The sequence below is a fragment of the Mesorhizobium sp. LNHC252B00 genome, assembly GCF_000502955.1.
Classification (GTDB): Bacteria; Pseudomonadota; Alphaproteobacteria; order Rhizobiales; family Rhizobiaceae; genus Mesorhizobium.
In genome coordinates, this window is sequence record NZ_AYWO01000030.1 from 1 (window position 1) to 56782 (window position 56782).

Annotated in this window: 50 protein-coding genes and 10 pseudogenes (1 of these 60 cut by a window edge); 26 read left to right on the forward strand and 34 right to left on the reverse strand. The window is 60.1% G+C overall.

What is annotated here, in order from left to right:
• Positions 1 to 92: 92 nt before the first annotated feature.
• From X744_RS144570 to X744_RS1000000172600, 5 genes and pseudogenes are all read right to left on the reverse strand, one after another.
• The gene (locus X744_RS144570; protein WP_023761976.1) at positions 93 to 1181 is read right to left on the reverse strand and encodes a nitronate monooxygenase family protein; all 1089 of its coding nucleotides are present in this window, start codon (positions 1179 to 1181) and stop codon (positions 93 to 95) included.
• Between the two features lie 218 nt (positions 1182 to 1399).
• A pseudogene (locus X744_RS1000000175460) lies at positions 1400 to 1529 on the reverse strand (integrase); the annotation flags it as partial.
• A gap of 369 nt (positions 1530 to 1898) precedes the next feature.
• Positions 1899 to 2612 (reverse strand): Crp/Fnr family transcriptional regulator, encoded by a 714-nt coding sequence (locus X744_RS144565; protein WP_023761977.1) that lies wholly within the window; start codon positions 2610 to 2612, stop codon positions 1899 to 1901.
• A 121-nt stretch (positions 2613 to 2733) separates the two neighbouring features.
• The gene (locus tag X744_RS144560; protein WP_023761978.1) at positions 2734 to 2988 is read right to left on the reverse strand and encodes a hypothetical protein; all 255 of its coding nucleotides are present in this window, start codon (positions 2986 to 2988) and stop codon (positions 2734 to 2736) included.
• A gap of 109 nt (positions 2989 to 3097) precedes the next feature.
• On the reverse strand, positions 3098 to 3337 hold the full coding sequence (locus tag X744_RS1000000172600) for a hypothetical protein (protein WP_084025654.1): 240 nt from the start codon (positions 3335 to 3337) through the stop codon (positions 3098 to 3100).
• A 1133-nt stretch (positions 3338 to 4470) separates the two neighbouring features.
• Between X744_RS1000000172600 and X744_RS1000000174605 the strand changes: the two genes are divergently transcribed.
• Positions 4471 to 4641 (forward strand): hypothetical protein, encoded by a 171-nt coding sequence (locus tag X744_RS1000000174605; RefSeq protein WP_023761979.1) that lies wholly within the window; start codon positions 4471 to 4473, stop codon positions 4639 to 4641.
• 937 nt (positions 4642 to 5578) lie between these two features.
• A complete protein-coding gene (locus tag X744_RS144555) occupies positions 5579 to 7366 on the forward strand; it encodes a PAS domain S-box protein (RefSeq protein WP_023761981.1) in 1788 nt (595 codons plus the stop codon).
• 329 nt (positions 7367 to 7695) lie between these two features.
• Here X744_RS144555 and X744_RS144550 read toward each other — a convergent pair whose 3' ends face one another.
• Positions 7696 to 10884: a DEAD/DEAH box helicase gene (locus X744_RS144550; protein ID WP_050589588.1), complete on the reverse strand. Its 3189-nt coding sequence runs from the start codon at positions 10882 to 10884 to the stop codon at positions 7696 to 7698.
• 669 nt (positions 10885 to 11553) lie between these two features.
• Between X744_RS144550 and X744_RS1000000175465 the strand changes: the two are divergent.
• The 5 genes and pseudogenes from X744_RS1000000175465 to X744_RS144545 form a co-directional block, all read left to right on the forward strand.
• Positions 11554 to 11898: pseudogene (locus X744_RS1000000175465) on the forward strand (hypothetical protein); the annotation flags it as partial.
• 31 nt (positions 11899 to 11929) lie between these two features.
• Complete coding sequence (locus X744_RS1000000175470; protein WP_245266826.1) at positions 11930 to 12226, forward strand: helix-turn-helix domain-containing protein; 297 nt, start codon at positions 11930 to 11932, stop codon at positions 12224 to 12226.
• Positions 12144 to 12479 (forward strand): hypothetical protein, encoded by a 336-nt coding sequence (locus X744_RS0138140; protein WP_023761984.1) that lies wholly within the window; start codon positions 12144 to 12146, stop codon positions 12477 to 12479. The genes X744_RS1000000175470 and X744_RS0138140 overlap by 83 nt, the downstream gene beginning before the upstream one ends.
• Before the next feature lie 506 nt (positions 12480 to 12985).
• Positions 12986 to 13162: a hypothetical protein gene (locus X744_RS1000000174610; RefSeq protein WP_023761985.1), complete on the forward strand. Its 177-nt coding sequence runs from the start codon at positions 12986 to 12988 to the stop codon at positions 13160 to 13162.
• Between the two features lie 33 nt (positions 13163 to 13195).
• Positions 13196 to 13693: a metallophosphoesterase family protein gene (locus tag X744_RS144545; protein ID WP_023761986.1), complete on the forward strand. Its 498-nt coding sequence runs from the start codon at positions 13196 to 13198 to the stop codon at positions 13691 to 13693.
• A 1147-nt stretch (positions 13694 to 14840) separates the two neighbouring features.
• Here the strand turns inward: X744_RS144545 and X744_RS144540 are convergent.
• Both X744_RS144540 and X744_RS0138155 read right to left on the reverse strand, forming a co-directional pair.
• Positions 14841 to 17009, reverse strand: coding sequence for an amylo-alpha-1,6-glucosidase (locus X744_RS144540; protein ID WP_023761988.1), 2169 nt, complete (start codon positions 17007 to 17009; stop codon positions 14841 to 14843).
• A 234-nt stretch (positions 17010 to 17243) separates the two neighbouring features.
• Positions 17244 to 18305, reverse strand: coding sequence for a glycosyltransferase family 4 protein (locus X744_RS0138155; protein WP_031260979.1), 1062 nt, complete (start codon positions 18303 to 18305; stop codon positions 17244 to 17246).
• A gap of 457 nt (positions 18306 to 18762) precedes the next feature.
• Here X744_RS0138155 and X744_RS0138160 point away from each other — a divergent pair, with 457 nt between their 5' ends.
• Entirely contained in the window at positions 18763 to 19032 is a 270-nt protein-coding gene (locus tag X744_RS0138160; protein ID WP_023761991.1) for a DUF3606 domain-containing protein, read from the forward strand.
• Between the two features lie 127 nt (positions 19033 to 19159).
• Positions 19160 to 19321, forward strand: a complete 162-nt coding sequence (locus X744_RS1000000174615; RefSeq protein ID WP_198032274.1) for a hypothetical protein — start codon at positions 19160 to 19162, stop codon at positions 19319 to 19321.
• A gap of 23 nt (positions 19322 to 19344) precedes the next feature.
• On the opposite strand, the pseudogene X744_RS1000000174035 reads toward X744_RS1000000174615, so the two are convergent.
• A pseudogene (locus X744_RS1000000174035) lies at positions 19345 to 19475 on the reverse strand (ABC transporter permease); the annotation flags it as partial.
• Positions 19476 to 19753: 278 nt separating this feature from the next.
• On the opposite strand from X744_RS1000000174035, the pseudogene X744_RS05145 reads away from it, so the two are divergent.
• Together X744_RS05145 and X744_RS144535 are read left to right on the forward strand one after the other, a co-directional pair.
• Positions 19754 to 20082: pseudogene (locus tag X744_RS05145) on the forward strand (hypothetical protein).
• Positions 20083 to 20190: 108 nt separating this feature from the next.
• The gene (locus X744_RS144535; RefSeq protein ID WP_023761994.1) at positions 20191 to 20733 is read left to right on the forward strand and encodes a DNA-3-methyladenine glycosylase; all 543 of its coding nucleotides are present in this window, start codon (positions 20191 to 20193) and stop codon (positions 20731 to 20733) included.
• Positions 20734 to 20892: 159 nt separating this feature from the next.
• On the opposite strand, the pseudogene X744_RS1000000176315 reads toward X744_RS144535, so the two are convergent.
• Positions 20893 to 20994: pseudogene (locus X744_RS1000000176315) on the reverse strand (hypothetical protein); the annotation flags it as partial.
• Positions 20995 to 21289: 295 nt separating this feature from the next.
• Here X744_RS1000000176315 and X744_RS144530 point away from each other — a divergent pair.
• Positions 21290 to 21799: a DUF892 family protein gene (locus X744_RS144530; RefSeq protein WP_023761995.1), complete on the forward strand. Its 510-nt coding sequence runs from the start codon at positions 21290 to 21292 to the stop codon at positions 21797 to 21799.
• Positions 21800 to 21905: 106 nt separating this feature from the next.
• On the opposite strand, the gene X744_RS144525 is transcribed toward X744_RS144530, so the two are convergent.
• From X744_RS144525 to X744_RS144510, 4 genes are read right to left on the reverse strand one after another with little or no spacing between them, the layout of a single operon-like run.
• A complete protein-coding gene (locus X744_RS144525; RefSeq protein ID WP_023761996.1) occupies positions 21906 to 22652 on the reverse strand; it encodes a hypothetical protein in 747 nt (248 codons plus the stop codon).
• Positions 22652 to 23548, reverse strand: a complete 897-nt coding sequence (locus tag X744_RS144520; protein ID WP_023761997.1) for a hypothetical protein — start codon at positions 23546 to 23548, stop codon at positions 22652 to 22654. Before X744_RS144520 ends, X744_RS144525 begins: the two co-directional genes overlap by 1 nt.
• Complete coding sequence (locus X744_RS144515) at positions 23545 to 23940, reverse strand: phage holin family protein (RefSeq protein WP_023761998.1); 396 nt, start codon at positions 23938 to 23940, stop codon at positions 23545 to 23547. The genes X744_RS144520 and X744_RS144515 overlap by 4 nt, the downstream gene beginning before the upstream one ends.
• Entirely contained in the window at positions 23930 to 24475 is a 546-nt protein-coding gene (locus X744_RS144510; protein ID WP_031260981.1) for a hypothetical protein, read from the reverse strand. The genes X744_RS144515 and X744_RS144510 overlap by 11 nt, the downstream gene beginning before the upstream one ends.
• Positions 24476 to 25484: 1009 nt before the next feature.
• On the opposite strand from X744_RS144510, the gene X744_RS1000000175485 reads away from it, so the two are divergent.
• Complete coding sequence (locus X744_RS1000000175485; RefSeq protein ID WP_156938614.1) at positions 25485 to 25793, forward strand: hypothetical protein; 309 nt, start codon at positions 25485 to 25487, stop codon at positions 25791 to 25793.
• 120 nt (positions 25794 to 25913) lie between these two features.
• Here X744_RS1000000175485 and X744_RS1000000172635 read toward each other — a convergent pair.
• Positions 25914 to 26499: pseudogene (locus X744_RS1000000172635) on the reverse strand (hypothetical protein); the annotation flags it as partial.
• 410 nt (positions 26500 to 26909) lie between these two features.
• On the opposite strand from X744_RS1000000172635, the gene X744_RS144505 reads away from it, so the two are divergent.
• Positions 26910 to 27152 carry a DUF982 domain-containing protein gene (locus X744_RS144505; RefSeq protein WP_023762002.1) on the forward strand — a complete coding sequence of 81 codons (243 nt, stop codon included), beginning with the start codon at positions 26910 to 26912 and terminating at the stop codon, positions 27150 to 27152.
• Between the two features lie 75 nt (positions 27153 to 27227).
• Here X744_RS144505 and X744_RS1000000175490 read toward each other — a convergent pair.
• The 12 genes and pseudogenes from X744_RS1000000175490 to X744_RS144450 all read right to left on the reverse strand — a co-directional run bounded on the left by X744_RS1000000175490 (position 27228) and on the right by X744_RS144450 (position 39997).
• Positions 27228 to 27716 (reverse strand): annotated as a pseudogene (locus X744_RS1000000175490) (SOS response-associated peptidase family protein).
• A 189-nt stretch (positions 27717 to 27905) separates the two neighbouring features.
• Positions 27906 to 28877 (reverse strand): amino acid ABC transporter permease, encoded by a 972-nt coding sequence (locus tag X744_RS144500; protein ID WP_023762005.1) that lies wholly within the window; start codon positions 28875 to 28877, stop codon positions 27906 to 27908.
• Between the two features lie 19 nt (positions 28878 to 28896).
• Positions 28897 to 30177 (reverse strand): FAD-binding oxidoreductase, encoded by a 1281-nt coding sequence (locus X744_RS144495; RefSeq protein ID WP_023762006.1) that lies wholly within the window; start codon positions 30175 to 30177, stop codon positions 28897 to 28899.
• Between the two features lie 144 nt (positions 30178 to 30321).
• Positions 30322 to 31149 (reverse strand): transporter substrate-binding domain-containing protein, encoded by an 828-nt coding sequence (locus X744_RS144490; protein WP_031260982.1) that lies wholly within the window; start codon positions 31147 to 31149, stop codon positions 30322 to 30324.
• A 307-nt stretch (positions 31150 to 31456) separates the two neighbouring features.
• Positions 31457 to 32875 carry an FAD-binding oxidoreductase gene (locus X744_RS144485; RefSeq protein WP_023762008.1) on the reverse strand — a complete coding sequence of 473 codons (1419 nt, stop codon included), beginning with the start codon at positions 32873 to 32875 and terminating at the stop codon, positions 31457 to 31459.
• Positions 32872 to 33738 (reverse strand): PfkB family carbohydrate kinase, encoded by an 867-nt coding sequence (locus X744_RS144480; protein WP_023762009.1) that lies wholly within the window; start codon positions 33736 to 33738, stop codon positions 32872 to 32874. Before X744_RS144480 ends, X744_RS144485 begins: the two co-directional genes overlap by 4 nt.
• Positions 33735 to 34589: a sugar phosphate isomerase/epimerase family protein gene (locus X744_RS144475; RefSeq protein WP_023762010.1), complete on the reverse strand. Its 855-nt coding sequence runs from the start codon at positions 34587 to 34589 to the stop codon at positions 33735 to 33737. Before X744_RS144475 ends, X744_RS144480 begins: the two co-directional genes overlap by 4 nt.
• 21 nt (positions 34590 to 34610) lie before the next feature.
• A complete protein-coding gene (locus X744_RS144470; protein WP_023762011.1) occupies positions 34611 to 35471 on the reverse strand; it encodes a carbohydrate ABC transporter permease in 861 nt (286 codons plus the stop codon).
• On the reverse strand, positions 35468 to 36430 hold the full coding sequence (locus tag X744_RS144465; protein WP_031260983.1) for a sugar ABC transporter permease: 963 nt from the start codon (positions 36428 to 36430) through the stop codon (positions 35468 to 35470). Before X744_RS144465 ends, X744_RS144470 begins: the two co-directional genes overlap by 4 nt.
• A gap of 8 nt (positions 36431 to 36438) precedes the next feature.
• Positions 36439 to 37761, reverse strand: coding sequence for an extracellular solute-binding protein (locus X744_RS144460; RefSeq protein ID WP_023762013.1), 1323 nt, complete (start codon positions 37759 to 37761; stop codon positions 36439 to 36441).
• Between the two features lie 28 nt (positions 37762 to 37789).
• On the reverse strand, positions 37790 to 38803 hold the full coding sequence (locus X744_RS144455; RefSeq protein WP_023762014.1) for an SIS domain-containing protein: 1014 nt from the start codon (positions 38801 to 38803) through the stop codon (positions 37790 to 37792).
• A gap of 192 nt (positions 38804 to 38995) precedes the next feature.
• Positions 38996 to 39997, reverse strand: coding sequence for a LacI family DNA-binding transcriptional regulator (locus X744_RS144450; protein ID WP_245266827.1), 1002 nt, complete (start codon positions 39995 to 39997; stop codon positions 38996 to 38998).
• 449 nt (positions 39998 to 40446) lie between these two features.
• Between X744_RS144450 and X744_RS1000000172640 the strand changes: the two are divergent.
• Positions 40447 to 40630, forward strand: a pseudogene (locus X744_RS1000000172640) (DUF2130 domain-containing protein); the annotation flags it as partial.
• Positions 40631 to 40839: 209 nt separating this feature from the next.
• Positions 40840 to 41427 (forward strand): annotated as a pseudogene (locus tag X744_RS144445) (DUF159 family protein); the annotation flags it as partial.
• Between the two features lie 29 nt (positions 41428 to 41456).
• Here the strand turns inward: X744_RS144445 and ligD are convergent.
• Positions 41457 to 42464: a non-homologous end-joining DNA ligase gene (gene ligD / locus X744_RS05045; protein ID WP_023762018.1), complete on the reverse strand. Its 1008-nt coding sequence runs from the start codon at positions 42462 to 42464 to the stop codon at positions 41457 to 41459.
• Between the two features lie 495 nt (positions 42465 to 42959).
• Positions 42960 to 43136, reverse strand: coding sequence for a hypothetical protein (locus X744_RS1000000174620; protein WP_023762019.1), 177 nt, complete (start codon positions 43134 to 43136; stop codon positions 42960 to 42962).
• 113 nt (positions 43137 to 43249) lie between these two features.
• Between X744_RS1000000174620 and X744_RS144440 the strand changes: the two genes are divergently transcribed.
• The 5 genes and pseudogenes from X744_RS144440 to X744_RS144430 all read left to right on the forward strand — a co-directional run bounded on the left by X744_RS144440 (position 43250) and on the right by X744_RS144430 (position 46047).
• The gene (locus X744_RS144440) at positions 43250 to 43408 is read left to right on the forward strand and encodes a hypothetical protein (RefSeq protein WP_156938615.1); all 159 of its coding nucleotides are present in this window, start codon (positions 43250 to 43252) and stop codon (positions 43406 to 43408) included.
• Between the two features lie 396 nt (positions 43409 to 43804).
• Positions 43805 to 44047: pseudogene (locus tag X744_RS0138170) on the forward strand (MFS transporter); the annotation flags it as partial.
• Positions 44048 to 44059: 12 nt separating this feature from the next.
• Positions 44060 to 44401 carry a hypothetical protein gene (locus X744_RS144435; RefSeq protein ID WP_156938616.1) on the forward strand — a complete coding sequence of 114 codons (342 nt, stop codon included), beginning with the start codon at positions 44060 to 44062 and terminating at the stop codon, positions 44399 to 44401.
• 341 nt (positions 44402 to 44742) lie between these two features.
• Positions 44743 to 44874 (forward strand): hypothetical protein, encoded by a 132-nt coding sequence (locus tag X744_RS1000000176090; protein ID WP_280948964.1) that lies wholly within the window; start codon positions 44743 to 44745, stop codon positions 44872 to 44874.
• Between the two features lie 585 nt (positions 44875 to 45459).
• Entirely contained in the window at positions 45460 to 46047 is a 588-nt protein-coding gene (locus X744_RS144430; RefSeq protein WP_023762025.1) for an NADPH-dependent FMN reductase, read from the forward strand.
• A gap of 141 nt (positions 46048 to 46188) precedes the next feature.
• Here X744_RS144430 and X744_RS144425 read toward each other — a convergent pair whose 3' ends face one another.
• Together X744_RS144425 and X744_RS144420 are read right to left on the reverse strand one after the other, a co-directional pair.
• A complete protein-coding gene (locus tag X744_RS144425; protein WP_023762026.1) occupies positions 46189 to 46545 on the reverse strand; it encodes a hypothetical protein in 357 nt (118 codons plus the stop codon).
• A 109-nt stretch (positions 46546 to 46654) separates the two neighbouring features.
• Positions 46655 to 47221, reverse strand: coding sequence for a hypothetical protein (locus tag X744_RS144420; RefSeq protein WP_023762027.1), 567 nt, complete (start codon positions 47219 to 47221; stop codon positions 46655 to 46657).
• 261 nt (positions 47222 to 47482) lie between these two features.
• On the opposite strand from X744_RS144420, the gene X744_RS144415 reads away from it, so the two are divergent.
• From X744_RS144415 to istB, 4 genes are all read left to right on the forward strand, one after another.
• A complete protein-coding gene (locus tag X744_RS144415; RefSeq protein ID WP_031260989.1) occupies positions 47483 to 47689 on the forward strand; it encodes a helix-turn-helix transcriptional regulator in 207 nt (68 codons plus the stop codon).
• A gap of 319 nt (positions 47690 to 48008) precedes the next feature.
• On the forward strand, positions 48009 to 48248 hold the full coding sequence (locus tag X744_RS0138180) for a hypothetical protein (protein ID WP_156938617.1): 240 nt from the start codon (positions 48009 to 48011) through the stop codon (positions 48246 to 48248).
• A 982-nt stretch (positions 48249 to 49230) separates the two neighbouring features.
• Positions 49231 to 50799: an IS21 family transposase gene (istA, locus tag X744_RS144410; RefSeq protein WP_023762035.1), complete on the forward strand. Its 1569-nt coding sequence runs from the start codon at positions 49231 to 49233 to the stop codon at positions 50797 to 50799.
• Entirely contained in the window at positions 50732 to 51466 is a 735-nt protein-coding gene (gene istB, locus X744_RS144405; RefSeq protein WP_031260992.1) for an IS21-like element helper ATPase IstB, read from the forward strand. The genes istA and istB overlap by 68 nt, the downstream gene beginning before the upstream one ends.
• 932 nt (positions 51467 to 52398) lie before the next feature.
• Here the strand turns inward: istB and X744_RS0138195 are convergent.
• The 3 genes from X744_RS0138195 to X744_RS144395 all read right to left on the reverse strand — a co-directional run bounded on the left by X744_RS0138195 (position 52399) and on the right by X744_RS144395 (position 56247).
• Positions 52399 to 53742, reverse strand: coding sequence for a hypothetical protein (locus X744_RS0138195; RefSeq protein ID WP_156938619.1), 1344 nt, complete (start codon positions 53740 to 53742; stop codon positions 52399 to 52401).
• Positions 53743 to 53808: 66 nt separating this feature from the next.
• Positions 53809 to 54252: a hypothetical protein gene (locus X744_RS144400; RefSeq protein WP_023762039.1), complete on the reverse strand. Its 444-nt coding sequence runs from the start codon at positions 54250 to 54252 to the stop codon at positions 53809 to 53811.
• 120 nt (positions 54253 to 54372) lie between these two features.
• Positions 54373 to 56247: an ATP-binding protein gene (locus X744_RS144395; protein WP_023762040.1), complete on the reverse strand. Its 1875-nt coding sequence runs from the start codon at positions 56245 to 56247 to the stop codon at positions 54373 to 54375.
• 403 nt (positions 56248 to 56650) lie between these two features.
• On the opposite strand from X744_RS144395, the gene X744_RS1000000174055 reads away from it, so the two are divergent.
• Positions 56651 to 56782 carry the 5' portion of a hypothetical protein gene (locus tag X744_RS1000000174055; protein ID WP_023762041.1) on the forward strand. Its footprint extends 6 nt past the window's final position, so 132 of the gene's 138 nt are visible here — the first part of the coding sequence; the start codon lies at positions 56651 to 56653; its stop codon lies beyond the right edge, outside the window.

Here is a 56782-nt window from a genome sequence, read left to right on the forward strand (position 1 = left end):
TACCGCAAACGACGTTCGTCCTGCGGCAAACCTCTGTAAATCCTCACCAAAATGGGCGTTTATGGATGGAAACTAACCTAGAGACTGCCTGGTCAGCCAAGCCGATCGGGCACCTGCAGCCCCATCAGTTGTGTCGCATCCGCGGTCCATTTCAGCGTCAGTTCTCTCGCCGGCAACTGTTTGCCAAGCGCGGCCGACTGTCCGGCCCACAGCGGCGAGAAATCCCCTGACCCCGATGCCTCGGCCTTGGTCCTGAGGGGCATCACGGCGGAGGTTGCGAGCGGGAAGTCCGGGATGCTGGCGCCCATCGGTCCCATTTCACGCATGAAGCGGTTGACGATAGCCCGTGCCGGACGCCCGGTGAACACGTTGGTAAGTGTCGTCCCGTCATCGTGCGCATATGCCAGCGCGCTTTTATGGACCGCGCTAGCCAGAGATTCTGGACAGCGCAGGTAGGCGGTGCCGATCTGCACTGCCGACGCGCCGAGCATGAAGGCGGCGGCGATGCCGCGCCCGTCGGCAATGCCGCCCGCCGCGATCACCGGCACTGCGACTGCATCGGCGATCTGCGGCACCAGCGCGAATGTGCCAGGCTGACTCAAAATATCCGAGCCAAGAAAGACCCCGCGATGGCCTCCTGCCTCCGCGCCTTGCGCGATGATTGCGTCGCAGCCGCGCACTTCGAGCCATCGCGCCTCTTCGACCGTCGTCGCCGAGGCAATCAGTTTCGCGCCGGTGGCCTTCACCCGCTCCAACAGGTGCAGTTCCGGCAGGCCGAAGTGGAAGCTAACCACTTTCGGTAAAAGTTCCTCGACGATGGCGCATCCCGATTCGTTGAAGGTAATGGGGGCTGGACCGGAGGGAATCGCATCGGCGTCGATGCCGAACTCGCTGTAATAAGGCGCGAGGCGCTTGCGCCAGGCCGCTTCGCTATCCGCATGGGCAACCGGCTGCACGTGGCACATGAAATTGAGGTTTAGCGGCCGGCTGGTGCGTTGCCGGACGATACCGAAGTCAGCGCGTATCTTGTCGTCGGCCAGCATGGCGCATGGCAGCGAGCCGAGCCCGCCCGCTTCGCAGACCGCGATCGCCAGTTCAGGCCCGGACGAACCCGCCATCGGCGCCTGCAGGATCGGCAGCTCGATGCCGAAAAGATCAAGGATGCGTCGGTTCGGCCACATAGCAATGTCCCCGTCCACCAGTATGACGGTTTTTTGGACACGAGATCAGGCTACCATATCCGTTGCCCAACTTCCATGCGTTGAGATAGCCAAGTGCCAGCGCAGCGTTTGCAGAAGCGCTCGTTCGGCGCGAACGCTTGCTATCCATCACCGTTCCGGACGTTCACGAACGGATCTGTAGCGTCTGGATCGGTCACGGAGCGCCGCTCCGCGACGGCTTACAATTCGACCTGTTCGGAAATAGCCAATGCGTCGTCCACTTCAATGCCAAGATAGCGGACGGTGCTGTCAAGCTTATTGTGCCCGAGGAGCAGCTGCGCGGCGGCTGTTGCCTGTCTTCTTGTAAATCAGCTCTTCATCGCTGCGCCCGCAGGTAGGGAGCCGATTTCGAGTGTCGGCAACAATTAGGGCCGTGAGATGACGTCGCAGCTGCGGTAATCAGAACATGCGATAAGGACTTGTACGTTTCGAGCCTGATAGCGTTCTCTTCCATAAGTGATACCCCACACCACGGCGGTAGAGTTCCCGACCCAAAGCCGGAGCTCAAAAAGCTGCTCGCACAGCTTATTAGTACTAGGGACAAGCTGGGCTGCCAAGGACCTGATGGCGGAGCAGTTGCGCGCGGGGAAACCTTTGATACGTGATGCTGTATGAGGTCGCGCTCGACGACGGGACGGTCGTTGCGATCGTCACCTTCGCCGCTGCTGCCGACTATGGCTAGATTTTGCCGAGCAGCCGCTCGTATTCATGTTCCGGCTCGCTATAGGTGCCGTCTGCAATCTGAAAGAGGCCATCACGATCCCGGATAAGAATTTCACCACGGTTCGCTCTGATCAGCCCCTTGCCTTCAAGTTCCTGGATGGCGACGGTCACGCCGGGGCGCCGCACGCCGAGCATAACGGAAATGAACTCGTGGGTGATAGCAAACCTGTCATCCCTCACCCGGTCCTGGCACATCAGCAGCCAGCGCGCTAACCGTTCGTCCAATTTCGACCGGGCATTCACCAGGGCGGTGTAGCTGGTCTGAATAAAGAGCGTTTGGACGTAGAGAAGCAGCAGGGCTTTAAGCGTCGCGCTTTCGGACATGGCTGCCGACAACGCTGACGCAGGCACCTGGAAGCCCTCCCCGACAATCTGCATGTAGGTGTCATGTGCGGCTAGATCGCCGCCAAGCACCACCAGTGCGCCGGTCATGCCTTCCAGACCTATCAGGCCGACTTCCGTATCGCGGCCTTTCGGAATCTTAGCAACGACGGAGGCGATGCCGCTTTCCAGGAAATAGACGTATTCGATCGGGAACTTGGCGGTTTCAAGGGGAGTGCGCAACGGCAGATCCACCCGTTTCAGATGTGGCTCGAGTAGGTCGAGGTCTGCGCGAGAAAGTCGCTTCAACAGGGCATTGCGATAGGTGATGTTTGGCTGGTTAGACATGACTCCACCCTTCATAGGGCAAGAGCTCAGTGATCTCCCAGCCGTTCGCGCCCGTGAAAACGTGCGAACGATAGGTCACATATAGGTTCTGCGGGCAACAACGCCTAATCACGTTAGGCATTTACGGACGGGCACCCGGCTTCTCCGCCGCGCGTGAAAAGGGGAATTCCAAGACCAGGACGTCGCGCTCATCGAAGATTTCGAACGAATTGCCGGTGAGGAGCGGCTTCCCGGCCAACAGTCCTTCGGCCAGGATTTCCTTGGCGGACGCCATGGCATCGTCTTCTACCACTTGCAAATTTGCGCACTCCTGCCCCTCTGGATCCTTGAGGAGCTGGCCGTCCCGGGTCCGAATGTGAAAGAAGAATCTCGGCATGGCTGCTCCGCGTTGCTCGACTTTTAAATGCGGCACGCATGTTGAATAGCGTCGGAAACGTACCAAACGTGGATATCCACGCGGCCGCGTGAACCCCTCGATAGCTTACTCAGCCAGGGCTCTCCGTTGAGATCGATCTGTCAAACCGTACGCCTAGACCATGTGCGATGGCGCTGGCTGCGATCAAGTCATCAAAGGCTTTTCCGGAAATCGGGCAGTTCGGGAGTACCTCCCGAATTGCAGATTCTGCCGTCGAGGTAGAAATGACGTCATGTCGCCTTTTTCTGGTTTCGACATATTGCTCGACCAGCATTTTCAGGCGTCTTGTTGCAATTTCATCTGCAAACATCGGGTTTCTCCTGCCGGCCGAGGCCGCATTCGTTCGCGGCGGCATACATCGATTGGTGAACCCGCCGCACGAGCGTTAACTCGATTGCCCAAAGCTGCTGTAGGGTAATTTGTTCCGGATAGCCGAGGCTTGGTAATTCCCAGACAATTGAGTGATTGGCGGCTCTCTGGCGCGGTGGCCCGAATGTCAGCTTTCGAACTCGGTCTGGAGCGGTGGCTAGAGCCGTTCGTCTCGGCTTTGAGGCACAAGACACGCCATCACAACTGATCCGAATTCGACCAACTCTACGACGACAAATTCGACCACTGGAAAACCGAACGGCGCGAGCGACCGTTGCAAGGACTCCGCCGGCAATGACCTAGACAACAACACTGCAAGCGGTGCGGTCACATCGAACACGCAGCACTGCAATAAGTGACCGAGCGCATTCGACAAACCGGGTAAGCCTCGACGGCCCGCCTTTTGGATGTGGCTGGCCGTCACCATCATTTGGTATTGTTGTAGTTGTCAGTCGACCAGCGCGGAGTGGTACTCCTACCAAGCACTTTCGAAACCGGTAGATCGCGCTGCACAAAATGAGCACTGCCAAGACGAGCATGTTGTGTAGCAATTCCCCACTTCGTTTCCCCGAGAGCGTCAGCCCCGCCTCGCAACACATCGCAAGTTGATTGGCTCATCGACAGTCTGTCTCCAAACACGGTCTCGTCCAATAAGACCGGCGACAAGCAGAAGTTTCCGTCCCACGCCAGGCGCCCAAGGTACCTGGCGCCAGTTGGCCAAATGATGTGACTACACGACTGCAGGTGGTCCAGCCACCGCAGTGCTTCGCTCTGCTGAGCGCATCTTAGGGCGGCTATTTCCCCGGAAGCCCTGCCCTTGTCTCGGGAAAAATTGCGGCAGTGTTTGTGCTGCTTGAGAATCGGCAGGAATGTGCAGGAAGCAGAAGGTCCCCGTTTTGAGCGCTGATTCCTTTCCACGCCACACCTGCCGCGATCAAGGCGCGCTGGAAAAGTTAGGAGCGGCGGGTTCATCCGGCCAAGAGTCTGTACGGGCCGAGGTTGCAAAAAGGAAAAGTTTGTCATATTGAGCGCGCGGGCCGATTGAGGGTGGCCGCCAAATCACAAAGGTCGCCCATGTCCGACGACTTCTCGCGCATCATCGCTTTCCTTGCCGTTGTGCTGGCCCTGCTGTGCGCTGGGATTCAGTTCCAAAGCGGCCACATTGAATCAACCCTGTATTTCATGATCGGCGCCATTCTGCTGACAGCGTTCACCCACCTGAACGTGCGCAACGGGTTGATTTAGGCTCTCAAGCGCCACTTGGATTAATGATTTCGAGTCGAAGCAAAATCGTCCGGCCAGTTGGGTGGAGCGATGCAATCATCGAACTGCCAGTTGTCCTGTGGGGATGTTCTGGTCGACGTGTGTGCCTTTGAGCGCCTGCCGCGCCGCAATGTCCGCTCAACCCCAGACGGATGGCGCTGTGTCCCTCTCAACGGACAGCTCTAATTACTCCAGTGACCCTGCCCGCGCGGTCGAGGCGGCAACCGATTGCCTAACGTCGATCCCACTCTGTCCTGCGTAGCTGTTCGCATCTCGATCTTCGCCGTGCAGTATACCCCGCTTCGATGCAAGGGCCCTGCGCTCGATGCGTGTAAACGCACAGGGCCGAATGGCGCCGCAGCCGATGGTATCGCCGCGCGGCAGGCTCGCACGACTGCGGCTGGCGGACCGCCTTCGCTTGCAGGGGTCCCGGAGATCCAAAGCGATGTCCCTTGTGGGGTCATTATCCCGGCTTCGGATGGCCCAAGGACCGGTGGCACCACGATCGCATGCTCGGGAGTATTGGCAGGAACGGCTGTCCCAACTGGTGGCGGAATACCGGGAGCACTCACTGCGCCTTCGTTTTGGGCGGGTGGATCGTCGCCCATGCGACACCCCCCAAACTGCCTTCGCCTTTGCTCCCACCCGTTCCGCTGGTACGAACGGCGTGGAGTGGTCCATTACGTGCGCTGGCCGGTCGCGCCATTGCGCTCGCGCTCGCGGCGCTTTGCTAACAGCTCCTGTGTTTTGCGCAGCAGCCATCCGCTGACGCTGGCACTCGGTTTGCTCTGCTTGCCGCACGGCCTTCGGTGCGAGCCCACCGTCAGCTTCTCCGATAGCCTCTGCTGGGCTTCGGGGACGAGTGGTTGGAACGAATCGTCCTTGGCCGCGTTGAGGGCGGTCGAGTTGAGGCCTTGGGATGAATGAAGTACCGCGGGCGAATGTAATCGCCTACAAGAACCCGGAAACCTCCCGTGAGGATGGTCGCGAATTCGACTACCAGGATTTCTTCGAGAATGGTGCCGCTGCGCTTCATCTGTTGAGCGCAGATGGTGTCATTCTGCGTGCCAACAAAGCTGAGCTCGACCTTCTCGGTTATTCCGCAGAAGCCTATGTCGGTCGCCACATTGCCGACTTCTATCCCGACCGGGAGGTGATCGACGATATCTTGGGGCGCCTCAACCGTGGCGAGAAGATCGCGAGATACCCGGCGCGACTTAGGGCCTGCGATGGCTCAATCAAACATGTCGAAATCACGTCGAGCGGCCATTTCCGGGATGGCAAGCTGATCAACATCCGATGTTTCACCATGGATGTGACCGACCTCGAGCGGACGCGGGCAGAGCTCAGGCGGCAAGACAGCACCTATCACCAGATCCTCGATAACCTCCCCGTCGCCATCTACACGACGGACCAGGACGGGACGATCACCTATTACAACCGCGCCGCCGCTGAGCTTGCAGGTAGAGAGCCCGAGATCGGCAAGGACAAATGGTGCGTGACATTCAAGCTCTTCACTCCTGACGGCAAGGAATTGCCACATGACGAGTGCCCAATGGCGATCACGCTCAGAGAAAACCGCGCTGTGCGCAATGAGCACGCCATAGCGCAGCGTCCGGACGGGTCCTTCTTCCCGTTCCAGCCTTATCCCACTCCGATCCGGGACGAGAACGGCAATTTGATCGGTGCCGTTAACATGCTGTCTGACCTGACCGAACGCCAGGTTTCGGAGGAAGCCAGGCACCATTTGTCCGCCATCGTGGAATCCTCGTTCGACGCAATCGTCAGCAAAGATCTGAATGCCATCATCAAGAGTTGGAATCGGGGCGCCGAACGGCTGTTCGGGTACACCGCCGAGGAGGCCATAGGTCGGTCGGTGACCATGCTGATCCCGGATGACAATCAGGACGAAGAGCCGCGTATCCTGGAACGCATCCGCCGTGGCGAACGGGTCGAGACCTACGAAACGATCCGCCAGCGCAAAGATGGCACTCTGGTTCCGGTCTCGCTAACGGTATCGCCCGTGCGCAATGCTGCCGGGCACATCATCGGCGCATCGAAGATCGCACGCGACATCTCATCGGCGCGGGAAAACGAGCATCGTATCCGGTTGCTGATGCGGGAGGTCAACCACAGGGTCAAGAACCAGTATTCTGTCATCCTTTCAATGATCCGGGAAACCAACAAGCGCGCCGAAAATCCCTCGGCCTTCGAACGGCAGGTTCGCGAGCGGATCATGGCTCTTTCACTCTCGCATGACTTGCTCGTGTTGGGCGATTGGAGAGGCGTCACCCTTTTCGAACTGTTGCTGTCGCAAACCAAACCGTTCGGCAATGAGGGGCGCATTTCCATGTCCGGACCGTCCATTGTCCTCAGCCCCAACGCGGTCCAGTATCTCGGAATTGCCTTTCACGAACTCGCGACCAACTCAGCCAAATACGGGGTGCTGTCAGGAGATGAAGGCAACATTTCCGCCACGTGGGATATCACGGGTTCCAGAGCAGAGAGGTTCTTTCATCTCACTTGGGCCGAAACAGACGGGCCGCAGGTGCAGACCGTCGGAGAAGGCGGCTTTGGAACAGTGGTGCTGAAGCGAGTTGCGCCCCAGGCAGTTGGGGGCAAGGGGACTCTTGAGCACGCCTCGCATGGGATCACCTGGACGCTGGAAGCGCCGTTGGCCCCCGTGGAGGCATCCGTTCTCAAATGAGCGTTGACGTCGCGGGTTTCGGCACCTCGGCACTGGCGAGGAGCGGACCTTGGCGGTGGGGAAACCCTTCGGCGTCCTCGCCGGCTCGGCCTGCCGTCGGCGAACCGGCCGAGTTCCACCTCCGACACTCCGCCGGCGGCGACCAGCATGGCAAACACCGATCCTGGTAATTCGTCCCGCGGGAAGGCCCGGCTTCTCCATCTTCGTATCCGGCGAAAGGCCGGCTGGATTGCCGATGTGTGCGAGCCATAACCGGGCGACAAGGCCAGCGCGAATGCCACTGCAGCACGCATACTCTCCTCATCCCGCGATCACGCGGGTTGGAGGGATCACCTGTCATGGCTCGACTTTGCGGAACGCAGGGCGTCCAGCGCCGAGCGAACAGCCCCGAGCTCTGGAGCGGCGGACTGAGATCGCCTGAAGATCAAGCGGCCGTTCCGAAAGCCGAACCCTTCGGCCGCTTTGATGCCGCGCCACTGCGATGCCGTCGATTTTGTACGAAAGCTCATTGCGATCGATTCCGGCCCGACATCAACCTTGCTGACGCCCATTTCCGCCGCTGCTATTCGTAACGCGGTCAGTTTCAGCAAAGTTGCCACTTCACCAGGCATGGTCCCGAAGCGGTCTTCGAGCTCATCGGCGAATGCGCTGATGTCTGCCTCCGAGCTCATCCGGCACAACCTCGTGTAAAGGCTGAGACGAACCGCGGGCTCGGGCACATAGCTCTCGGAAAATGCAGCCGTGACCTGCACATTGATTTCGGCAAGTTGCTTGTCGGGGTTGGGCGCACCAGCAGCGCGCGAGACTGCTCGCTCCAGGAGGTGGAGATACAGGCCTGCGCCAATCAGCTTCATGTGGCCCGCCTGCTCCTCACCGAAAATGTCCCCGGCACCGCGGAGGTCAAGGTCCCTTTGGCTGATGGACAAACCGGAACCTAGCCGGTCCAACGCAAGCATCGTCGAGAGTCGGGCCCTCGTCTCGTCGGCCAGGACGGCATCGGGCTCCGTCAGAAGAAATGCAACGCCCTGAACCCGCCCTCTTCCCACACGACCGCGCAGCTGGTGCAGTTGAGCAAGACCGAACCGATCCGCACGCCAGATCACGATGGTGTTCGCCCGAGGCACATCGAGACCGCTTTCGACAATGTCGGTGCTGAGCAACACGTCGCCATCACCGTCGGCGAAACGCACGACGATTTCGTCCAGCACGCGCACCTTCATTTTGCCATGTGCCGTCTTGACCGTGAGTTCAGGGACCAAACTGTCAAGCAGATGAGCGATCGGTTCGATGTCCTCGATCCGCGGAACGACGAAGAAGCTTTGCCCGCTGCGGCGGTACTCGCGCAAAAGGGCAGCCCGCGCCGATCCCGCATCGAAAGGCGCCAGCATCGTGCGAACGGGGCGCCTCCTGGCGGGCGGCGTGTTCAGCACGCTGACTTCCTGTATGCCGGCCATAGCGGATTGGAGCGTGCGAGGTATGGGCGTAGCACTCATGCTCAATGTGTGAAGGCGAGGCGCCAGGTTTCGCAAGGCCTGCTTCAACTTGACGCCGAAACGATGCTCCTCATCGATCACAAGCAGTCCAAGATCTGCGAAGGTGACGCCCTTGGCGGCAACGGCGTGCGTGGCCACGACCACAGCGATGCGGCCGTCGCGCAGACCTTCTTTCACCTTTCTTGCTTCTGAAGCTCCCACCACTCGCGAAAGATGGGCTACCTGGAGACCCGTTTCCGCGAAGCGGCGGCTGAACGTCTCGTAGTGTTGGCGTGCCAGCACCGTGGTCGGGGTTACGACGGCAACCTGCTTGCCCGACAACGCGACGGCTGCGCATGCACGTAGCGCTATCTCTGTCTTGCCAAATCCGACGTCGCCGCAGATCAGCCGGTTCATCGTTCTGCCTGACGACAGATCGTCGAGCACCGCGCGGATGGCTTCGGCCTGGTCGGGGGTCTCGGCATAGGGAAATCGCGCCGCAAAACGAGCAAGGTCGGCACGCGGCGGCCTGATAATCTCGGCCGGCTCATTCGACCTGGCGTTCGACAGGGCAACTAGGCGCCTGCCAAGTCTGCCGATCTCGAGGAACGCAGCCCGGTGCCGTTTCGACCAGCCATCGCCGTCGAGCCGGTCGAGCGGTACTGCACCCGGATCTGAACCGTAGCGCCATATGCGGCAGAAGTCACTGACCGGGACTAGCAGCGACGCGCCGTCGCGATATTCCAGCCTGACAATGTCTTGTCGCTGGCCGGCCAAATCGACCTGCTCGACCGCAGCAAGCACGCCGAGACCGTGTTCTTCATGTACAACGACATCGCCAATTCGCAGCTCGGGGTCGAGCACACTCTGAGGCGAGTTGCCTTGCGCTCTCAAGACCGGCCCGAATATGTCCGCCGCCGCAATCACGGCAAGGCGCGACTTCGGGTCGGCGAATCCCTCCTCGATGTTGAATTCGGCCTTGAGAAGGGAGCCTCCGGCAGCCGAACGGATTTGCGCCCAGTCGGCGACTTTTTCCATCCGTCTGCCAAGCTTTCGCACGAGCAGCTTGTCTGCCCGTTGCAGCTCCGACGCGCGTCCTGTGACCACCACGCTGACGCCCGAGCTCGTTTGAGTCTTCACATATTCAGCGAATTCATGCCCTGACCGCGACGCCTGGAAAAATTTGGGAGTTCGAGCCGTAGCAGCCGAAAGCCTCAAACACTGCCGATTTCGAACCGCCTCCTTCCAATCGTCACGCGAGAGATAGAATTGGTCCGGCAAGGGTTTCGCCGATCCAGCGATCTCCCGCCGGGCACGGCTCGCGTCCTCCACCAGATCCAGAATGCGGGCCAGTAGAGAGCCCTCAAGGCCTGCCAGGAAGGAGATCGAAGCACCCCACGCGACATCGAACAGTGATGGCAGGCTGCCATAAAGGGAGACGAGGCGCTCCTCCATCGAGGTCGTGCGCATCGCAGCTACCTCAGGGTGATTGCCGGCCTGAAAGATGAGCTCGGATGCCGGCCCGAGCAGGACCAGGTCATGAGATCGCTCGCTCCTTTGGCTGATCGGGTCATAGGTCTTGAGCTCAGAGATGGAGGTCTGGGCATCCAGAACGATGCGAACCGGGCTGACATCGCCGGCGGGAAAAACATCGATGAGGTCGCCCCGCAGGGCGATTTCGCCCGGTTCGTCTACCCGATCGTCGACCACGTATCCAATTCGCTCTGCCGTGGTTTTGAAGAGCTCTCTGTCAAGCGTTTGTCCCACCTGCAAAGTGGTGAAGGCTCGGGCAATGGCTAAAGGCGGCGGCACCCGCTGGAGGGCGGATTCGATCGACGTGACGGTAATGCGCCGGAGCTTGGAGGCTTGCGTGATCGCGTGCAGGACGCGGAGCCGCCTTCCCATGTTGTCGCGTGTTGGCCAAACCTTGTCATAGGGCAGGCAATCCCACGACGGTAGCAAGAGAATTTCTGCTTGAGGCAGGAACTGCCGCAGGGCCTGCGCAACATCCTCGGCCTCGCGGTTCGAACCGGCTATATGGAGCAAGTCTTCGATCCCCTTGTTTTCAAGAACGCTGACTAGGGCTGCCGCAACCGCAGCTGCCGGCGGAAGATCGGAAGAGCGTCGTGTAGGGNCTTGTTTTCAAGAACGCTGACTAGGGCTGCCGCAACCGCAGCTGCCGGCGGAGAGCCGTCATCTTCTCCCTCCGCCACGCGGTCGTTGGATGGGCAAGTTTGCCCAGCAGCTTCTCTCTTGGGGATGGGTCTGTTCATTGGCGCACCTTGCGATCACTGCCAGAACGGCAGCGGAGCGGCTGTGTTCCGTCGGCTAAAACCTGAATCCGAGCAATCTCCTTTGTGCTGCGAAGCCGTTCGACACTTCAAAATTTCCAGCCTCGCGATGTCATAGGTTAATGAGCGGACAGCTCGGCTGACATATGGCTCACTTCAAATCGATGGGGTCAAACTATGCCGTATCTGCAAATTCGGAGTCTTGAGGCGTTGACGGACCTCTTGCACGCAGCAGATCATGCTGAGCGTCTGGATCCGCAAGAGGTGGCAGAGATCTGCCGCCGAGCAGCCGCTGTTCTCGCCGAGTTGTTGGAACGGGATATTGCACCGACACGGTTTGATCCCGCCTGGCCAAATTCATAGCAGGCACCAAATCCATAGGCACTTGGCCGTGAGATACCACCGTCCGGAACATTTGGCTTGAATGGAAGTTCGATATTGCAACGTACCCAGGTCAGCGAATTTGTCCCCCACCTCACCCACAGATGTACTTGTCCGCAAGCTCCAGAGAATCGCTGAGGTCAAAGAGGTCGACCTCGCAATTTTGAGAGGCATTTCGATCCAGGAGAAGACGTTTCAGGCCAATCAAGACGTCGTGATCGAGGGCGATCGCCCTGTTAATTCGTTCGTCGTTATCGACGGCTTGGTGGGCTCAAGCAAAGTCACGGGCGAAGGCAAACGGCAAATCACATCCTTTTTTGTGGCTGGCGACCTCCCGGACCTGCACAGTCTGCACCTGTCGGTGATCGATTGCACTTTTTCGACGCTCATACCGACCCGGTTAGCCTTCATGCGCCACGATGCTCTGCGCGCCATTTGCGAACAGCACCCCCGCATCGCGACCGCGTTCTGGCGCTCGACNTTCGGTAGGACGCATCAAGGATCACATAGCCGACATTCCGATTACGCAGGCGGCGCTTGGAGATGCGCTGGGTTTATCCACGGTCCACGTGAACAGAATGCTTCAGGAACTGCGACGGAAGGGCCTCATCGCCACCTCAGGCCCAACGGTACATGCTCTGGATTGGCCAAATCTTGTTCGCGCAGGAGACTTCGATCCGACCTATCTGCACCAAAGGAACCCCGAAGCTTTATAGTGACGGCAGCTCTCTTATGGCAAAATACTTCTTTGACAGTGGCGACAGCAACTCTGTCTTCGAGGACGAGATAGGCGTTGAATGCACGGGAATAGAAGGAGCGCGCCGCGCGGGCATTGAGGGCCTGAAAGACCTGGCGAAAGACGAATTGCGGGATATCGACGGACAGCAACTGTTCGTCGAGGTTCGGGACGAAAATGGTGAAAAGCTTCTGCGGCTCAGCATCTGTCTCCAGGTCAAATCGATGGAATGAGACTTTCCTGGTGTCCCGCTCGCATTGGGAGGACAACTGCGACAACCCCTTCTCCCGAAGAATGAGTAACGATGTAGGTATTCACAAGACCGGTCGGCTGCTGGCCAGCAGGACAACGCGTGTGGAGGCGTGATGAGCACGCGAACAGCATCACTTTGCGTTGGATGAATTCTCCCAAAAGCCATCCTTTCGGGTACCAATGTGTTGACGGGCGAACAAACATGCCCGGAACAAAATGCCCGGCCCATAGTTGGAGCAAGGCAGCGATCCTCCCAGCTGCAGATCGGAAATCCCGATCGCCCGCGCCGCACACTCCAACGGCGCGGGCTTGGATCGCTATCTGTACGGCAGGGTGCCAAGCTGTGGACTTGTTAGCTGGCTTTACGAGGATACTCAGCCCGCTGAATGCTATCCTTGCGCCACCGCGTTTTTCGGCGCGAGAGCGCGTGCGGAAACAACACAGGAACCCGATCCGTCCATCTTGTCGGCGGACGATAGAGAGATCGATGGGCAAGAAGATCAAGCAACGCACCGCGTCCCAGGCAGATCGTGAAAGGGCGATTGAAGCGAGCTTTTTCGCGCGCAGGTGCGGCCTCACCAAACACGAGGCACTCAAGATGCTCAGGGATGCTCGCATCAGGATGAACGGGGAAATCAAAGGGCGCTTCGGCGGTCGCAGATAGAGGTGCAATCGCTATTCGAAACGATCGTCGAGCATGATCTTCTTCACCTCCGACACACATTTTGGCGATCCGCGCATTCTGCGGCTCGACCGCCGTCCCTTCAGTTCGTTAGCAGCGCATGACCTGGCGTTGGCTGCTCTTTGGAACGAAACCGTTGGCCCGCATGATGAGGTCTGGCACCTCGGCGACTTTGCAAAGCATTCGCCCGCGACCGTGTCTTCCCTACTGTCTTCCCTCAACGGCCGCAAGCACCTGATCGTAGGCAACAACGATGGCGCAGCCACCATTGCTGCCGCAGCTTGGGCAAGTGTGAGCCACTATAAAGAGCTCACTGTTGACGGCTGCCTTTTTGTGCTTTGCCACTATCCCTTTCGCACCTGGAACCAGATCGGCAAGCGATCTATAAATCTGCACGGCCATTCGCACGGCCGCTTGAAGCCGATGACGCGCCAGTACGACGTCGGCGTCGACAGCTGGAATTTTCGTCCGGTCAATCTTGCTGCCATCAAAGCCAAGCGTCGTCGACCCTAGCGAAACTCACCGTTTGCGCCGGCAATATCTTCAGCAAACGGCTACCAATCGTCCGCGACTCCATCAAGGCAACCCCGATGGGGCCCTGAAAGGCGCTTCCGTACGCGAGATAAAAATTCGGCCGTCCTTTTCGGGGCACAGGGCTCATGGAGGGTCACCCGTTGGGCCAAGGTTTTCGGTCGAAACAGGGCGAGGCTTTGGTCATGCGTTACTCCTTCCGTGCTCCGACTGGCAGGCCGCGGTGGGGTTCTTCCTCCGAACCCGCATCAATCCTTGCGTGGTTGAGTGCTGGGTCGGAGATGGAGTGCTTTCCGATCCACGCCGAACAATTAGCATCGCCTTAACTAATGTAAATGCACCCGATCCGCCGCCGGGTTATGAACCTCCATCCGACCCGGAGGATTTCCTTCATGCCACTCGAATCGTTGATTGACCAATACATCTGTACTCGCAAACGGCAGGGCCTTTTGTCGACGCAGCTTGCCCTTAGAGCCCTGAAGGAGGTTGTTCCGTCACCTTCGGTTTGTGATGGCCATCTCGTGAACATGATCACCGAGCGCGCTGTTGCCGCCGGCCTAGTGATACACTTCGACCATTCAGGAGAGAACGTCGGCTAAGCGCTTTCTGCGGGCTTGGCGGTGGTCATACGGTGGCCAGCCACGGACGCCTGTCGGCCGGCTCGCGCTCTCCATCAGGTCGAAGGTGAGGGCGGGAAAAGCCAAATGCAGTTCTCGTAGCGACATCTCCGTTGAGCAACATAGAACGGCCGCCAGATATCGGGCCCGTGGCCGTCCAGCCCGCGGTAGGCCACGAGAAGCTGGGTCGCTAATGTTGCGTTCGCAAACAACAAAAGAGCGATGGCCGACGCGCCGTTACGCACCTGTGTGGTTCCAATTTTCCGGCCAATTGAAACCCCAGATCGCACAGCAGTTGGGAAGCGATAGGTGACTGAACCTTCAGCGGACCAAGCCTGGCGGACCGCGATCGCTAGACTGACCGAACACCCGCAGAGGTACAGCTTTCCGCCCTTGCGTGCGCATACCACGGGTGGAAGCAAGGTCACGAAGCCGATCAATGTCAGTCCGAACTCGAGCAGGCGGATATCGACCGCACGGTGCTGAAATTTGCTGGCGGCGTCGTTCAGCTGCTAGGAACGCACCAGCAATGGAACGAGCCCTTCATGGTTCTGGTCGAGATAGCAGACAATGCGGTCGCCGATGCGCTGGAACGTCAGGTCGACTCTCGCTTGGCCGACCGCCAGATGTCGGATCACGATATTGTCGATGCCTATTGGCAGGCGCGGAAATTCTACGCTGATTTCGCGCTTCCAGCCGTCAATACGAATGCCTAGACAGGCCTGTAGGATCATAAAGGCAGAGCCGGCCGACCACGCCTGCGGCAGGCAGGCAACCGGATAGGCCACCGGCGCATCGCTGGCGGCACGGGTGAAGCCGCAAAACAGCTCCGGCAGCCGCATATTGAAGCGGACAGCCGCCTCGAACATGCTGCTCATCAGCTTCACCACGCTGTCGCGCTCCTGATAACGGGCAAGGCCAGAGGCGCAAATCGCCGTGTCGTGGGGCCATATCGAGCCGTTGTGGTAAGACATCGGATTGAAGGGGATCTCGTCGGCGGCCAGCGTACGAACGCCCCAGCCGCTGTGAAAATGCCCCGACAGGAGCTGCGTCGCCATGGCCTGCGCCCTTTCCGCTGACGGCAACCCGACATAAAGCAGGTGACCGGCATTGGATGCGCGAACTGCGCATTGGCTGCCGTCGCCATCGATGGCCAAAGCATAAAAGTCGCGGTCCGGCATCCAGAAATGCGTCTCCACCGCCTTGCGAACCCTCTCTGCCATAGCCGTCCAGTGCGCCGCCTTGTCATCGTCGCCGCGTTTGGCCGCCAATGCCGCCATGCCCTTGTATGCTGCGAAGACGTAACCCTGCACTTCGACCAAAGCGACCGGTCCCTTGGGAATTGTGCCGTCGGCATGGAAGATTGCATCGGCGCTATCCTTCCATCCTTGGTTGAAGAGGCCGGTGTCTGCCGCCCTGCGGTACGTTACGAACCCCTCCCCGTTGCGGGCTCCGACGTCTTCCATCCATGCAGTGGCAGCTGCCAGTGAATCCCAGATCTTATCGACAAACTCCTCATCTCCGGTCCTATCGGCGTAGGCCGAAGCGAGATAGACATAGAGCGGAGTCGTGTCGACGCCACCATAGTATCGACCGAACGGCAGCTCGCGAAGCACGGCCATCTCGCCCTTGCGCGTTTCGTGCATGATCTTTCCTGGCTCCGCGTCTCCGAAGACGGAAGTCTCGGTCGATTGATAGCGGGCGAGAAACGCTAGCACGCCACGGGCAAGCTCGGGATTGAGCCAGAGCATCTGCAAAGCGGAGATGACTCCGTCGCGACCAAATGCCGTTGAAAACCACGGAATGCCAGCATAGGGATACGGTCCCGTCTCGAGGTCGGTCGTCAGCAGCGCGATGTCGGCACGCGTGCGGGTCAGCCAATCGTTGAAAACGCGGCCGGAACTGAAAACGGTCGCGCCCTGGCGGCGCTTCGACCGCATCGCAAATCGAGCTCGCGCAGCGGCTGCACGAAACCGATCACTGGACGGGACCTCTTCGCCGTGGCCGACCTCCAAATACAGTATCCTGTGGTCACGGCTCGGCACCAGAATGAGGAACTCGGCGTGATTTGGATGGAGCCGATCGGGTTTTATGGAAAACGCGATAACCGACTGACGCGCCACATTGTCGAGTCCTTCATACTTAAACGTGACACTTGACTCACCGATCAGCGCGTCATGGGCGCGACCGCGACGGCTCCGCGTGGTGCCGCGCACCTCGAACATATCCCGGAAGTCCGCGTCGAAGTCCAGCTGGACCGGCAACGAGATCTCGCGGGCGGAGTAGTTGGTAAACGTGATGCGCTCGAACATACGGTCCTGCCAGATGAAACGGGTCCGATCGATGTGGATGGCGCTCGCGGGAGCTTCACCGCCGTCTGGCCCGAGCGCGGCGAGATTGGTCAGATTGGCCGTGAACAGGATATTGTCTTGGGACAAGGAAACGCCAAGCAACGAGGGTATACGGCCGCCGATCCACAGCCGGAAGCGCGACAGCACACGCGTGTCATCTCGGAAGAGGCCGTCGCCAGTGCCTCGTATGTCACCATAGCCGTCGGCAACGATGAAGCAGTCCTCATGCTTCAGTGCGAACTGCCGCTGCGGCTCGCGTGGTGCGGATTCGTCGAGTGGCGGGATCGCGAGCGCTGGATCAAGCTTGTGTTCTTCGACTTCCGTTTTCATATCACCCCTCCTGCTGGTGAGACCAGGTGGTTTAGGCGCGTATCTATTCCGGCTGGTGCCGCTGGCGAAGCAGCCGAGTCAACAATGCCTCATTATCCAACTCGCATGCTCGCGGTTTGGACCGCAGAGAAGCCTCAACGGAATTATTGGCAAATAGTTGGGGCATAACTTTGACCCGAGTACGGGAGGAGTTCAGGACCCGGTTAGATACAGATGGCCACATCGGTATGTGCTCTACGCCTCTGCCTGATGGGCCAAACGTTCTCGTTTGCCCTCCATCAGCGACCGATATATCTCGACGTATTCGCCACACATCCGCTCGACCGAGAACCGCTGTTCAAAAGTCTGCCGCACCCGTGCACGATCGAGTGCACCTATGCGTCGGGTTGCGTCCACAGCTTCGTCAAGACCGTTTACTATCGATCCAGAGACGCCATTGTCGATGACCTCTGGAACAGCGCCGCGGTTGAAAGCGATCACGGGGGTACCACAGGCCATTGCCTCGATGGTCACCAGTCCAAAGGGTTCCGGCCAGTCTATCGGAAACAGAAGCGCTGTCGCATTCCCTAGAAACTCCGCTTTTTGCGCTTCGTTGATCTCGCCGAGAAACTCTACGTTCGAATTTCCAAGCACCAAGGGTTCAACGCTCTCCTCCCAAAATGATTTATCCACCTTGTCGACCTTGGCAGCAATCTTCAGCGGCATCCCGGCGCGAACCGCGATCTCTATTGCAGTTTGTGGTCCCTTTTCCGGCGAGATGCGGCCGAGAAACGCGAGATAGCCGGAGCCTTTGGCGCGGAAAGGGAGAACATCGCGAGGAAGCCCGTGATGGACCATTCCGACCCAATTGACCGGAGGCATAGGCCGTCGCTGATCCAAGGAGATCGAGACCAAGGGAATTTGACTGAAGGCTGTATAGAGGTCGGCCAGATCGGCCAAGTCAAGCCGGCCATGGAGAGTCGTTACGGTCTGCCGGGCAAAATCTCGGATAATCGGAAAATGAAGGACATCGACGTGGAAATGCAGCACGTCGAATTCATTGGCTCGTTCACGTACGCGTTCGAGCATCAGGATATGGTGGGGGATATGGTTCTGCACATTGGGATTGAAACGCAATGCAACGTCGCAACATGGCACCAGTTCAGCCGCAGTGCGTGAATCACCGCTGGCAAACAAGGTCACGTGGTGACCTTGTTTGATAAGCTCTTCGGTCAGGTATGAAACTATCCGCTCGGTCCCACCGTATAGCCGGGGTGGAACGGATTCGGTGAGGGGCGCAATCTGGGCTATCTTCATCTTTACACGTTGCGATTTGACATCCTGGAACCTGAAGTCGTTCCTGCGAACGAAACCGGCCGCGTGTGGCCCTTTTGATATCAGGCTCCTCGATGCCAACTCCCGAAAGGCTCATCTGTTCCTTTAGGATCAGCGCATCTTGGCGCTCCTAAAGAGTTCCTAGCCAAGGCTCACCGGGCCGGCGTGCCTGTCCAAAATGCGGGTATTTTTCAGAAGTCCAGCTGTCAGCACCCCCAGCACGACGGCGCAGGCTGACAAAGGCAAGGCCGGTCGTGACCAACTCCACCAGAGAAGCTTCGCCAACACGAAAAGAGGGCCCTCGCCCCAGTTCCTTTCGAGCTATCGGCAAGCGTTCGAAATTTTCTCGCCTAACGCATTTCGCGATTTGGCCTGACCTTCGCAACGAAAGCCCCTTGCCTACGTTCCCACTGATGCGAAGCTCCACCAGGAGGACCAGATGCCTAACGACAAAAGCAAGCGAGACTTGCATGATCGCGACCAGCTTTACGCGGAGGACGAGACCGAACTCCGGTATTTTGCCCAGCAGAATGGCGTAACGGCCGACCAGGTGCGCCAGCTGATCAAGAGCTTCGGCAATGATCGCGCTCACCTGATCCAAGCCGCAAGGGCGTTGCGAGGGCTCACACCCGCTGGAGCCGACGAGGTGACCAGAGAAGCCCGCCAGCAGATAACGCCTATGCATCTCGGCAACGATGACGAGCGATAGAAATTGGCGGGCGGTCCGGTTCAGCCGCCTTGGGTCCAATGCATTTCGAGGTGCGATTAGATTTTTGCTTGTGCGACCGCGCACCGCCTGCCGGATCTGCGTGTAGCGCTTCCTCGGGATCGTGCCCGTGAAAATGCACATCCGCGTCTGCCGGCGGATCACCGGTATTGCCGCATTTCTCTACGGCGGACACTGGGACAATCTGGACATCAGGGTCTTGTTTCAGAAGAAGCACTCAGGACAACACCTGCAATCTGGCGAGCTCGCTTTCGCGTTGAGCTCGCCATGATGTGAACTTTCCTGCCGTGAAAGTGGCCGCAGGCCGAGCCCGAGGAAGCTCAGCGCCGTCTCGCCGAGATCATGCCGGGTATGGAAATCGTCGCAGTCGCGATCAGGTGCGACATGAAGCCGGGAATGAGGTGCCGACGGATAATGCGGCTGCTGTGCCGCGGGCCACTAGTGGCCGCCATGTGCGATCTGTGCAGGCGTGACCACTCTCGACCTGCCTTGACGCTGTTGCTACCGCCCATGTCGGCGCACGACCCACCAAGTCCATCGTTCGCTCTCCCAGATCTCAGCTGCGAATTATCGCCGGCAGCCCAACCCGCTCGATCGCCGGTTGTTCCTGGAAGGAGGCTTGGCCGGTTTCCGCACGCCGGAACTTTGAAACGGCAATCAGGTTAGATGGGTTGACAGCAATGCTTTGAAAGGACTTCCGACAATGACCGACGCAGCACCTCTTCAGCGAAGCCCGGCACAGGCAAGGGGAGATATCGACGCCGGGCGCGAAGGCGACAAGACCCCCGGCTTCGACCCGGCTACCGCCCCCGTGGAGACTGACGCTGAATCCGCCGGCAACGCTCCGGTGAGAGCCCCGGCTCCGCCGCGTGACACGCCGAAGTTTACCAACGAGGCGGGCTATGCCAACGCGATGCGCCCGCTGAACGGCCAGCCCCACATCCAGCCACGCAGATATGGCCGGTCCTGGTGATTGCCGCGATCGTGGCGCTGGCCGTTATAGTCTTCATCGGTGCAGCAATGCTGCGTTGAACCCATCGATCGAGCTTCGCGACTCAGCAGTGGCTGGACATTTTTGTTCCTGGTCCAGAAACCTGACGTCGCCCGGGTTCAGGCGCGGACATGCGATGCCCATTGACCATGCATCACCAATTCTTTGCCCGAGACGCCGTCATCGTCGCACGCGATATGATCGGCGCCACGCTGTATTTGCACGGCGTTGGCGGCATCGTCGTCGAGACCGAGGCCTATCGCGCCGATGATCCGGCTTCGCACGCCTTCCGTGGCAGGACCGTGCGCAATGGCGCGATGTTCGGCGCGCCAGGCAGCGCGTACGTCTATCGCTCCTACGGCCTGCATTGGTGCCTGAATGCCGTGTGCCTGCCCGGCGGTGCCGTGCTTGTCCGCGCCATCGAACCGCGATCTGGGCTGGATGCGATGCGCGCCAATCGCGGCGTTGACGATCCCCGGCTGCTTTGTTCGGGGCCGGGGCGCCTTTGCCAGGCGCTGGCAATCGACAAATCGCATGATGGGCTGCCATTGGACGAGCCGCCATTCGAGTTCATGGCGCCGCTCGAACCCAGCGCCATCTTGACTGGCCGCAGGATCGGCATTTCCAAGGCTGTCGACGCGCAGTGGCGGTTCGGACTGCGCGGCTCGGGTTATTTGAGTCGCGAATTTTGATGCTGCGCACTACAACGGTATCGGTGTATGTCCCAGGCGCGGGTGTTATCTGCGCGGGCGCGCGGGCATAGACCGTATATGCCTGGTCCATCCCGGTGCCGGTGCCGCTGGCAGTGTCGGTACCGATTGTGTTCCCCAAACCGTCGTCATGCCAACGTCGCTGTATAGCGAATAGCTCACAGGCTTGGTGCCGCTCGTCATCTTTCGGTTGGCGACCGTGGCGGCCGTACGACGAAGATTAGCGATTGAACCACGAGGCATCCAACAGGCGGCATTCGGGGATCACAACCGGGCTGTGATCGCCCGGTGGCCTATAGCAGCCGGCGCCGAGGGCGTTACCAAGTTCGTCCTCGGTTCCATCGGCCGAGGAGTTTCGCCGAAATGGCCGCAAGCGTTCCTAGACTTATTTTCCATCCCAGCGCTCATCCGACATTTAGCGAAACCGGAGCACATCAACCCGAGTGGTCACTCTTGAGCCTGTTCGTGCGATCCATCCTGCGGCCGGAACAATCCTCGTCGCTCGTGGTTTGGATGCCACCAAACAAGGAGACCTCTGATGTCTGAATCGCGCGAATGGATGATCCAGTGGCTGAGAGATGCCCACGCCATGGAAGAGCAGGCGGAGACGATGCTGTCTGGACAGTTGAGCCGCATCGAGACCTATCCGGAGCTGAGGGAGCGCATCCGCCTTCATCTCGAAGAAACAAGGCAACAGGCTTCCCGGCTGAAGACCTGCCTCGACCGTATCGATGAAGGATCGTTCACCGTGAAGGACGCGGGCGGCAAGCTCATGGCGCTCGCCCAATCCATCAGCGGCGTGTTCGCCGGCGATGAGGTGATGAAGGGCTCCCTCGCCAGCTACACTTTCGAGCACATGGAAATCGCCTCCTATACAATCCTAATCGCGGCGGCCAACGCCGAGGGCGAGACCGAAATCGTGCAGGCCTGCGAGCAGAACCTCCGCGAAGAGGAGGCAATGGCGGAGTGGCTGAAAAGCCGTCTTGGCCAAACAACCCAGACGTTCCTGACGCGGGCGGCCGCCGACAGCGACAGCGCCAAGCGGTGATGGCCGGGTTGGTTAGCACGAGAAAGGCGACCCGCTCCCGACAGCCGGGACACTGTCGTCCAGGCTGCTCTTCCGTAGTTCTGGAGTTCCGGCGCCGAATTCTCGCCTAGTCGACCGCCGCGTGCTCCTCAAGCCGTCGCTGATACGCAATACCTACCGCAGCCGCGATGGCTAAACCCGCGGCACCAAGAAGCAGCTTGTCTCGCGTCTCCTGATCGCTCAGTGCGCCCTGGACAGCAGATGACGCTTGACCGGCCGCAGCGGCTGCCCCCTCGGCGGCCTCGCTGCCGGCCTGCCGCAATTCGTCGACCAGATTCGGCGTCTTGGCGCCCAAATTCCGCACCTTCTCTTTTACGGCGCCAGCCGCTTCCTCCGCATGTTCCTTCACTGTTTCGGCCGTCTTGGCGCTCATTTCGCCGACCTTCTCTGCCAGCTCGACAGATTGCTCCTTCAAGCGCTCTCTGGCGAAAGCGAGAGGATCGACCTGCCCGTCCAAGCCCGGCTGAATTGAAGGCGTACGCAACAGGCTGAATAGTCCTGCTCCGATCAACGCGGTCGCGATTGGCGGACGGTGAAGGAACCGCCACGCGAGACCAGCCCCAATTACCAATGCGGCGCCAGGATTCGTGGCAGCCTTTGCCTTGAGATCGTCGATGATCTCCAGCGCCGTCGACTGCGCGGTCGATCTTGCTTTCGCGACCAGCGCATCCTTGGCCTCGAGCGCCTCTTGCTTCAGTTCGTCAGTAAACTCGGACACCGTATTTGGCGAGCGCAGCGTCGACAAATCTTCCGCGAGCCTTGCGCGGGCTGCCTCAACGTCGTGTTCGAGTTGGCGGAGATTTGCCTCGCCCATCACGAGCCTCGCTTTCCGCTGGACTGGCCGGATTTGCCGGACCGGGAAGCACCCGGCCGTTGTGACTGATCCGAATTGGCCGATTTATCTGTCGACCGGCCCATGCTACCCGGGGCCGATTGGCCGCGCGATATGCCCGAGGTCGCGGACGGCGACTCAGCCGACCCGGCTTGCTGTTCGCCCGACAAGGTGCTGCCGAACTCGCCAGCCACTTCGCTCACGACATCCTTGAGGCCATCAGCATTAAGGCCGCGCTCCTCGGCAGCGGTCCTGAGCCTTTCGCGCGCCTTCACCGTCGACTCCTTCAACCGTTCGCCGACTTTCTCGGCGCTGTCCGTCAACTGCTCTCCAGCTGGGCCGAGTGTCCGCTTTTCAAAATCCGTGGGGCGGATGGCTGCAGCGACAGCTGCCCCTGTGGCGAGGCCGAGCAGCGCCAGCGTCAGTGGCTGCTCTTCGACTACGCGGTTCACCGTCTCTTGGAAAGTTGATTGGGCCCGTCGCGCGACCCGCTCCGATGTCTCAGTGACGTTGCGTCGCGCCTCGTCGACGTATTCCGACGCGAACGAAGTGTAAGCGCTGGCCGTGGCCGCGACCTTGCCGCCGAGGTCCGAGGCATGCTCCCGTGCATTGTCTGCCGTCTCCGAAGCGTCCTCCGTGCTTTTCGACCGGCGCCCCTGGCCGGCGGTGTTCGAGGACGTTGGGTGAACGCTTCGCTGGCCCTTACTTCCGCGGGTTTCATCAGCGTGATCAAAGCCGCCGCTGGCCCATGCCCCCCTGCGGCGCATCAACAGCGCGCAGCCGGCTGCAACGAGAAGAAGGCCTTCCGGATTGTTTTTGGCGGCTCCGATGAGCCATTCCGCCGTTCCGATGTTGGGCATATGCGCTTCGCGGCTCATGTTAGATGCTCCTTGGTTATCGATATATCCTGTTTGATCTGATGGATTGAGCGCGTGGGCGTCATCTCCTTTTGCGCATCCATGCGGCCCTTGTAGTAGGCGAGTGCTCCAGCTGCGGCCACGACGCCGGCAACGATCAGGCAGGACCAGTGCATTACGATCCCAAAGCTAGCTATCCAGAAGACGAGGGCTTGCACTGTCAGCAATGCAGCGATCAGCCCAAGCACCCCGGCAGCGGACATCCAAATGCCGGCCCGAAGCTTGGCAAAAACGTTTTCAGACAGCTCCGCCCGGGCCAGCCGCAGCTCCTTTTGCACGAGGTCGGCAAGATCCGCCGCGGCGTCGGATAGTGCTCGTGGGAGCGTGGAATTCTTGAGCTGATCATGTGCCATTAAATTCGCTCGCTGCTTGCCGGTTGCGCCCGCGCACGGACTCATTGGAGCGTGACGACGCCGGCGGCGCGCTCTTCAGCGTCCGAAATGTCAAAAACCCCGCAAGGGCAGCAAGCCCAAAAACCAATCCGGGCTGGCGCCTAGTCAAATCGGAGGCGGCGCGGACCAGCTGATCGACCGACTGGTCCCGCAGATCGTCTGCGTAACCATCGATCCTGTTCGCAAACGTACGAACCACACCGGCGACTAAGGGCGCGCTTTCGTCGAGGTCCTCGGCTGCGCGTTTCGTCGAACTCGCGAGCTGGCCCATCACCTCGGCACTGCTGCCGACCTGACGGTCGAGCATTTCCTTCACCTGGTTGGTAACTGTTGACGCACTATCCGAGGCCGCCTCCTTGGCCGTATCAACTGCTTGTTGAGCCATGTCGGAGGCTTTCGAGAACGCGTCGCTCACGGTTGCCCCAATGTCCTTGTTTGCAATGTCCTCATCAGGTGTTTTGGTCGCGGATTCTCGTTCCTTGTTTTGTCTGTTCATGGTTTCCTCCATTGACAGGCAAAACTGCGGCAAAACCTTTTAGTTCCGTGGAGCTGCTCAAAGAAGCTACCCTTGCGCGCGGATACGTCTCAGCACAGTCCAAAGTGCTTCCACGAAAGTGGCTTCCCGGCTGTTTCATAGGAGCCAACCATCACTGGTCTCGCCTCGCGAAGCTATCGGCAGCGATCCTTGCGGCAGCCCGGACCAAGGAGCGGTATTTCGCCGTCCAGTCATGCCCCCGGCGGTAGGGTCTCAGTTTGGGTTTCGGCTGTGGTTGGAAGCGGACTGCTGAGACCGGACCTAGCGGCTTGCCCCGCCACCCGGGCTATCACGGGGTGGCGGGCCTCCGACTCCCCCCGTGGTGTGGACGCGCCGTGACGACTATCCCTAGGTAGTTGCCCGCAATGCGTGTATCGACTGCACATTCGCCGCGGAGGTGCGTAGTCTGCGCCGTTGAACGGACACCGATAGGCCCGACAAGTACGCTGGATATTCGTGGAGCCGGCTTTCCGTGCCACCACGCGACGGCAGGGTGGATAAAAGTCGGCGTTCCTTTCAATTTGCCATTCAGAGGCAGACCTGCCGCAGTGGGTCTCGCGGTGAAGCGGTCTCCCGACTCGAACCCCCGATGGCGAGCGAACGTTTCCGACGATCACGTTTGTCCCACAGCGTGACCGGGCGTCCCAATCTCTTTCATAAGCACGCGCAATTCGGCAGTAAGACNGACCTGCCGCAGTGGGTCTCGCGGTGAAGCGGTCTCCCGACTCGAACCCCCGATGGCGAGCGAACGTTTCCGATGATCACGTTTGTCCCACAGCGTGACCGGGCGTCCCAATCTCTTTCATAAGCACGCGCAATTCGGCAGTAAGACAGAAAGTTCGAAGAGCTTCCAAGAACCAAGAACCCCTAGGCAAACCGAACGCGGCGGCGGACAATGAAGGTCACGGATATCTCGGCGGACATCCGCGTTGGCNAGAACCCCTAGGCAAACCGAACGCGGCGGCGGACAATGAAGGTCACGGATATCTCGGCGGACATCCGCGTTGGAGCGGTCAATATCGTCGGCAGAAGAGCGTCCGAAAAGGGCTATCGGCGGCTCCGTCGGGGGAACGAAAAAAGAAGGGAAGCAGAACGTGTGCGATTTTTGCACACAACACCTCGTAACTATCGGATTTTATTCAACTATCCGCCCCGTCCATCATCGGAGCGACTGCAGGGTCGGATGCGTGAGATGGTGAATGTGATTTCAGCCGCGACGGAGCTCACCGGCGACGTCAACAAGGCGATCTACTGGTATCGCAATGAACCGATCNTGTGATTTCAGCCGCGACGGAGCTCACCGGCGACGTCAACAAGGCGATCTACTGGTATCGCAATGAACCGATCGCCGACTATGGCCATCGCACGGCGGCCGAGCTCGTCGCCGGCGGCCAGGTAAAATTCCCGTTGACCAATCGAGGACTTCCGGCACCTTCCAGCGCGTGTCCCCGGTGCCGTTGTCAGCGATCCTCTGCACGGCGTCGATCAGTTCTGAGTCAAGTATTCTGCCATAGTCCGGACCGGTAACGGTTCGCAACTCGAGGCGTCCATTGTCGATTTCCAGCGTCTTCACCTGCTCTGCTCGGTGGTTGAGCAGACCGTGCTGAAGGTTGATCGCCGCGAGCGGGGCTGGAAGCTGCCGCAGATAGGCGGCTGGTGCGCCGACCAGGCCGGCGAGTTGGCCAAAACTCCAATGCGTGGGGGCAACCGGGGCAAGCGCACCGGGCAGCATTAGCCTCAGGCGCTCGGGGATCGTCGCGACTGGCCTCGACGCGGATTAGCTCACTTTCGACGATGCGGGTCTTGCTGCGCTCCGACCGGGCCTTCACCGAGTTCCAAAGGTCGGTGAGCGACAGGTAGCGCTCGTCCGCCGGCCGGTTGAACCATTCTGACGACACGCGGCCAATGCGCTGGCCGCGGCCGACGTCGACCTTGTAACCGACCCGCTCGTTGCCCTTGGGCGTGTGAATTTCCATCTTGGTCATGGGTGTCGCTCCTCGGCGGGCGCCGGGAGACTCTCTCCCGGACCTTCACCCGCCGCCGCGGCCCGCCCACCCTCTCCCTCTCCCGGCATCGGCGCGCCACAGGAAGCATCGGCATTGCGGCAGCGGCCGGGTCAAGGCTGACACCATGAGAGAAGGCACGGGCTTCAGGAAAGTCCGAAGACCAAGCGCCGCTTGACCTTCCGGACGCGGCAGAATTCCGCTGTGCTTTCTTGCGCACCAAGACCGGGACCCATCCGATTTTGGGTAGCGGCCTGCTGAAATTGCACAGGCAATTTGTCTGATTGAGCAACTGCAAGTTCTCTTCGAGCTTAGCCCATACATGCATGAATTGATCCAACGTCATGATACGCGAAGACAGGTATCGAACTCGAAACTGAGAGAGTAATTGCATGTCGAGCAGTTTCATCCGGCCCGTGGCGGTGCAAATTGGCCGGCATGACCGTGAGCGCGTCATATTCGATGTGAACGACGCAGCCACGATCCTGCTGCGAAGTGTCCCTCGTCCGACGGAGAACCGAAAACTGGCTATGGATGCATGTCTTCAGGTTCTGCGTGGTGAAGCCCAGACGCCGGTAGCGAGACGCGCCTTCGTTACAGCCGCGTTAGAAGCGAAAATTCTGTGCAGCGACTGAGGTCCAAATAATATTAGCCTCGATCACAGTGGCAGCGGCGGATGGCCGGCGAGATCACCAAGTTCGAGTTTTGGTTCAAAATGCTAGCACCGCCTGTGCAGATGCTTCGCGCGGCTTCGAAACCACGAACGTGCCGGCCGGCAACGGCCGAAGCAGCTCTTCTTCCAAGCAGGTCCTGTCGAGCCAAGCCACCCGTTGATCGCGCCGCATCACTGCCACCTGTCGGTCGTGGAAGGGCGCAACGTCGTCGTTCGCCTCGATCGTCAGGTGGCATAAGCCTCACGCCAGTCACGTGTCGCCGGGCGCCAGATTCCGCGAAAAAGACCAGTCACCGTCGGCGAGCGAGAAGCTATAGGCCTTGCCCCTGCTCCGGTGCCGGAACGAGGTAACGGTGACTGCGAAACGTCCTGCCCTAGCGCGCATGACGGTGAACGGCCTGCCTCCAATTTTGCTGGGCTGAAGGCCCCAAGGCAACTCTGCCATCTCAACATCGCCGCCGTAGCGCCTTATGATAACGCGGCCTTCGTCGAGCGATGCGTCGGAATCGAAAACCATTGCACTCATCGTCGTTCGAACATAACAAGAACACGGTCGCGCTGCAATGCGATCAAACGGAGGACTGATGTGCAACGACTATCGTTTGACGGTGGACGTCGCCGAACGGCATGCTGTCGCGTACAATCTGCAGCTGCTCTCCGAAGTTGGCTGTTGCGGTGCTGTGCAACTCGCTTTGGCGAAAATCACGGATGACGATCAGCGCTTGAGTGAGCGCCCGAACCGGTCCTCAATCCGCGACTGCAGGAACTCGAGCCCCATCGAGAGCAGCCAATAGATCATCGAGGCGGTGATGAGCATCTCGATGTGGCGGAACTCGGTCTGGCCCTGCGTGCGTGCGAGATACATGATCTCCCAGACCCCGACCACCGAGACCAGCGAAGAATCCTTCAGCATCGCAATGAACTGGTTGCCGGTCGGCGGTACGATGACGCGCATCGCCTGCGGCAGGATGACCAGGAACATCGTCTGGTTAGCGCTGAGGCCGAGCGCCGTAGCACCCTCGGTCTGGCCGCGCGAGATGCTTTCGATGCCGGCACGGAAGATCTCGGTCATGTACGCGCCGTAGCAGAGCGACAGCGCCATGATGCCGGCCGGCACGGCGCCGATCACGTAGCCAATCTGCGGCAGGCCGAGATAGATGATGTAGATCTGCATCAGCAACGGCAAGCCACGAAACAGAGAGGTATAGAAGGTCGCCAAGCCATAGACCACGCCGTTGCGGGAAAGTTTGGCGATGGCGCCAACGAAGGCGATGAGGGTGGCGATGGCGATCGAAATGGCCGAAATGTAGAGGGTCGTCACCACGCCCTTCGAGACGAGGAAGCCGATCTTCTTGGCGATGAACGCGAAGGACAGGTCGAAAGAATAGAAAAACAGCATTAACAACACGAACAGCTCTATCCACACCGCCACAATCTGCTGTTTGCGGCTGAGATACCGCAGCGCGTTCCAGTTCGCCGCCACGATCAATGCGATCAGCACCGCCGAGACCGCCCGCCCGATCTCAGGGTTGGCGGCGAGACACTCGACTGTCCCCGGAACAAGCTTGCCGAGCCAACTGGCTTTGATGCCGAGCCCGTACAGGCCGGCGGCGATGGCGGCGAGCATGAAGAACACGCCAACGCGGCGCGCCGCGTCCGGGTGGTTGAGCAACAGTCGGCCGATCACGTCCTCGATCTCCTTATGGTCAGCGGGCGCGCTCGCGCCACCAATCCTGCGCCTGCAGCTTCCAGTAGGTAAGTTGCGCGACTGCAAGTCCAGCCGGGCCGCCTGCCCAGGCAAGCCCAAATGGTGCGAACAGCCGGTAGCGGTCCGATTCTCCCAGTATGGCCTCGGCGATCAGCTTGCCGGCGATCGCCGTGGTGTTGATGCCATGGCCGCCAAAAGCCGTGAGGTACCAGACGCCCGGCTGCAACGCGCCGATTTGGGGCATCAAGTGGCGGGCATAAGACATGAGCCCGGACCAGGCGAGTTCGGTCTTGAGCTTTTCGAGCTGCGGATAAGTTGTGACCATCTCGCGGCGCAATTGCCACGCCAACACGCCCGGTGAGGCCGCCCGCGTGGTGATGCGCCCGCCCCAGAGCAGCCGTTTGCCGTCTTCGAGAATGCGGTAATAATCGCCAGCGCGACGGTTGTCGCCAACGGCGTCGGTTGTCGTAATCGCCTTGGCGATCAGGTCAGGCGCCTCCTCGCTCACCATGACGTAAGTGGCGATCGGCAGGAACGCCCGCTTCAGCCTGCCGACCAGTGGCCCGGTATAGCCACCGGTGGCAAATACGGCCTGGCGGGCGCGCACGTGGCCGCCGTCGGTGCGCACGATCTTTTCCGCGCCGTCAAGGTTGGCTTCAACGGCCCCCGATCTCTCGTGGATCCTGCCGCCCAGCCGTTCGATCTCGCCCGCAATGGCGCGGAGATAGTTGAGCGGATGCATGTGGAAGGCGCTGGGGTCGCGCAAGCCTTGGTAGTAGCGCTCGGAATGCAGCACCGCTCGCACCTGGTCGCGCTCGAGATAGTCGAGCCGATAGTTGAAATCCCGCGCCAGTTGCTCGGCATATGCCTTGAGCGCGGCGCCGCCATCGTGGCGAAGCACGCTCAACATACCGGAGCGCGGCCCTGCCGCCTTGATGTCGAGATCGCGGATCGTCTGCCGCACGAAATCGACGCCTTCGATGGACAGGCGGTGCAGTTTTTGTGCCGCGTCCACGCCGGCCATCGCGGCGATGTTGTCGGTGCCTGTGGCGAAGCCGGGATTGACGAAGCCGCCATTGCGACCGGAAGCGCCGAAGCCGATGCGCTGCGCCTCAAGCACGACGACCTGCTGGCCGGCGCGAGCCAGCTGCAACGCCGTCGTCAGGCCTGCCAGTCCGCCGCCGATAACGACTGTTTCGCACTGCGAAACGCCGCTCAGCGGCGGTCTGATGGTATTGTCGGCAAGCGTGCGTCGGTAATAAGTGTCAGGATATGTCATGATCGATATGATGAGATGGCGGCACTAGAGCATTTTGAAGCCGGGCGGAGCCGCCCGGTGTCGCAGAAATGCGGTTGAACAAAACAGATGGAGCGGGATGTTCAATTTGAATGCATCCCGCCCAAGCTTCGTCCACGACGCTCCTCAGTCGGCGCTGTAATCCTTGCCGTACCACTTGGTGGTCAGCTTCGTGAGGGTACCGTCCTTCTTCATCTCGTCGAGAATGCCGCCGATCTTGGCATTCCACTCGGCATCACCTTTTTCCGCGATCACCACCAGTGGCTCACGGAAAGCATAGCCGCCTTCCAGGATACGCAACGGGTAGCCGTTCTTTATCGCGTTCTGAGCTGTCTGTTCTGGTGCGATGACCGCGTTGAGGCGCACGCCGTCACCGAGCCTCAAATCGTCGAACGGCAGCATTGAGTCGGCGAAAGTCCTGATCTCACCCGGCTCCAGCTTGTATTCGATGGGCGGCAAGCCGGGAGCATCGATCTCAAGCTGTCTGCGGACGAAATCCTCCGACGTGGTGGCGGTCTCGACGCCGATGATCTTGCCGTTCAGGTCGGCGACCGATTTGGCCGGGCTGTCCTTGTGAACCACGTAAACGTAGGGGCTGTAATAATAGATGCCTTCGAAATCGATCACCTTGGCCCGCGCCTTGGTCGGCGTCACCGAGCCGACACCCAGATCGTAGCGCCCCTGCCAATGACCGCCCGTCATCGTCGCCCAGTCCGGCGTGTCGAAACTGACCTCGACACCGAGGCGCTTTCCGATCTCCTTCGAGACGTCGATGTCGAAGCCGACCAACTGATTGCTGTCGTCGAGGAAACTCTGCGGCGGCCAGCCGCTGTTTGTGGCGACCACCATTGCCTTCTTCGAGGTAACCCGGTCGATGGTTTCACCCGCCGACGCCGCAGACGCGAACGCAAGCGTGGTAGTGGCCAAGGCCAGCCACGCGATCAATTTCCTCACTTAAATCTCCCTCTTCATCGTTAGATATATGCGCCCTCCCCCATAGAGAAAGGGCTATTTGAGAGCGCAACATGAGATCGATCTCATACCAGACTAGGTACACATATCGACGAGGGGATCAAGTCCTTTTTCAGCGATTGGAAAGAAAACCCGGCCAGCTTTTATTTTGCCGGCAACGCGCCGACAATCGGCGGCTACAGCGACGCATCGGCGGCACTGTCGTGAAGTTTCCGTGACTTGCATCAAGGGCAGATCGGCCATCGTATCCTCCTTGGTGGCGTGAAGGACAAGACGCTCTGGACGTCGCTTATTTCTTGCGGTGGCCCGGCTTGAGCCCAGCCAGCAGATTGGTGATCCTGTCCGCCTTCCGGTTGCGGATCTCGGCCTCATTCTTGCGGCGCACCGCGCCGCGGACGAGCTTGGCGCCGAGATAGCGGAACGGCTCGGGCGGGAGCGACATCCGACGCTCGATGCCGACCAGCCCGCTGGCGCTCCAGCGATCGTTGCGCTCCAGCACGAGGCTGGCCAGTATCCGCCCGCCAATCGGCGTTTGCGCGATGCCGGTTCCGTTGAAGCCCATGCCGTAGAAGATGTTGGGATGGCCGCGCAGGTGATCGAAGACCGGAACGTGTTCGGGTACACAGTCGATGGGACCTGACCAGTCATACTCGACCCGCACGCTACGCAGCGCCGGATAGACTCTGTGCAGTTCCCGCACATTGTCACGGCCGTGCTCCGGGCTGCGGTTGAAGCTGGCGCCGAAGTTTCCGGCGAACGCCAAATTGCCGCTGCCTCGGCCGAAGACCACCCTGCCCGTGTTGGTGCGCTGGTAGTAGAGGACCTGTGCCTGTGAATCGCAGATTGAGGCACCATCGCGCCAACCAATGCTGTTGAGCAGTTCGGGCACGGCGGCGGTTGCGACCACTTCGCTGTCGACGACGTAGAGATGACGGCGCAGTTCCGGCAGCGCTGAGAGCCATGCGTTCGCGGCAAGCACAACTTTCTCTGCCCGCACCCTGCCTTGTGCCGTTCGCAGCGTGCACGTCCTGCCGGTTTCGATGTCGAGGACCGGGCTGCGCTCGTGGATAATGACGCCGCGTGCCAAGGCAAGATTGCGCAATCCGATCGCCAGCTTGGCGGGATGAACCGTACCCGCATTGCTCTCTACGACCCCGACATAGGATGCGGATGAACCGGTCCGGCATTCTATGTCCTCGACCGTCAGCGGCCTGAAACGGTTCTCTCCGGCCGCTGCGGTCATCGCAACGGCGTTCTCCCAGGCGCCTTCCTGGGCAAATGAGCTCGCGGTCCACAGCCATCCATCTAACCGCAAATCCATGTCGATGGTGCCGCTTTGCTGCAGCGCCTTCAGTTCCGCTATCGACGCCACCGTGTCGGCGCAGAGCTGTCGCGCTTCTTCGAGGCCGACGACGGCACTGATCTGATCGATTTCGGCGAACCAAGAGTGGACTTGGCCGCCGTTGCGTCCCGACGCCCCCGATCCGCACAGATCGGCTTCAAGCACGATGACCCGTGTTTCCGGCGCCAAATCACGGATGCGCAGCGCCGTCCACAGGCCGGTATAGCCCCCACCGACGATCACCACGTCGGCGCGCTCGTCGCCTCTCAACGGTGCGGTCGCGGTGTCGGCGCCGATGTCCTGAAGCCAGAAGGACCGGTCGGACGGAAGCGCCACCTTCGGCTGTCGCAGACGCAGTGTCGTCACGGCCGGGCTCCCTGGGCGTCGGCAATGAAGCTGGCATATTTGGCCGGCAGCCAATCTGGTATGGGACGCGGTCTCTGGGGAAACCCGCCGAGATGTGTGCAGGTCTGCGCCGCGGCGATTGAAGCCTCGTGCAATGCCTCCGAGGCGCGAAGGCCGTCGAAACGGAAGCCGGCGAGGAAAGTGGCGATAAAACTGTCGCCGGCCCCACACGTATCCACGACATCGACAAGCGTCGCCGGCGCATGCACTATGTCATTCGAGCCATCGTCAAAGTAGGATCCGCGACGGCCGCAGGTCAAAACCACTTGGCTCGCGCCGGCGGCCCTGAGCGCGGATAGCAATGGCTCGATGGGGACATCGACATCGTCTGGGCCGGATGCAAAGAGCATCGGCACGCCGCCGAGCGGCAGTGCCAGATGTGCCGTCGATACATCAATGCTGAACGGCACACGATCCGCGACCATCCGGCGGACAAGGTCTCTGTTGGCATTGGTGCCGAGATGCACCCAGTCGGCTGCGGCGATGATCGCATAGTGCTCCGGCGACGGCATGTAGCTCTCACCAACCCCGAAGGATTCGTGCAGGAATTTGCGCTCCCCGGATTCGTCGCGAAGCAAGGTGACCGCGGTGTCGCCGGGGCGACGTTCGACGTCATCCGGCGAAAGGCCGACGCCTACCAATTCGGAAAGTACCATGTCACCCTCGGCATCCTCGCCGACAGCGCCAAAATACCGTGCCGTCCAGCCGTTGCGCCGCCATTGCGCGGCGACGTTCAGGGCGTTGCCACCGACGGTAAGCAGACCGCTGGCCAGGTAAGCGTCGAGGCAATTATCCCCGACAGCGACAAGCTGCTTCAACGTCATGCCAGCACCGTTGCGCGATTCAGGTACGGCTCGATAGCGTTGAGGCAGCGCGTCCAGGCCCCTATCGGATCCAGCGCGTAGCATCCATTGCCGAACGGCTCGAAGGTGATCTTGCCCGCGTATCCGGCGCTCGCCAATTCGCTGACAAAGCGGCCGAGCGGCAGTATGCCGTCGCCCCACACAAGATGTCCGCTCGGCGTGCCGTCGACGAGTTGGACATGCGCAAGCCGAGCGCCGAACAGGTCTACATAGCCGGCCACCGTGTCGCCGGCAGTGGCCATGGCAACCGTGTCCAGCACAACATCCATGTTGTCAGCGCCGAGTTGGTCGAGCATGCGGCGCAGGCCAGCAGCGTCATTGATGACGTTGGTCTCGAATCGTTGCAGTGGCTCCAGCAGGCACCGGACACCGTTTCGGCCGGCATGAGCGGCGATCATGGCAAGCCCCTCGAGGGCGTGATCCCATGCCACCTGCGGCGCCTCGTTCTCGTAGCCTCGCCCCGGAGTCAGGAACAGGTAACGGGCGCCCAGTGCCGCGCAGATGTCCGCCGCGCGGCAGAACCGCTCGATGCTGTCACGGCGCAGGTCCTCATCGCCTGAGGCAATGTTGATCGGATATAGAACCTGCTCTGGCGTGAAGCACCACGTGGACAGGCCGCTGTCGGCGAGCACCCGACGAACGGATTCGACCCGTGTGTCGGTGGCGTGGAAGAGGTCGAGATGCTGGGCAATCCCCCACAATTCGATCTCCCTCATGCCGAAGTCGCGGATCGTCCTGGCAACCTCATCAAACGGAATGTGCTGAAAGCTGAAATTGGCTCCGATCAGCTGATGGGCAGCAAGCTGCGGCATGAAGGCTCCTTTCGGGAATTGTTATTTGCCGATGCCTTCGGCCAAGCCACGGATGAAGTAGCGTTGCGCGGCAAAGAACACGACCACGATGGGCAGGGCCGAGATCGTCATGGCCGCGAAGACCACGGCATAGTTGGTTCCGTGCGTTGCCATGATCGACGTCAGTCCAACCGGCAACGTCTGCACATCGCTGCCGCTCGTGAAGATCATGGCGAAGAGATATTCGTTCCAGGCAAAAAGGACGTGCAGGATGACACACGAAATGATGATCGGCCGGCACAGCGGCAAGGTGATGCGCCAGAAGATCTGACCCTCGCTGGCGCCGTCCATCGTCGCCGCCTCGTCGATGTCTTCAGGCAGATCCAGCATGTAGGCACGGATCAGGAAGGTGGTGAACGGGACCCGGAACGCCGTGTAGAGAATGATCAGCGCCCAGTAGGTGTTGTAGAGACCGAGCGCTTGCAACATTTTCACCAGTGGTATGATCGCCACGGTGGGGCTGAGCATCAAGCCGCCAAGAACGATGGCGATAACCAGAGGCTTTGCCGGCATCTTCGTGCGGGTCAGGCCGAAGGCCGTCCAGGCACTGATCAGCACCGTGCATATGGCCGACGCGACGGTCACCAGCACCGAGACTGTCACATATCCACGAACCCCTTGGTTCCACGCCTGGACGTAATTGTTCCACGACCAATGGACAGGCAGAGCGAAGGGATCGCCGAAGATCTGCGCATTGTCCTTGAAGCCGCTCAGCGCCATCCAGATCAGCGGATAGATGACGATCACAGCGAGGCAGACCAGGAAGGAATAGAGCAAAGTCGTGGCGATGGCCGACCATACATTGACATGCCGGCTGCGACCGGCTGCGACCGTCGCACTCATAACTGCACCCGCCGTTGCTTCGTGTACCAGAGCTGTGCCGCGCCGGTGAGCATGGTTAGCACGAAGATGACGGCGGCAATCGCCGCGCCATAGCCGAAATTGTCCTCAATAAAAGCCTTTTGGTAGAGCCATGTGCCCAGCACCTGGCTGCTGTTGTTTGGCCCGCCCGCGGTCATGACCATGACCTCGTTAAACACCTGGAAGGCACCGGTGATCGTGACAATGATCATCAGCCCCGTCATTTCCCGGGTCAGCGGAAAGGTGATGCTCCACAGCCGGCGCAGCGGACCGGCGCCATCGATCGTTGCGGCATCGTAAAGGTCGCGCGGGATCTTCTGGATGGCGATGGCAAACAAGAGCGTCGAGTAGCCAAATCCCTGCCATTGGCTCATGGCGATGATGGCATAGATGGCGGTGTGCTCGTTGCCGAGCCAGGGCATGACGAACTGGCTCAGACCAACGCGGCTGAGCGCGGCATCCAGCAAGCCGATCTGCGGCTGGTAAATGAAATAGAACAGCAGTCCGGTCACGGTGATCGAGATGGCCGACGGCACGAAATAGATGGCGCGCCACAGACGGCGCCAGCGTTCGCTCCTCAGGTCCTCGATGATGGCCGCCAGCAGGAACGCGCCGAAGACCTGGAAGATAACGGAAATGATGGCGTAGAGGCAGTTGTTCCACAGCGCCAGCAGCACGACCGGGTCATGCAGCAGCCGGTCGTAATTGGCAAGGCCGACATTGGTGACCTCGCCGGTATAGATGTCCTGGTCGGTGGTGCTGACGATGAAATTGTCGACGATCGGATAGTAGACGAACCAGCCGATGAGGATGAGTGCAATCGCCGCCCATCGCAACGACGACAGATTGGCGAAGCGGGCCCGCGGCCTGTTTGGCCGTTGCGGCCTGGCGACGCCGCGAAGCACGGCGCCGCTCTCCATTGTGTCCGAGGCCCTTGCCATGGTCTGCTTTATTTGACTGCGGATGCGGCCTTGCGCACCTCATCCATCACTTGTTCGGGCGTCATCGAGCCACCTGCCAGCGCCTGCAGGCTGGAGAGCCAGACGGCGGCGACGCGTGGCGGGTTGGCCGTGTCCAACCAGGGCATGAGATAGGAGGCCGCGTTGATGTCCTTGAGACCATCAACGACAGCAGCGCTCATGTTCTTTTCCGAGGCGCCGCCGATGGTGGCGCTCGGCTGGCCGTAGGGTGGCGCTGACAGGACCTGCGCGTTTTCCTTGGAGGTCGCGAACTTCATGAAATCGATCGCTAGCGGGATGTTCTTCGATGCCGCATTGATCATGTAGCCCTCCGGCGCGCCCTCGATCGACTTTGGATCACCCTTGGCGCCGGTGGGCACCGGTAGTCTGAAGAACCCGAAATCGGCGGGTTTCAGGGCCGAATCCGGCGTGGCGGCCTGATCGAACTCGATGATCTCCTGATAGTACATGGCCGACTGCGCGTTGGTGAAGGCCTGGAGAGCCGAGGCATAAGACGTGCCGTTGACGCCGGCTCCATCAGTGCAACGCTCGACAAGTTGGCTGAACTGCTTGAGCGCTGCGACATAACCTGCATCGCTGTAGTCGGCAGTGGCCGGGTCGAAGTCGCGTTCCAGTTTTGCCTGCGGCACGTTGTAGGCGAGCAACTGGCCTGCAAAGTGGATTGCCGGCCAGGCCTCCTTGTTGCCGAACGAAATCGGTGTCACGCCCGACTTGCGAATGACGTCGCAGCTGGTCAACAGTTCCTCGAAACTGGCTGGCGCCTTGAGGCCGAGCTTGGCGAAGACCTGCTTGTTGTAGCCCATGAACTTGGCATCCTGGTAAAGTGGAATGCCATAGAACTTGCCATTGTATTCGAATGCCTTGACAGCGGCCGGAGAGAGCGTCTTGCCCCAGTCGGTGTCGGGGCTGATGACGGCACTCAGGTCAACTGCGCGATTGCCGCGCACGAAGTTGCCACCCCAGCTTCCTGTCCAGGAGAAGTAGATATCGGGCAGCGAGTTCGAAGCAACCAAGGTCTTCGTCTTACCCTTCACGCTGTCGTCGCTCTCCTGAATGAGTTCGACCTTCACGCCCGGATGGAGCTTTTCATAGTCCTGCGCAAGATTGACGAAATAGGGCGACAGCTGCTGCAGTCCGAACTTGGTCAGGACCGACAGCGTGCCGCTATACTCGACCTTGGCGCTGGGGTCGGCCGCAACCGGCACTGAAGCGGCGAAACTGCCGACCATCGACAGCCCCAATGATGATACCGCGGCCAGTGTGACCGCCACGACTTGCAGCGAACGTTCCATTAGCAGCTCCTTCAGAGGTGAGAGTGGATCAGTATTCAACGCGTTTGTAGTAGCGACGTGTCGTCAGCGGGTGATTGCGCAGCACCTCGAGATGCGCGCTCAGCCGCTCGAGCAAGGTGGCAAGCAGGACCGGCGAGATCATGCTCCGCACCTGGGCGGAAATGCGCGGCAACTTGACCGAGGCCGCGTCGAGCGTACGAACACGGTCCGTGTAGCGTTTGGCAAAATTTTCGACCCGGTCGGCCAACGGGCGAAGCGCATCCTCGCCTTTGAACACGAAGACGCTGACGCCTGGCTCGACCAGTTCGAGCGTGCCATGAAAGAAGTCCGCGGCGTGCACAGGGCGGGTGCGGATCCACTGCATCTCTTCGAGGATGCACATGCCGTAGTAGTTGGCTTCGGGCCAAACCGATCCTGCGCCCGTGAAGATGTGATAGGTTTCGTCCTTGATCGTCCCCGCCAGTTCGGCGGCCTTGCCCTCGAACGCGGCTTTGGCATCGGCGAGCAGGCCCGGCAACAGCTTGAGCTCGGCGACGGTCGCATCGAAGCCGTCATATTCGCCACGTTCGGCCAGAAGCGCCAAGACGATCAGTAACGTCTGCAGGTAGAACGATTCCGATGATGTGTCGTCTTCGGCGAAATTCGTGAAGTTGTGGTCAGCTTCCCGCGCTATCGGCGAGTCCGAATGGCCCGTGAGCGAGATCGTTCGGACGCCCCGTTTTTTTAGGAAGGCCATGAGTTCGACGCCTTCCTTTGTCGTACCCGACAATGAAGGGATGACGACCACAGCCTTGCTGTCGAGACCGGCTGGCGGGTCAAGCACGACCTGTGCCGGATATGCCGCGCATACCGGGAAGGTGGAGTAACGCTGCGCCAATTCGATCGCCGGGAGCGTCAGGAGCTGCACGCCGCCGGTACCCATGAAAAACAGTCGCTCGACGCCCTCCGAAATCAGCGTGCGCATGAGCGAGCGCGCCTCGCCCGCGATGGCAACGGCCCCGCTCTGAATCCTTATGAAGCGATCTTTGTCGAAGTTCAGCATGTAGTTCTTCCTTGTACTCGGATGCGGTAGAGCCTCTATCCAGGCGCAAGGATCGAAGCGCCCGTCTCACCAGCCTTTGATCAGTCCCGGCCACTGTGAGATCGATCTCACATCCGGATAATGGCCATGCAATTCCGCGGTTGGCAAGCCCTTGCCGACAAAATTGTTGGTAACGGAGGAATCCCGGCGTTGTCAGCGCCTGCTGAATCGAGCAACCGAACCGCGCACGATCAGGCGCGTCGGGAACCGGATATGGCGAGGCGCGATCTTTTTGCCGGCCAACCGTTCCAGCAGAAGCTTGGCAGCCAGCGGCCCGATCTCCGAGATCGGCTGGGCCACCACGGTGATCTGGGGGTCGGTGAAGGTGGCGAGATTGAAGTCGTCGAAGCCCACCAATGACACGTCGTGGGGGATCGACAGGCCCATCGAGCGCAGACCGAGAAGTGCGCCCTGGGTCATCAGGCTGTCCACGGTGAACAGGGCCGTCGGGCGGTTGCGGCGGCTGAACAGGCGGATGGTTGCGTCGACGGCATGTTCGACGGTCGAGCGCGACACGCTGATCAGCGATTCGTCGAGCGCAATGCCATGCGATTGCAATGAATTCTGGTATCCGGCAAGACGTTCCTGCGCGGTGAAGATGCGCGACTCGTCGCGCAGCAGTCCGATCCGTTGATGGCCATTGGCGACGAGGTAGTCCACGGCCTCGCCCGCCCCGCCCTCATTGTCGACGACGACACTGTCGCAGTGCAGCTCTTTGACGACGCGGTCGATCAGCACGACCGGCGCGCCTTCACGCACCAGCTGGACGATGTGCTCGCTGTCGGTTGCGGAGGTTGGCGCTAGGATGAAGCCGCGGATGCTCAACGACCGCAGGCTTTCCAACAGCTCCTTTTCCTGTTCGACATTTTCCTCGCTGCTGGCAATCAGCAGGTTGTGGCGATGCTTGCGGAGCTCAACCTCGATGTCGTGGGCGATGCGTGCGAAGAACGGATTCTGGATATCGCCGGGCACGAAGCCGACGATCGGCAACTGACCGCTGCGCAGGGCCTGCGCCACGAGATTGGCCCGATAGCCCAGTTTTTCGGCGGCTTCCACAACCCGCAGCGCGGTCTCGTCGCCGACATAACCGTAGCTGTTGAGCGCACGCGCCGCCGTGGCGCGCGACACATTGGCCGCGGCGGCAACGTCCTTCAAGGTGATCCCTTTCTGCGTCACGGCTACTTGTCCTCCTGCGACCCTGACATTGATCGCATCGTGCTTCCGGCTCTGCGTTGCATTTATCTTGTGCGGCATATCCGCGAATTCTCAAACTTCCAACGCAGCTTGTGCACGCTCTTTCCTCAAGCGTCCTATCATCGATTTTGGAAGAAGTGCTGAAACTGCGAACTCTGGCCGGTCGGCTCACCGGCGGCGCCTTATCCTGGCTCGAAAAACCAGACAAGGAGTGGGGGCTCGTCGAGCGAGTAGGGCGACGTTTGGGAACGGAACCAATCCACAGAAATATTTTGTTGGTATCTTTGTTGGTACACGGTCGGCCGAGCACCAACCTAATAACCTGAGAAGAAAGTACAATTCTCTACGCTTCGAATCGGCCTCTGGTCGTTTCGTTGCTCCGGCTGTGTGGACGATTCTGGCGTTACAGCCAAGCCACCTAAATGGAGCAGGTCTATGGCTATCTGACCGACCCTCGGGTTCCGCCACCGCGTCGAGGCCATCGTCGAAAAGTTCTCTGTCATGCAGGAGGACCTGGCCAAGGAACGCAACGCCACAACACGCCTGTGGGCCAAGCGGGAGACTCAAATACAAGGCGTAGTCGAGTCGACCGTCGACCGGCTACGGCCTGCCTCCAACTTCGCTGGGCTGAAGACCCCAAGGCAGCTCTGCCATCCCAAGATCGCTCCCGGAGCGCCTTATGATGAGACGGCGTTCATCGAGCGATGTGTGGAATCGAAAACCTTCGCGCTCATGTCCGCGCGAACAAAACAGGAACACGATCGCGGTGCGATGCGATCAGACGGAGGACCCACGGAGGACCGATGTGCAATGACTATCGATTGACCGTGGATGTCGCTTCGATCGTGGAGGACTTCGCCGACCTGAAGATCAAAATCCGCTTCGGCGAAGGAGCGCCGAACCTCGAGGCGCGCGAGGACATCAAGATCACGGACGTGGCGCCGATCATCAGGACGATCGAGGGCGTCCGAGGCGAAGGTGATATGATGCAACGTCGCTGGAGCTGGCCCGGACCAAACAGGCGGCCGGTCTATAATTTCCGTTCGGAGGGCCGAGAATTCACCTCCGGTCGCTGCCTGATCGTGGCGGACGGCTTCTACGAATTCACCGATCCCGAAGACCCCAAGAAGAAGCGCAAGGACAAGTGGCTCTTCACAAAGAAGGAGGAGCCGATCTTCTGCATCGCTGGCATCTGGCGTGAAACGCCTGAGGTCGGCGAGGCATTCACCATGCTGACGATGGAGCCAGGACCCGACATCGCGCCCTACCGCGACCGGCAGATCGTCATCCTCGATCGCAGCGCGTGGGCGGATTGGCTCGACCCTTCGGTGTCGGCCAAGTCGCTGATCAAGCCTCTTTCACCCGGCACGCTGCAGGTAGAGCAAGTCGGATGGATGAACCGGTCGGCGACCGATGCCGATCAGGGATGGGGCACGGAACGCACCACCTGCCGGGCCGGCTTATCCTGCCGCTCACCTTGATACGAGACCTGACGCAGGAGATTGTCTTCAGTCCAGGTGAGATAGGTGACCTCGACCACCATTTCAGGCTTGACCCAATGGACGCGCGACAGCTCAAGCGGCGAGCCGAACCGGCTCTCACGTGGCGGTGGGACGTCGAGCGGCATTCGATCTACCTGAAGTGGTCCAAGCCGGCCAGCCAATCGCTTGAGCTCTGCAATCGTGATGCCTGTGCCGGCGCGGCCTGCGTACATCAGACGACCATCATAGGTGTAGTAGCCGAGAAGCAGCGAGCCGATATGGGGGCGGCTTCCAGTTGGATCGGTCCAGCCGACGACGATGAATTCCTCTCTGTTGAGACACTTTGACTTGACCCATAGCCCGCGATTGCCGGATGCATAGGCGCTGGCGATCCGCTTTGAGATAGCGCCCTCGAGTGCAAGCCGGCAGGCGTGCTTGCGGAACGCAGGCCCGTCGCCGATCACGTGATCGCTGAAACGCAGGCCAGGCATATCGGACGAAAACAGGCCCTCCAGTCGCGCCTTGCGATCTATCAGCGGCAGCTTCGCAATGCTTTCTCCGTTGAGAAACAGAAGGTCGAAAGCAAAGAAGACAAGATCGACCGTGCGGCCTTCGACCATGCCGGCCTGCAGGCGGCTGAAGGAGGTGACGCCGTCTGCCCGAACGGCGCACAGCTCCCCGTCGACATATGCCTCTTTCACCGGGAGCGCGCGCAGGGCCGCTATCGTCGTTCGATAGCGATGCGACCAATCGAGGCCGGTGCGGGTAAGCAAGCGGATGTCGCTGCCGTCGATCCGCGCGTGCATGCGGTATCCGTCGTACTTGATTTCGTGAAGCCAGTTCGGGCCGTCGGGCGCTTCGTCGACCAGGCGCGTGAGCTGGGGCTCGATCCATTTCGGCGGATGCGTTTTGTTCGGCTTTGTGGGATTCACCGTCTTGCGCGCCAATTGAGATAAAGCGTCGTCATGCGGGCGAGACTACCACATGATAACCGCTGCAGCTTTATCGGAAATCCCGCGTTTTCACGTTGATGCGGTCGATGTGCTCGCAGGGATCTTATCCCGAATCGGAGACTATGCCGATCAAACTGCCTAAGCCGCGGGACTGCCGGTAGAAAACGCCGCCGCGGCTCGGCATAGTCACGATCTTCGGCGTCGAGTCTCCGTTCGGGTGGAAAGCGGAAGGGCAGCTTTCTGGATGCCACCGGCGATCCCCTGCAAGGCAACCAGGAGGGCGTTGCCGATCAGACACTCTCAAGTTTTGGCGCGAGAATAAAATCGAAACGGGCCCGGCCTAAGCCAGTGGTGGCGGCTCCCTCGAGCTGTAATGCCGTGCGCAATGTGCGGACGGTACTTTGATTGAATTAATCAAAGATTCGGAATTTTGGTTGCGCATGACGGGCATGCGGGTAGAGCAGAATAGCCGTCGCCGAAGGATTGCCCCTAGTCTTCCTTCAAAGCCTCTGCCTCGTCTTTAAGTTTCTGCCAGTCCGCGCCATGCTTGCGAAGCAGCGCTCTGGCCTGTTTCGGAGAGACGTCGGTCACCTCCGCCAGGTGCTCAACTTCCAGTTCTGCGCCCTTCACCACGCGGCTTGTGTCGTTCGTCTTCTTGGCGACCATATTCTGCGCTCCTCGCCCATCGATCACAGGCAACGAGCGCCGGTGAGCATTGTTCCGGACCTATGGAACTATCTGCCCCCCGCATTGGTTTCTCGATTGAAGGGAGGACGATCATGCTAAAATTTTTACTTGGTTTTAGCGCGCTCTGGGCGATGTTCCAAATCGGTAGGGAGTTCGGCAGAGCCGAGGCAGAAGTCATGTTGTCGCCTCCCGTCGATTACGATCGCCATCGATCGACAAAGAGCGATGCGGAATACGGCGATCCGACCTGACATTGTCATTCGCCGGCCGCAGGTCGGGGATCTGATGCCGTAGAATTCTGGCCGGCTGAGGCGACGAACCTGACCGGTGCCGCCGCCTATGGCGATGGTTGCTGATGTCATCTGCGCTCCACAATGTTCGCCGGAGAGGGGCCGCCTGAATGGCGAGAGCTTTCGAGCGTCCCTTGCCGCATATAGCCTCGCTCAGTGTCTGTTGCTTTGCGCCAATCCGGGACTCAGTGCGCTGATCGATATCTCGCAACCCCCGCTGCTGATGTCGAAGCCTTCTTCGCCTGGCTCTCGGAGCAAGGCGATCTCTTTTCGCTGATTGCTGAGATCGGCATTCGGTCCTTGAAAAGCTTTCGCACCCTCGAGCTCGTATTGGTTCGGATGCTGGAGCGGATCCTGGGCGCGGTTTCCTACGGCATCTACACGATGTCGATCATCGAGCTCGGCGAGCGCTTCACCGGCTCGACACTGGTCGCCGGCAATGCCGCCTTCTCGCTGATGTGGGGCGTTGGCGGCATTGCGGTGGCGCCGTTGGCGGGCACCGCCATGGATGTGCTGGGTGCCGGTGGGCTGCCGATCACGCTTGGCCTGATGTGTCTGGCGCTGGCGATCGCGAGCGTCGTTGGTCGAAGGTCAGCCTGATGCGATCGTGGGATGCCGCAGCCGGTCATCCCCTTGCCATCTCGAAATTGTCCATATGTCACAATCGGCATGACGTTCCTCAAGGTGTATCCGACGCAGCATGTCCTGAATTTCAGCGACACGGTCAAAGTCGGCTATCAGCCAAACGTGGGACAGTTCCGAATTCGCAAATACGTCGGGGAAGCCGCCGCAATTGGTCAACGCACTTATAGGGTGATCCGTCGCGTCGGCGTCGATGTCCGGCGTTCTCGTCTTGATGGCATGAACCCGCCGCCAATCGAGACCTGCAAACATGGCTTCGAACTGGGCGTGGGTCAGTATCATCAGTCCATCCTTGATACCGAGGCCAGGTGAAGCTGCCATGACGATACCGGAGCCATCCCAGTAGACTTCAGCCGATCTGCCTTACGAGCGCAACCCCAACGATGCAGACGGACTGCTCATGAAGGGTCGGTTAATGACCTGTCGTGGGCGACACGAAGAGGCATTGACTTGTTTGGAGGCAGCCTATCGCCTCAATCCACTGCGCTCTCGCTGGTCCCGTCCTTTGTCCGGCATCGCCCTTTTTTCCCTTCGGCGCTTTGAAGAGGCCCACCCATGCGGTCAAACTGACGCCGGTGCCAACCCCATGGTCGGTCGCGCGGCTCGCGGCGTGCTACGCCCAGCTTGGTCGGACAGCAAAGGCACAGGCAGCCATGGCGGAGGTCCTGCGGCTGCAGCCCAATTTCTCGACGGTCGAATACACGCGCAAGAGCGTTTTCCTTGAACACGCCGACGACCGAAAGCTTCTCCGCGAAGGACTGACCAAGGCGGGATTGCCGGCGTGAGGGGCCGTGCCAGAGCAGTTGGTGGCTACCGTGGTAACGGTCGTTCCGTCGCGCAGTGTGTCCGACAGATGCGCCTGTTTCTCCTCATCGCTCTCCGCCCCGACCAACCCATGGCCGAATACGCTCGGCAAATCGACCTCGCTCCCGGTGGGCCGTCAGACCGTCATTTCGCTGCGAAACTGAAGGATATGGCACCAAGAAGCAACGTCAAACCGGGCTTGGCCTGATCGAGACGTACCCCAACCCCAACGACAAGCGCAATCAGTTGGCCCGCCTGTCCGGAAGGGGTGAAGGGGTCCTCAACTCAATCGTTCATTTCATTGAGGAGGATCAGACCTTCGGACAGCAATACCCTGAGGTCGGTGCCTCCCATCCCGGAATGATCTGGCGGGATGGCGCCAAGCGCAATCGACGCTTGGGGATTGTTCCCGCTAATCCCATTAGTCCCCACCGCTAAAAGGCCGCCACAAGCGGCAGCGCCCATAGGGCTGCAAACATTCGGGAACCGATGTCTGGTGCGTGCGTTCGAACATGGGGACTGCGCTGTCAGCCGCATACTGGCAGTCTCCCGAGGAGGTATCCCCTATGACCGCGTACAAAGTCGGTTATCTCATTGGCAGCCTTGCCAAGGGCTCACTCAATCGGAAGCTGGCCAAGGCGCTGGTGAATTTAGCGCCGGCCGAGCTCTCGATGACTGAAATCCCGTTCAAGGACCTACCGCTCTACAGCTACGACTACGACGCAAATTTTCCTCCGCCGGCAAGGGCCTTCAAGGATGCACTCGCCGGGGTCGAAGCCGTGTTGTTCGTCACACCGGAGTACAACCGCTCTATCCCAGGCGGATTGAAAAACGCGATCGACTGGGCGAGCCGTCCCTACGGTCAGAACTCGTTCACCCGAAAGCCGTCGGCTGTCATCGGCACTTCGCCGGGTTCGATCGGCACCGCGCTGGCGCAGCAGAGCCTTCGCGGCGTTCTTGGCTTCTGCAACTCCCCACAGATGAACTCGATCGAGGCCTACATCCAGTTTAAACACAACCTGATCACCGACGAAGGTGAGGTCACCGACCCTACGACCGAGGAGTTCCTGCGCGACTACATGCTGCAATTCCACGGCTTCATTGCAAGGGTCTATACCGCCCTTCCCAGACCGGACCTAACGCCTGTCGAATAGGGGCTTGGCGTCCACAAGTCCCCGACACATGCCGTAGAACCCCGCCACCGTGAGGCAGCGGGCTCGTCGCGCCCTGCGATTGGAATTCGTTTGGTTGCCAGTTCTTCGACTTGTTTGGGCATATCCAGCGCAGCCTGATGATCACTTATAGAACCAGCGATCCTGACTAGGCCCAGTAGCGTTGAGGGTGAGACCCAATAGCAGACCTAATGCGGCGCCGAGAATGAAGGCGCTCGACACCGTACCCGGATTGTCTTCGACGGCACCGGTAACAGATTGAGCCCCGGTCCGGAGCGCCTGGGCTGTACGGCCAGCGCGATCGGCAGCGCTGTCATACCAGCCTGTGGCTTCCTCGATGGCCTCTTCGGCGCGCTCTGCCAGCGTTCGATTGATCTTGTTGATTTCCCGCTTCAGCTGAGCGACCTGCTTCTCCAAGGCTTCCTGAGCTTCGCGCTGGGTCGGTCTCGGTGTCGCGGCGTTGTTTTGGTCGGCGGCCATTTTCAACCTCCCTTGATTGTCATGCTCAACGGCTGGCCGCTGCGTAAGGTTCCTGTCAGCGAAAAAAGCCCACCACCGTGAGGCAGCGGGCCACCAGTTGCCTTCGCGCTTAACTCAGGCGAGCTGCAAGGCGCCTGATATCTGTGGCGATCGACAGGAACGCCGCGTTCGGATCGCCAAAATCCTCTAGTCCCAATATGTCGCTCACGCGAAGCTTTACCGTCACGCCTTCAAGGGTATGGGCAGGGACCGCGCAAATGCGCTTGCCTATTTCCCATTCCTCGTCGCAAATCGCGTTGAATGCTTCTTCGGCAGCGTCAACCCCGCCTTCGCGGTTGATCTCTTCCCATTTGGCGGTGCGCGCATCCTGCAAGGCCTTGTTCTCGGCTTTCTGTTCTTCGATCTGCTTGGACCATGCGGCGTAGATGGCCGGCCTCTTGTTGTGCGCCATGTCTGCAATCGTCATGGCGTTGAACGCAGTCCTCACGTCTTCCGGCATGTCCGGCTCCTTCCACGCCGAAGGTCTCGGCGGGTAGAGCTTTTCGCATCGTCTACCAACCTTCCTGCATACCTTCGCCGCTCTTTCCCTCCGGGTGCGGGCTTGTTCCAGTTCCTTTTCGAGCCGGAACAGCTCGGTGTCTGCGCTTTCGAAGTGCGAATGATTGATCATGTTCATCGGATATTCCTTCTCTCCAGGAAACCCGCCGCTTCTGTCAGTCCAGATGATTCGGCTTTACGTCAGGTTACCGCTGCGATGGAGGCGGCACCGATACCGGCCAGGATGGTGCGGCGGGAAAATCTCCCGATGGCAGCGGGCATAGCTTCGCGGGCCGCCGGAACATAGGTGTTCGGCATTTGGAATTCCCCTTCAGTTGTGATACTTACACTTGTGAAAATAGCACAAGAGCGAAGAGTTGTGAAGCCTGCACAAGTGAGGATGGCTAGAGCCGCTTTGAATTGGTCGTTGGCCGACCTGTCAAAGGCCGCCGGAGTTCATCGCAACACCATCTCAAATTTCGAGACAGGCAAGTATGGCGGTTCGGAGGATGCCTTGGCTGCAATCGAGCGCGCCCTCGAATCTGCCGGCATCGAGTTCATCGCCGAGAATGGCGGCGGCGCCGGGGTGAGGCTGCAGAAGCCCTGAGATCCCGAGTGGAGCCGGCTTGCGCGTGCGCGCCAGTTGCGCGATTGTCCATCGCAGGGATGGGAGGGCTTTCCTTTGAATAGGTGGCTTTTGATGGCCTCAACTGCTGCTATCGCGGCAGTTGCGACGTTCTTTGTGCTTAACAGTGACTACAACCCGGTCGTGCCCCAATGACCCGAGCTTGCGAAGCAGTCCTAAAGAAACGACTTCTCGCGCCAGCCGGCTATAAGCGGGTAGAGACTTCGGAAAATTCCGAACCCATACCTTTGGAAGACTACTTAAAGGACCGCGACGCCACCACCGAATCAGATCGGGTTCTATGGACCAGGATGTACAGCGACGACTCCGGTCGCAAAAATCCGCCGACAAAGTTCACGCTCTTCATCGCTATGACGGCCCCAACGCCTATGGAACGCCGGTTCATGGCCTTTCAATGTGCGAACACCGATCCCTCTCAGCCAGCAAAGCCGGCGCAGCATGGTATTCGGTGATTGTCGATAACTTCACGCAGACTGGTTGGTTAAGAGAGCAAATACTCAAGGGCAACGTGCAGAAGTGATTCCGCTCTACATCGCCGCAATCGGTGTCGTGATGCTCGCTGGCGCGGTCTGGCGCTATAGGCAGCGTGACATGCTAGGGATGTCCGTCTGCCTCCTGATGGCAGCGTTCGCGGTTTTGTTGCTGGTGCTTCCGGCGAGGCCCTAACGTCGCTTCGGCTTCGGCGTGATCTCTTCCACCCGGGCGTTCACGCCGTCCTGCACCATTGCCTGCTCAAGCGCGTCCGCTTCGGCCTTGTCCTTGGTCGTCAAAATGGTGCGCCAACGGGCTTGTCGAACACGCTGACGATATAGGTCGTGGCCCGGCTTGTCGTGACCTATCGGAGCCCGAAGAAGCTCAATATCGCCAACACGATGACAATCGCTCCAACGATCCAAATGATATTGTTCATGATCACTCTCCGGTTTAGGAAGCCCGCGCCTCTCCGAGGCCTGATCTTTGGCAGGGGATGGGGGCACCACTGACGCAAGCTTCAACTTTTAGAAGCCGCTAATGTTCCCTTCGATCGAAAGTCGGTTTCCAGTCGCGGTTTCGCTCCCGCTGCAGGCCTTCCAGCCCGCCTCGAAGCACCTTTTGTCCGGTGGGACGAGACGGGCTGCGGAAGCTCGAAGGGGGCTTCCCGCTTCAAAACTTCAGAAGCCGCCAATTGTTCCATTAGTCTGCGCTAAAATGCCCGCCACCCCGCTACGCCTCAGTCCGCCAGTTTAGCTTTCGCTAATAGCTGGTGCGATGACGCCATCTCGTGGGGATTCACAGCCTCCGGGTTTCAATGTATGTTGCTCGGCATGGAACGGGCATTCGATGACATCGCTGCCGCCCTCAGAGAGCCCCGCCAGGACTTGTGGCGCCCTGTCCGCGCCATCGCCTGTGATTTTTCATGGAATGAGGACCCTGTTTGAGGGGTGATTTTCGTCCAAACGGGACCCCTTAACGAAGGGGTCATCAAGATGCCTCCGGTTTGATCGGAGGCACTTGTGTTTTGGATGTTGGTTGTGGAGACGATTGCAAAGATACGCCGGCTGTCGCTGGTGCAGGGGAAGTCGATCAAGGCGATCTGCCGGGAGCTGAAGATCTCCCGGAAGGTGGTGCGCAAGGTTTTGCGTTCCGAGGAGACAGAGTTCCGCTACGAGCGCAAGCATCAGCCTTATCCCCGGATGGGCGCCTGGCGTGACGAGCTGGATCGGCTGCTGTCGGCGAATGCGGCCAAGTCTCAGCGGGAGCGGCTGACACTGATCCGCATCTTCGAGGAGCTTCGCGGCCTCGGCTATGACGGTAGCTACAGTTCGGTGTGGCGGCATGCTCAGAGCTGGGAGGCGGATCGGGGCAGCGCCGCGGCCGAAGCCTACATTCCGTTGAGCTTTGCGCCGGGCGAGGCCTACCAGTTCGACTGGAGCCACGAGATCGTTCTGCTCGACGGCGTGACGGTCACGGTGAAGGTGGCGCACATGCGGCTTTGCCACAGCCGTATGTTCTTCGTGCGGGCCTATCCGCGCGAAACGCAGGAGATGGTGTTCGACGCCCATGACCGGGCGTTCAGCTTCTTCCGCGGCGCCTGCACGCGCGGCATCTACGACAACATGAAGACGGCCGTGGACACGATCTTCATCGGCAGGGATCGCCGCTACAACCGCCGCTTTGCGCAGATGTGCGGGCACTATCTTGTCGAGCCGGAGGCCTGCACACCGGCGGCCGGCTGGGAGAAGGGGCAAGTCGAGAACCAGGTCGGGCTGGTGCGCGAGCGCTTCTTCACACCGAGGCTGCGCTTCAAGACGCTGGAGGATCTCAACGGCTGGCTGGCCGACAAATGCGTTGCCTATGCCAAGGCGCATCGGCATCCTGAACAGGGCGAGCGCACGGTCTGGGAGGTGTTCGAAGAAGAGCGCGCCAGCTTCATTCCCTATGCCGGTCGCTTCGACGGCTTCCATTGCATTCCCGCGTCGGTGTCGAAGACCTGCACGGTGCGCTTCGACAACAACAAATATTCGGTGCTGTCGAGTGCCGTCGGCCGGCCGGTCGAGATCCATGCTTATGCCGACCGGATCATTATCCGCCAGGACGGCGTGGTCGTGGGCGAGCATGCCCGCTGCTTCGGCCGCAACGAGGTCATCTACGATCCCTGGCACTACGTGCCGGTGCTGGCCCGCAAGCCGGGCGGATTGCGCAACGGCGCGCCGTTCCTTGGCTGGGTGCTGCCGTCGGCCATGGAGAAGGTGCGCCGCAAGCTCAAGGCGGTTGATGACGGGGACCGGCAGATGGTGGCGATCCTCACCTGCGTGCTGACCGACGGATTGAGCGCGGTCGAGGCCGCCTGCCAGGAAGCCATCGAGCACGGCGTCTCGTCGTCGGCGGTGATCCTCAACATCCTGGCCCGCAGCCGCGATCCGGCGCCGGGCACGATCCTTTCCATTCCCCAGGCGCTGAAGCTGGCTCACGAGCCGATCGCCGACTGCGCCCGCTATGACAGCCTCAGGAGGACGAACAGCCATGGAACGCACCGAAGTACTGGAACTGATGGGGGCGCTGAAACTCTTCGGGATGCGCGCGGCCTATGACGAGATCATGGGCGTCGCCATCAAGCGGCAGCACGAACCGCCGAAGATCGTCGGCGATCTGTTGCAGGCCGAGATATCGGAGAAGCTGGCCCGCTCCATCAAGTACCAGCTCACCGTCGCCAAGCTTCCGCTGGCCAAGGATATCGAGGACTTCGATTTTGCCGGCACGCCGGTCAACGAGAGCCTGATCCGCGACCTCGCCGCCGGCGCTTTCGTCGCCGATCAGCGCAATGTCGTCCTGGTCGGCGGGACAGGCACCGGCAAGTCGCATCTGGCGATCGCCATTGCCCGTTCTCTCATCCGCAACGGCGCACGCGGGCGCTTCTTCAATGTCGTCGACCTCGTCAACAGGCTCGAGACCGAAACCCGCTCCGGCCGCCAGGGCCGCATTGCCGATCACCTGACCCGGCTCGACTTCGTCGTACTCGATGAGCTCGGCTATCTGCCCTTCGCTCTGGCCGGCGGGCAATTGCTCTTCCATCTGGTCTCGAAGCTTTACGAACGCACCAGTGTCATCATCACCACCAATCTCGCCTTCGGGGAATGGCCGAGCGTCTTCGGCGACGCCAAGATGACAACCGCGCTGCTCGACCGCCTCACCCATCACTGCGAGATCGCCGAGACCGGCAACGAATCCTGGCGCTTCAAGAGCCGATCTCAAAGCTAAAGCCGAAAGCCAATCAGCCGCGCCCGATCAGGCTGTGCAACCCCGACCAGCTCCGCCTGATCGGGCGCTTACCGGCGTGCCCTTCACCGCCCCAAAACCGGGGTCCCTTTTGGGGTCTGACTCACATTTGATGATTTTGCATGGCGGCGTGGTGCTGTTTTCTGAGGGGAATCAGCACCATGGTNCAACCCCGACCAGCTCCGCCTGATCGGGCGCTTACCGGCGTGCCCTTCACCGCCCCAAAACCGGGGTCCCTTTTGCGCGAAAATATGGGGTCCCGATTCCGTGATCATTGACAGGGGGTCTAATCATCCAACGAAATCGGTCAGTTGGATGGTGGGGGATGCAGGGATTGAACCTGCGACCCACCCGTGTGAAGGGTGTGTCCTCTCGTTGTCACACAATCGGGCGTGCCCAAGGAATTTTGACGTCGTCAGCAATGTCATTGCCGAGCAACAGGAGAATCTGCCCACATCTGCAAAGCCGATCCTACCGCTTCACCTGCGGCCGGCTCTGCTGGCAGGGGTAGCCATCGTCGAGCGGGTCGGACCAGAGATGCTTCAAATGCTGCGTGGTCACATGATGGGTGACAACAGGGTGAGACTCACTGACGCCACCGAGAACATGATAGCCCGAGCGCGCAGGTCGAGAGGCTCTTCTCAAATGCAGCTAATTTGAGAATCTGACGCCCAAGATTCTCACAATTAAATGCCAAGCCTGAACCATACCGCCGCATTCTTACAATTAAGTGCCAAGCGACACCGGGACAGGCGTAGAAGAGATTGTCGGCAAGCAGCATATCGACGGTGAGATTGCTAAGTGCCCGGTATTTGTGGAGCCTGGCCAGTACCTTTTTATTCTCTTCCAAGAACCTTCCCCATCAGATGGTGTTCGCGCGCTGGACTGATGACCATCGGTACGACCAACTGTCGCTAGTCCGTGCGTCCTACCGTCAAACGCAGTCGTTCGGTCTTCGGCTTTTCGCGCTCCTGCTCGAACGCCCAGGTCGGAGCCTCGAACGAATGCTGGAGAACCGGCTCGGGCAGCTCCCCGGTGACCTTGACATCCTCCTTTTTGAATTGATCCAGCTGTGGATCCCAGTTCAATATGGTGACCGGCGCGCCGGTCTTGTCTTTGCCGAGCACGGCAAACCCATCCGGAAACACGGCTCCGCCTCTTTCCCTGGCCCGAGCGATCAAGGCATCATCCATCCTGCCCAATTCGGCCAACGGGTCCGATCTATCGTCCGGAGATGCCAGAGAACTGAAAAATGCGCGGGCGACTCCGAGCTCGAGCGCGAAGTCGTTCGAAAGTCGCAGGTGGCGCGAGTCAAATCCACCGCCGGCCTCGTCTTCGGATGCGATCCAGAGTGCTGCTTGCGGGAAATCCGACAAGCCGATCAGCCAGTCCCTGTCGAGCCAATGGACGGCAAGGAACTGTGTTTCAGAGGGAACCCATGTGCCGGCCCGGGCAGCGGCAGCGATTGCAGGCCCGAACATCAGAGACAGGACCGTCAGATAGTTGCCCCGCCTGATGACGTTGGGATTGCTCGGCGGGCTGTCTGAACCGGCGGGCGCTGGAATTGCGGTGTGGTCGATAAGCAGTTCGGCGCGGGTGGCTGACGTCATCCAGGATCCCATCGAGAACCCATGCGAAGCAACAGCTCCGCTGATTTCGAAACCGAGATGGGGCTCCACCTGTTTGAGATAGCCCGACTCCACCGTGCGCTTGAACTGTTTCCGGGAGCTGCCGTGGGTGGCCTTGGACTCCGTTAGTGCGACGTCGGTGTCACCCGGCCTGCTGAATACGAAATCCGGGGACCTCCTGGTGCGCGGCTTGCGGGTCATGTGAAGGTTTTCGAAATGATCGCACCAGACATAGCCATCGCGGATCATTTGCAGATAGGCGATTGCTGCACCGGCCACCCCGATCATATGGGTCCGAGAAAAATCCTTCAGTCGCTTGACCGAGGGCAGGATTGAGAAATCAACGGGTCGTTCATTCACATGCTTTGCGATCAGGTGGCGGCAACCCTCGCTTTCGAAGGTGACCGCAGCCGGATCGATGGGATGCAGATGCGGGCACCTCGCCATTGCCCCGAACATTTCCTGTGGCGTGAACCGAATTTCGGCGACGCCAGGTGAACGTCCTCTGATCCCGGGAGCGGGTCCGTGGGCATGAGGCGTCACGGATTCGAGTTCAATTCGCTTGTTCTTCGTCGTCCAGATCACGTCCCGCCCAATCTTTTCTGAAGCCCAGCCCGTCTTATCACCCATGGGCGCCACGAATACAGCGACATCACAAGCTCAAAGCGTGACGTTCGCTGGCGAGACCAGCACCCTTTATGCAAAAGCGGCCACGCGGACGGCTCTATACGCTGCCGATGATCTGATCCGAGACAACCGCGTCCGCTCGGCACCCGTCATCGGCGCGGAAACCGTGGGCATTTCGCTGCGAAAGAGGAGATGTAACTCGGGCGTCGAGAAAGCGTCCCCGAAACCCGACCAGGCTTGTTTCCAAATCAGCTCCTGTTCGGGGCTGGCCGTGGCCACGGGCGTGAAGGCGTGTCCGGTCAGCATGCGTGCCCTTTGTCGGCTGCGTTGCTTGCGCGCATGGGATTTTACGGCGCGCTCAACGGCAGCGGCTTCCGTGACCGTGCCGAGAGCAATGCCGTCAATGATGCGATCAAGCCGCACATCGTTGGCGTCGGATTGGGTGATAGAGGCCGAAAGTCTGGCAGTTGCTTGAATTTGGGCGTAATCCGCCCATTGGGCTTCCAAAAACATAGGTGTCTCCGTTGTGTACCGCCGCTGTGGCGGTCCGACAAAAGGCCCGGCACCGAAGTTGATGGCATCGAGGAACGCTATGTCCTCGATGCCGCTCCGAAACCGAACTGCGCTAAGCTATCAGCTTTCCAGCTGCGTTGCCAGGATGTCCGACCATTCGCGCCTCATCTTGTCGAAGAGCTTCGCGCGATCGGGTTCATTGCGCCCCATAAACGACTGTGTGCGGGCGAGCGAGAACAGGAGAAGCTGCAGCCCGACCATCACGTCGGCGGCGCCCGAAAAACCGGCCGTATCTTCGTCGCCGTCATTCTCTGGATTGGCGGAGAGCGCCGCCTCCGACAATGGGCGGTAAACCCGATCGTAGAACGGATGCGCGGTGTTGATGGTCAGAACCACACGGCCAGCTTTGTACTCGACGTGATAGAAGGGCCAGAACGGGTCATGGGTGTATTTCGTCAAATAGGCCGATCCCTCGACACGGGCGATCGCGGCGTCCTCGCTCTCGCCCTCGCGACGGATGGATGCGGCGAGCTCCCGGATTTGTTGATGAAGCGCTTGCCGCTCCTCATCCGTGATCGGATTGGGCATCTCGATCCGCTCGGACTGAATGTCCTCCGCCTCGTTGGCCTTGCGCTCCGCCGCTGAAATCCCGCTGCGGTTGTTCGCCGCGGCGCTGGTGTTCTGGAACTTGCGGATGCGTTCGCGCACCGCTCCGACTTCATTGCCGATGGCCTTGGAGATCTCCTCCAGGACATAGGGTTTGGGGCGCACGCCCTGCTTGTTGGATGACAAGCCCATGGCTTCGTCCAGATCGCCCGAGAAGTCGATCTGCACCCTGAACCAATTCAGATCACCGTGCCGGCGTGCAATCTCCGGCACAACACCCGCGAACATCTCGCGATCATTCCGCAGGATCGAAACATTATGGTCATCATAGAGGCGCAAGGAGTTCTTGCGCACGGATCTAGGCAACTGGCTCCAGTCCTCGATTGGGAGCTCGTAAAGGCGGATACTCAGGTTGCCCTTTTCTCCGCCGGGCGAGCGCTCGATCGATACGGTCTTGGCGACCACCAAGCGCGATTTCGTCTCAGAAATACCCTCCACCTGGACGTGGCGGGAATTCTGGGACCAGTAGGTGGGATCGAAGGACTGTACGATTTTGTTATTGACCCAAATCCTGAGACCGTTGTCGATGAACTTGCGGTAGATGCGACCGATGTCTTTGATTGCCCGCTCCGCCAGGGTCCGCGCCTTGGCGGCGTCGATTCGATCGCAATCGGGGATGTAGACAAGGGTGCCGGAGCCGCCAAGGGCTTGGTAGACATCGTCCTCGGCTTCGGCGACGAGCTGCTGATCGTCGCGGTTCGGCCAGATCATCGGCTTGCAAATGATCGTGGCCACCTCGGTGGGAAGGTCATTGACCGACTCGGGGTCTTGCATCTCGATCATGTTGAGGCGCGACTTGCCAACTTCGTCTACATCGAGTGTCAACCGGTAGATGTCCTTCTCGCCCTCCCAGCTATAGACATCGAATGATGGCGCCATGCTGAGTGCGGCCGTTTTCATTCCCATGCCATAGCGGCCGATCCCGCTCCTCTTGTCGTAGTTGAGCGAACCGCCGAAGGACATTGCCAGCTTCAGGACATTGGGGCTCATTCCCTTGCCGTCGTCGAGGACAGCGACATCGATCCCATAGTCGCCTTTGCCGCCGGATTGGCGGAAATAGACGCGGACGTTATTGGCTCCCCACTGGATGGAATTGTCGATGATCTCGCAGAGCGCCGAGGTGGTCGACGAATAACCCTGGTCGCGCAGGCTGCGGATGAGTGTCTGCCCGAAGAACATCGGCACCTTCGCGCCGTCCTTGAGGACACGGCTCATGACGACCTTGCCGCCCCGGGGCGCGCTGTCGCCCCACGTGGCCACGTCGGCGGCGATCTGGATATCGGTCTCGATCGGCTCGACGCCCTCGATTTCGGGATAATCGTTGCTCATATGTATGTCTCCTTCTGTTGGCCACCGCTGTGGCGGCCTTGACAACCCTTAGGAGCTGGAAAACGCCGATCGTTACAGGCGCATCGTCGGCTTCGCAGCCGACCAGGACATTCGCCGTGCCGAACACGTTTGTTGGGCCGAGCGTACGAAACTGCTTGATCGAAAAAATTTCCGGGGCTTAGGCGTCCTGATCGGCATCGTTCCAACGCGGCACGAGTCCCCGCATGCCGTGTTCGGTCAAGGCGGCCCTATATGTTGCGCGGCTTCATGCCCCGAGGCGGCAGCTCGCGCGGACCGGGTCCCGAAGAACCACCATCGCGATCCGGTCGCCGCGACCACGCGGCAAGGGGGAGGCGCTCTCGCGATCACCGACGCTGGCTAGATCGGCGGAAGGATCACAAAGGTGGCGGGCAACCGGATACACCACCTCGCCCTCGCGCTCGACTTTGCCTTTCGCGCCCGGCATGCTGCTGCCAACGATGACGCGGCGCTGCTTTTCGAAGATTTGCGGCCAGATGAAGAGGTTGGCGATATG

Excerpts from the sequence above, each read along its gene's own strand:
- X744_RS144475 (WP_023762010.1), bottom strand. The coding sequence starts at position 34,589 with ATGCCGCAGCTTGCTGCCCATCAGCTGATCGGAGCCAATTTCAGCTTT.
- X744_RS144545 (WP_023761986.1), top strand. The coding sequence starts at position 13,196 with ATGATCTTCTTCACCTCCGACACACATTTTGGCGATCCGCGCATTCTG.
- X744_RS144520 (WP_023761997.1), bottom strand. The coding sequence starts at position 23,548 with ATGAGCCGCGAAGCGCATATGCCCAACATCGGAACGGCGGAATGGCTC.
- X744_RS1000000174610 (WP_023761985.1), top strand. The coding sequence starts at position 12,986 with ATGGGCAAGAAGATCAAGCAACGCACCGCGTCCCAGGCAGATCGTGAA.
- X744_RS144560 (WP_023761978.1), bottom strand. The coding sequence starts at position 2,988 with ATGCCGAGATTCTTCTTTCACATTCGGACCCGGGACGGCCAGCTCCTC.
- X744_RS0138160 (WP_023761991.1), top strand. The coding sequence starts at position 18,763 with ATGCCTAACGACAAAAGCAAGCGAGACTTGCATGATCGCGACCAGCTT.
- X744_RS144395 (WP_023762040.1), bottom strand. The coding sequence starts at position 56,247 with ATGAGCAACGATTATCCCGAAATCGAGGGCGTCGAGCCGATCGAGACC.
- X744_RS144495 (WP_023762006.1), bottom strand. The coding sequence starts at position 30,177 with ATGACATATCCTGACACTTATTACCGACGCACGCTTGCCGACAATACC.
- X744_RS0138140 (WP_023761984.1), top strand. The coding sequence starts at position 12,144 with ATGCTCTGGATTGGCCAAATCTTGTTCGCGCAGGAGACTTCGATCCGA.
- istA (WP_023762035.1), top strand. The coding sequence starts at position 49,231 with ATGTTGGTTGTGGAGACGATTGCAAAGATACGCCGGCTGTCGCTGGTG.
- X744_RS144480 (WP_023762009.1), bottom strand. The coding sequence starts at position 33,738 with ATGACGTTGAAGCAGCTTGTCGCTGTCGGGGATAATTGCCTCGACGCT.
- X744_RS144535 (WP_023761994.1), top strand. The coding sequence starts at position 20,191 with ATGCATCACCAATTCTTTGCCCGAGACGCCGTCATCGTCGCACGCGAT.
- X744_RS144565 (WP_023761977.1), bottom strand. The coding sequence starts at position 2,612 with ATGTCTAACCAGCCAAACATCACCTATCGCAATGCCCTGTTGAAGCGA.
- X744_RS1000000172600 (WP_084025654.1), bottom strand. The coding sequence starts at position 3,337 with ATGTTTGCAGATGAAATTGCAACAAGACGCCTGAAAATGCTGGTCGAG.
- X744_RS144540 (WP_023761988.1), bottom strand. The coding sequence starts at position 17,009 with ATGAAAACGGAAGTCGAAGAACACAAGCTTGATCCAGCGCTCGCGATC.
- X744_RS144430 (WP_023762025.1), top strand. The coding sequence starts at position 45,460 with ATGACCGCGTACAAAGTCGGTTATCTCATTGGCAGCCTTGCCAAGGGC.
- X744_RS144400 (WP_023762039.1), bottom strand. The coding sequence starts at position 54,252 with ATGTTTTTGGAAGCCCAATGGGCGGATTACGCCCAAATTCAAGCAACT.
- X744_RS0138195 (WP_156938619.1), bottom strand. The coding sequence starts at position 53,742 with ATGGGTGATAAGACGGGCTGGGCTTCAGAAAAGATTGGGCGGGACGTG.
- X744_RS144435 (WP_156938616.1), top strand. The coding sequence starts at position 44,060 with ATGCCGCAGCCGGTCATCCCCTTGCCATCTCGAAATTGTCCATATGTC.
- X744_RS144470 (WP_023762011.1), bottom strand. The coding sequence starts at position 35,471 with ATGAGTGCGACGGTCGCAGCCGGTCGCAGCCGGCATGTCAATGTATGG.
- X744_RS1000000174620 (WP_023762019.1), bottom strand. The coding sequence starts at position 43,136 with ATGGTCGCCAAGAAGACGAACGACACAAGCCGCGTGGTGAAGGGCGCA.
- X744_RS1000000174605 (WP_023761979.1), top strand. The coding sequence starts at position 4,471 with ATGTCCGACGACTTCTCGCGCATCATCGCTTTCCTTGCCGTTGTGCTG.
- X744_RS144570 (WP_023761976.1), bottom strand. The coding sequence starts at position 1,181 with ATGTGGCCGAACCGACGCATCCTTGATCTTTTCGGCATCGAGCTGCCG.
- X744_RS144510 (WP_031260981.1), bottom strand. The coding sequence starts at position 24,475 with ATGAACAGACAAAACAAGGAACGAGAATCCGCGACCAAAACACCTGAT.
- X744_RS0138155 (WP_031260979.1), bottom strand. The coding sequence starts at position 18,305 with ATGAAGATAGCCCAGATTGCGCCCCTCACCGAATCCGTTCCACCCCGG.
- X744_RS144525 (WP_023761996.1), bottom strand. The coding sequence starts at position 22,652 with ATGGGCGAGGCAAATCTCCGCCAACTCGAACACGACGTTGAGGCAGCC.
- istB (WP_031260992.1), top strand. The coding sequence starts at position 50,732 with ATGGAACGCACCGAAGTACTGGAACTGATGGGGGCGCTGAAACTCTTC.
- X744_RS144460 (WP_023762013.1), bottom strand. The coding sequence starts at position 37,761 with ATGGAACGTTCGCTGCAAGTCGTGGCGGTCACACTGGCCGCGGTATCA.
- X744_RS144515 (WP_023761998.1), bottom strand. The coding sequence starts at position 23,940 with ATGGCACATGATCAGCTCAAGAATTCCACGCTCCCACGAGCACTATCC.
- X744_RS144555 (WP_023761981.1), top strand. The coding sequence starts at position 5,579 with ATGAATGAAGTACCGCGGGCGAATGTAATCGCCTACAAGAACCCGGAA.
- X744_RS0138180 (WP_156938617.1), top strand. The coding sequence starts at position 48,009 with ATGGACCAGGATGTACAGCGACGACTCCGGTCGCAAAAATCCGCCGAC.
- X744_RS144455 (WP_023762014.1), bottom strand. The coding sequence starts at position 38,803 with ATGCTGAACTTCGACAAAGATCGCTTCATAAGGATTCAGAGCGGGGCC.
- X744_RS144440 (WP_156938615.1), top strand. The coding sequence starts at position 43,250 with ATGCTAAAATTTTTACTTGGTTTTAGCGCGCTCTGGGCGATGTTCCAA.
- X744_RS144425 (WP_023762026.1), bottom strand. The coding sequence starts at position 46,545 with ATGGCCGCCGACCAAAACAACGCCGCGACACCGAGACCGACCCAGCGC.
- X744_RS144415 (WP_031260989.1), top strand. The coding sequence starts at position 47,483 with ATGGCTAGAGCCGCTTTGAATTGGTCGTTGGCCGACCTGTCAAAGGCC.
- X744_RS1000000176090 (WP_280948964.1), top strand. The coding sequence starts at position 44,743 with ATGGCGGAGGTCCTGCGGCTGCAGCCCAATTTCTCGACGGTCGAATAC.
- X744_RS144505 (WP_023762002.1), top strand. The coding sequence starts at position 26,910 with ATGTCGAGCAGTTTCATCCGGCCCGTGGCGGTGCAAATTGGCCGGCAT.
- X744_RS144465 (WP_031260983.1), bottom strand. The coding sequence starts at position 36,430 with ATGGCAAGGGCCTCGGACACAATGGAGAGCGGCGCCGTGCTTCGCGGC.
- X744_RS144530 (WP_023761995.1), top strand. The coding sequence starts at position 21,290 with ATGTCTGAATCGCGCGAATGGATGATCCAGTGGCTGAGAGATGCCCAC.
- X744_RS144420 (WP_023762027.1), bottom strand. The coding sequence starts at position 47,221 with ATGAACATGATCAATCATTCGCACTTCGAAAGCGCAGACACCGAGCTG.